The 57426-nt window shown below is 58.8% G+C and carries 50 protein-coding genes (2 of these 50 only partly in view); 30 read left to right on the top strand and 20 right to left on the bottom strand.

Features of this window, described 5'->3' with window-relative positions; translation table 11 throughout:
* Positions 1-350, bottom strand: partial view of a M28 family metallopeptidase gene (locus GO988_RS13900; RefSeq protein WP_157566446.1) — the start only. The gene continues 1225 nt to the left of window position 1, outside the view; only the first 350 of its 1575 coding nucleotides appear in the window; it begins with the start codon at positions 348-350; its stop codon lies beyond the left edge, outside the window.
* Positions 351-531: 181 nt separating this feature from the next.
* Between GO988_RS13900 and GO988_RS13895 the strand changes: the two genes are divergently transcribed.
* Positions 532-1332, top strand: coding sequence for an SDR family NAD(P)-dependent oxidoreductase (locus tag GO988_RS13895; protein WP_157566444.1), 801 nt, complete (start codon positions 532-534; stop codon positions 1330-1332).
* Between the two features lie 69 nt (positions 1333-1401).
* On the opposite strand, the gene GO988_RS13890 is transcribed toward GO988_RS13895, so the two are convergent.
* The 8 genes from GO988_RS13890 to GO988_RS13855 form a co-directional block, all read right to left on the bottom strand.
* Entirely contained in the window at positions 1402-2235 is an 834-nt protein-coding gene (locus GO988_RS13890; RefSeq protein WP_157566442.1) for an enoyl-ACP reductase FabI, read from the bottom strand.
* 74 nt (positions 2236-2309) lie between these two features.
* Positions 2310-3983: a DNA repair protein RecN gene (gene recN, locus GO988_RS13885; protein WP_157566440.1), complete on the bottom strand. Its 1674-nt coding sequence runs from the start codon at positions 3981-3983 to the stop codon at positions 2310-2312.
* A gap of 165 nt (positions 3984-4148) precedes the next feature.
* Positions 4149-5066, bottom strand: a complete 918-nt coding sequence (porD, locus tag GO988_RS13880) for a type IX secretion system protein PorD (RefSeq protein WP_157566438.1) — start codon at positions 5064-5066, stop codon at positions 4149-4151.
* Complete coding sequence (locus GO988_RS13875; RefSeq protein WP_157566436.1) at positions 5059-5712, bottom strand: phosphopantothenoylcysteine decarboxylase domain-containing protein; 654 nt, start codon at positions 5710-5712, stop codon at positions 5059-5061. Before GO988_RS13875 ends, porD begins: the two co-directional genes overlap by 8 nt.
* Positions 5713-5831: 119 nt before the next feature.
* A complete protein-coding gene (locus tag GO988_RS13870; protein WP_157566434.1) occupies positions 5832-6398 on the bottom strand; it encodes a flavoprotein in 567 nt (188 codons plus the stop codon).
* Positions 6399-6443: 45 nt separating this feature from the next.
* Positions 6444-6782, bottom strand: coding sequence for a DNA-directed RNA polymerase subunit omega (locus GO988_RS13865; protein WP_157566432.1), 339 nt, complete (start codon positions 6780-6782; stop codon positions 6444-6446).
* 22 nt (positions 6783-6804) lie between these two features.
* A complete protein-coding gene (locus GO988_RS13860; protein ID WP_157566430.1) occupies positions 6805-7644 on the bottom strand; it encodes an outer membrane protein assembly factor BamD in 840 nt (279 codons plus the stop codon).
* 70 nt (positions 7645-7714) lie between these two features.
* Positions 7715-9478, bottom strand: coding sequence for an OstA-like protein (locus tag GO988_RS13855; RefSeq protein ID WP_157566428.1), 1764 nt, complete (start codon positions 9476-9478; stop codon positions 7715-7717).
* 94 nt (positions 9479-9572) lie between these two features.
* Here GO988_RS13855 and tilS point away from each other — a divergent pair, with 94 nt between their 5' ends.
* From tilS to GO988_RS13810, 9 genes are all read left to right on the top strand, one after another.
* The gene (gene tilS, locus GO988_RS13850; RefSeq protein ID WP_157566426.1) at positions 9573-10901 is read left to right on the top strand and encodes a tRNA lysidine(34) synthetase TilS; all 1329 of its coding nucleotides are present in this window, start codon (positions 9573-9575) and stop codon (positions 10899-10901) included.
* Between the two features lie 152 nt (positions 10902-11053).
* Positions 11054-11998: a malate dehydrogenase gene (gene mdh, locus GO988_RS13845; RefSeq protein WP_157566417.1), complete on the top strand. Its 945-nt coding sequence runs from the start codon at positions 11054-11056 to the stop codon at positions 11996-11998.
* Positions 11999-12074: 76 nt separating this feature from the next.
* Positions 12075-13115 carry a glycosyltransferase family 9 protein gene (locus GO988_RS13840; RefSeq protein ID WP_157566415.1) on the top strand — a complete coding sequence of 347 codons (1041 nt, stop codon included), beginning with the start codon at positions 12075-12077 and terminating at the stop codon, positions 13113-13115.
* A 131-nt stretch (positions 13116-13246) separates the two neighbouring features.
* On the top strand, positions 13247-15784 hold the full coding sequence (locus GO988_RS13835; protein ID WP_198172733.1) for an ATP-binding cassette domain-containing protein: 2538 nt from the start codon (positions 13247-13249) through the stop codon (positions 15782-15784).
* A gap of 186 nt (positions 15785-15970) precedes the next feature.
* A complete protein-coding gene (locus GO988_RS13830; protein ID WP_157566411.1) occupies positions 15971-17209 on the top strand; it encodes a M16 family metallopeptidase in 1239 nt (412 codons plus the stop codon).
* A gap of 2 nt (positions 17210-17211) precedes the next feature.
* Positions 17212-17664, top strand: coding sequence for a YDG/SRA domain-containing protein (locus GO988_RS13825; RefSeq protein ID WP_317164870.1), 453 nt, complete (start codon positions 17212-17214; stop codon positions 17662-17664).
* Positions 17665-17755: 91 nt separating this feature from the next.
* Positions 17756-18406 (top strand): O-methyltransferase, encoded by a 651-nt coding sequence (locus tag GO988_RS13820; protein ID WP_157566409.1) that lies wholly within the window; start codon positions 17756-17758, stop codon positions 18404-18406.
* A gap of 213 nt (positions 18407-18619) precedes the next feature.
* Positions 18620-21550, top strand: a complete 2931-nt coding sequence (locus GO988_RS13815; RefSeq protein WP_157566407.1) for a TonB-dependent receptor — start codon at positions 18620-18622, stop codon at positions 21548-21550.
* Between the two features lie 95 nt (positions 21551-21645).
* Positions 21646-23496, top strand: coding sequence for a LysM peptidoglycan-binding domain-containing protein (locus tag GO988_RS13810; protein ID WP_198172731.1), 1851 nt, complete (start codon positions 21646-21648; stop codon positions 23494-23496).
* Between the two features lie 94 nt (positions 23497-23590).
* Here GO988_RS13810 and GO988_RS13805 read toward each other — a convergent pair whose 3' ends face one another.
* Positions 23591-24031, bottom strand: a complete 441-nt coding sequence (locus GO988_RS13805; RefSeq protein ID WP_157566403.1) for a hypothetical protein — start codon at positions 24029-24031, stop codon at positions 23591-23593.
* A 321-nt stretch (positions 24032-24352) separates the two neighbouring features.
* Complete coding sequence (locus tag GO988_RS13800; protein WP_157566401.1) at positions 24353-25831, bottom strand: TlpA family protein disulfide reductase; 1479 nt, start codon at positions 25829-25831, stop codon at positions 24353-24355.
* Positions 25832-25982: 151 nt separating this feature from the next.
* Here GO988_RS13800 and panB point away from each other — a divergent pair, with 151 nt between their 5' ends.
* From panB to GO988_RS13785, 3 genes are all read left to right on the top strand, one after another.
* Positions 25983-26798: a 3-methyl-2-oxobutanoate hydroxymethyltransferase gene (gene panB, locus GO988_RS13795; RefSeq protein WP_157566399.1), complete on the top strand. Its 816-nt coding sequence runs from the start codon at positions 25983-25985 to the stop codon at positions 26796-26798.
* A 148-nt stretch (positions 26799-26946) separates the two neighbouring features.
* Complete coding sequence (locus tag GO988_RS13790) at positions 26947-27657, top strand: RluA family pseudouridine synthase (RefSeq protein ID WP_317164869.1); 711 nt, start codon at positions 26947-26949, stop codon at positions 27655-27657.
* 251 nt (positions 27658-27908) lie between these two features.
* On the top strand, positions 27909-28682 hold the full coding sequence (locus tag GO988_RS13785; RefSeq protein ID WP_157566397.1) for an acyl-CoA desaturase: 774 nt from the start codon (positions 27909-27911) through the stop codon (positions 28680-28682).
* An 80-nt stretch (positions 28683-28762) separates the two neighbouring features.
* Here the strand turns inward: GO988_RS13785 and GO988_RS13780 are convergent, their stop codons facing one another.
* The 3 genes from GO988_RS13780 to GO988_RS13770 all read right to left on the bottom strand — a co-directional run bounded on the left by GO988_RS13780 (position 28763) and on the right by GO988_RS13770 (position 32535).
* On the bottom strand, positions 28763-29752 hold the full coding sequence (locus tag GO988_RS13780) for a Hint domain-containing protein (RefSeq protein ID WP_157566395.1): 990 nt from the start codon (positions 29750-29752) through the stop codon (positions 28763-28765).
* Between the two features lie 72 nt (positions 29753-29824).
* The gene (locus GO988_RS13775; RefSeq protein WP_157566393.1) at positions 29825-30988 is read right to left on the bottom strand and encodes a pyridoxal phosphate-dependent aminotransferase; all 1164 of its coding nucleotides are present in this window, start codon (positions 30986-30988) and stop codon (positions 29825-29827) included.
* Between the two features lie 23 nt (positions 30989-31011).
* Complete coding sequence (locus GO988_RS13770) at positions 31012-32535, bottom strand: flavin monoamine oxidase family protein (protein ID WP_232341515.1); 1524 nt, start codon at positions 32533-32535, stop codon at positions 31012-31014.
* Positions 32536-32896: 361 nt separating this feature from the next.
* Here GO988_RS13770 and GO988_RS13765 point away from each other — a divergent pair, with 361 nt between their 5' ends.
* The 8 genes from GO988_RS13765 (at position 32897) to GO988_RS13730 (ending at position 39618) form a co-directional block, all read left to right on the top strand.
* Positions 32897-33451, top strand: coding sequence for a 30S ribosomal protein S16 (locus GO988_RS13765; RefSeq protein ID WP_157566389.1), 555 nt, complete (start codon positions 32897-32899; stop codon positions 33449-33451).
* 100 nt (positions 33452-33551) lie between these two features.
* Positions 33552-34118: a ribosome maturation factor RimM gene (gene rimM / locus GO988_RS13760; protein ID WP_157566387.1), complete on the top strand. Its 567-nt coding sequence runs from the start codon at positions 33552-33554 to the stop codon at positions 34116-34118.
* Positions 34119-34244: 126 nt separating this feature from the next.
* Positions 34245-34919: a tRNA (guanosine(37)-N1)-methyltransferase TrmD gene (gene trmD, locus GO988_RS13755; RefSeq protein WP_317164889.1), complete on the top strand. Its 675-nt coding sequence runs from the start codon at positions 34245-34247 to the stop codon at positions 34917-34919.
* Between the two features lie 146 nt (positions 34920-35065).
* Positions 35066-35446: a 50S ribosomal protein L19 gene (gene rplS, locus GO988_RS13750; protein ID WP_157566385.1), complete on the top strand. Its 381-nt coding sequence runs from the start codon at positions 35066-35068 to the stop codon at positions 35444-35446.
* 228 nt (positions 35447-35674) lie between these two features.
* Positions 35675-36460 (top strand): rhamnogalacturonan acetylesterase, encoded by a 786-nt coding sequence (locus GO988_RS13745; RefSeq protein ID WP_157566383.1) that lies wholly within the window; start codon positions 35675-35677, stop codon positions 36458-36460.
* A gap of 39 nt (positions 36461-36499) precedes the next feature.
* Positions 36500-37318, top strand: a complete 819-nt coding sequence (locus GO988_RS13740; protein ID WP_157566381.1) for a rhamnogalacturonan acetylesterase — start codon at positions 36500-36502, stop codon at positions 37316-37318.
* Positions 37319-38281 carry a pectinesterase family protein gene (locus GO988_RS13735; RefSeq protein WP_157566379.1) on the top strand — a complete coding sequence of 321 codons (963 nt, stop codon included), beginning with the start codon at positions 37319-37321 and terminating at the stop codon, positions 38279-38281. It begins immediately after the preceding gene.
* 77 nt (positions 38282-38358) lie between these two features.
* Positions 38359-39618 (top strand): pyridoxal phosphate-dependent aminotransferase, encoded by a 1260-nt coding sequence (locus GO988_RS13730; RefSeq protein ID WP_157566377.1) that lies wholly within the window; start codon positions 38359-38361, stop codon positions 39616-39618.
* An 87-nt stretch (positions 39619-39705) separates the two neighbouring features.
* Here the strand turns inward: GO988_RS13730 and GO988_RS13725 are convergent, their stop codons facing one another.
* Positions 39706-40776: an SDR family oxidoreductase gene (locus GO988_RS13725; RefSeq protein WP_157566375.1), complete on the bottom strand. Its 1071-nt coding sequence runs from the start codon at positions 40774-40776 to the stop codon at positions 39706-39708.
* 156 nt (positions 40777-40932) lie between these two features.
* Here GO988_RS13725 and GO988_RS13720 point away from each other — a divergent pair, with 156 nt between their 5' ends.
* From GO988_RS13720 to GO988_RS13710, 3 genes are all read left to right on the top strand, one after another.
* On the top strand, positions 40933-42093 hold the full coding sequence (locus GO988_RS13720) for a 1-deoxy-D-xylulose-5-phosphate reductoisomerase (RefSeq protein WP_317164868.1): 1161 nt from the start codon (positions 40933-40935) through the stop codon (positions 42091-42093).
* Positions 42094-42182: 89 nt separating this feature from the next.
* Positions 42183-43523 carry an RIP metalloprotease RseP gene (gene rseP / locus GO988_RS13715; RefSeq protein ID WP_157566373.1) on the top strand — a complete coding sequence of 447 codons (1341 nt, stop codon included), beginning with the start codon at positions 42183-42185 and terminating at the stop codon, positions 43521-43523.
* 12 nt (positions 43524-43535) lie between these two features.
* Complete coding sequence (locus GO988_RS13710) at positions 43536-44042, top strand: DUF6702 family protein (protein ID WP_157566371.1); 507 nt, start codon at positions 43536-43538, stop codon at positions 44040-44042.
* A 155-nt stretch (positions 44043-44197) separates the two neighbouring features.
* On the opposite strand, the gene GO988_RS13705 is transcribed toward GO988_RS13710, so the two are convergent.
* Together GO988_RS13705 and GO988_RS13700 are read right to left on the bottom strand one after the other, a co-directional pair.
* Positions 44198-46309 carry a glycoside hydrolase family 97 protein gene (locus tag GO988_RS13705; protein WP_157566369.1) on the bottom strand — a complete coding sequence of 704 codons (2112 nt, stop codon included), beginning with the start codon at positions 46307-46309 and terminating at the stop codon, positions 44198-44200.
* A gap of 298 nt (positions 46310-46607) precedes the next feature.
* Positions 46608-47282: a DUF2461 domain-containing protein gene (locus tag GO988_RS13700; protein WP_157566367.1), complete on the bottom strand. Its 675-nt coding sequence runs from the start codon at positions 47280-47282 to the stop codon at positions 46608-46610.
* A 197-nt stretch (positions 47283-47479) separates the two neighbouring features.
* Here GO988_RS13700 and GO988_RS13695 point away from each other — a divergent pair, with 197 nt between their 5' ends.
* From GO988_RS13695 to GO988_RS13685, 3 genes are all read left to right on the top strand, one after another.
* Positions 47480-48172: a L,D-transpeptidase family protein gene (locus GO988_RS13695; protein WP_198172729.1), complete on the top strand. Its 693-nt coding sequence runs from the start codon at positions 47480-47482 to the stop codon at positions 48170-48172.
* Between the two features lie 79 nt (positions 48173-48251).
* Complete coding sequence (locus tag GO988_RS13690) at positions 48252-49370, top strand: WD40 repeat domain-containing protein (protein WP_198172727.1); 1119 nt, start codon at positions 48252-48254, stop codon at positions 49368-49370.
* A 129-nt stretch (positions 49371-49499) separates the two neighbouring features.
* Positions 49500-50405 carry an FKBP-type peptidyl-prolyl cis-trans isomerase gene (locus tag GO988_RS13685; RefSeq protein WP_198172725.1) on the top strand — a complete coding sequence of 302 codons (906 nt, stop codon included), beginning with the start codon at positions 49500-49502 and terminating at the stop codon, positions 50403-50405.
* Positions 50406-50506: 101 nt separating this feature from the next.
* Here the strand turns inward: GO988_RS13685 and GO988_RS13680 are convergent, their stop codons facing one another.
* Positions 50507-51931, bottom strand: a complete 1425-nt coding sequence (locus GO988_RS13680; protein ID WP_157566363.1) for a DUF5723 family protein — start codon at positions 51929-51931, stop codon at positions 50507-50509.
* A gap of 153 nt (positions 51932-52084) precedes the next feature.
* On the opposite strand from GO988_RS13680, the gene meaB reads away from it, so the two are divergent.
* Together meaB and GO988_RS13670 are read left to right on the top strand one after the other, a co-directional pair.
* Complete coding sequence (gene meaB / locus GO988_RS13675; protein ID WP_317164867.1) at positions 52085-53068, top strand: methylmalonyl Co-A mutase-associated GTPase MeaB; 984 nt, start codon at positions 52085-52087, stop codon at positions 53066-53068.
* Between the two features lie 231 nt (positions 53069-53299).
* A complete protein-coding gene (locus GO988_RS13670; protein ID WP_157566359.1) occupies positions 53300-54373 on the top strand; it encodes an acyltransferase family protein in 1074 nt (357 codons plus the stop codon).
* 38 nt (positions 54374-54411) lie between these two features.
* On the opposite strand, the gene GO988_RS13665 is transcribed toward GO988_RS13670, so the two are convergent.
* Positions 54412-55872 carry a pectate lyase family protein gene (locus GO988_RS13665; RefSeq protein ID WP_157566357.1) on the bottom strand — a complete coding sequence of 487 codons (1461 nt, stop codon included), beginning with the start codon at positions 55870-55872 and terminating at the stop codon, positions 54412-54414.
* Positions 55873-56102: 230 nt separating this feature from the next.
* Here GO988_RS13665 and GO988_RS13660 point away from each other — a divergent pair, with 230 nt between their 5' ends.
* Positions 56103-56651, top strand: coding sequence for a GNAT family N-acetyltransferase (locus GO988_RS13660; protein WP_157566355.1), 549 nt, complete (start codon positions 56103-56105; stop codon positions 56649-56651).
* A 2-nt stretch (positions 56652-56653) separates the two neighbouring features.
* Here GO988_RS13660 and GO988_RS13655 read toward each other — a convergent pair whose 3' ends face one another.
* On the bottom strand, positions 56654-57426 hold the end of the coding sequence (locus GO988_RS13655) for a DUF5916 domain-containing protein (RefSeq protein ID WP_157566353.1). 1822 nt of this gene lie beyond the right edge of the window; 773 of the gene's 2595 nt are visible here — the last part of the coding sequence; its start codon lies beyond the right edge, outside the window; the stop codon is at positions 56654-56656.

Genomic DNA, 57426 nt, shown 5'->3' with positions numbered 1-57426 from the left:
GGCACCCCAATGAGGGCGTGGTAGTAGGGTGCCGTCATGGCCACGTAGCTCTTGTCGATATCCCAGCCGCGGCCAAAATCACCCCAGGCCTCCACGTTGGCGTTGGCAAGGCCGTAGTCGGTGAGGCGCTTCTTGGTCCAGGCGTTGGCGCGGGCCAAGCCTTCCGAATTGGCAAGGCGCGGGCCGCACACGTCGGTGAGGTAAAAGGCCGTTTCCATCACTTTGGAGCGGTTCAGGCCCTCATCCTTGATTTTGGCCAGGGCTGCGGCGTCCAGCTTTTCGGTGGTTTGGGCCAGGGCCGGCGTGGCCAGGTAGCCAGCGGCAGCCAGCGCGAGGAGAAATTTCTGCATCAAAAAACAGGCTTGGTTGAAATGGGTAACTGGCGGTGATCCTGCTTAAGGACAACGCAGATAGGCTGGCGTTGCGTCGGGGTTCCCTACCCCCCTACTGGCGGCCAAGCTTTAAGCTGGACCATAACCGCTACCGCGCCAAGGTCGTTAAAAAATCCCTACCCACCAATTTTCTCTTCTCATGGCAGACTCCCCAAAGCACGCCCTTATTACGGGCGCTACCAGCGGCATCGGCCGCGAATTGGCCAAACTTTTTGCGCAGGACAAGTACAACCTCGTTATCGTGGCCCGCAGCCAAGATGAACTGAGCCAGACCGCCGCCGAGCTTCAGCAGCAGTACGGCGTTGAAGTCACGACTATTGCCAAGGACTTGTTTCAGCGCCAGGCTCCGTTCGACGTGTATGACGAAATCAAAGCGAAAGGTATTCAAATAGATGCGCTAGTAAATGACGCCGGACAGGGCCAATACGGCGAGTTTAAAGACACCGATATTAACCGCGAGCTAGATATTATCCAGCTCAACATTGGCGCCTACGTAACCTTTACCAAGCTCTACCTCAAAGAGATGCTGGCTCGCAACGACGGCAAAATTTTGCAAGTGGCCAGCATTGCCAGCGAGCTACCGGGCCCGCTACAAGCTATTTACCACGCCACCAAGGCGGCTGTGCTTTCCTTCACCGAGGCTATTCAGGAAGAAACCAAGGACAGCAAAGTGACCATTACGGCGTTGCAGCCCGGCCTGACGGATACCGACTTCTTCCGCAAAGCCGATATGACGCAGGCCAAAAACGTGGCCGAAGGCAATCCGGCCTCCCCCGCCGACGTAGCTAAGGATGGCTACAAAGCACTGCTGGCGGGCGATAAGAAAGTGGTATCCGGCTTTATGAACAAAGTGCAGGTTGCGGTCAGCAACATCATTCCTGATTCGCTCGTGGCATCCAAAGTACATAGCGAAAGCGTACCCGTCAACGAAAGCAAATAAGGTAATGGCTAAAACAGAAAAGCCCGGCTGTACAGCCGGGCTTTTCTGTTTTAGAGGGGGTAGGGAAGCTTATTGGGCCGCCGTTTCGCCGGCATTGGTAATGGCTTCTACAATAGCCTCCGAAATACCGGTGCTGCTGAAACCGCCGTCGTGCATCAGGTTTTGCATCGTCACGAAGCGTGTGAGGTCCGAGAACAACGATACGCAGTAGTCGGCGCAGGCTTCGGCGGGCGCGTTGCCGAGTGGGGCCATTTTGTCGGCATACTCATAAAACGCGTTGAAACCGGTAATGCCAGTGCCAGCGGTAGTCTTGGTTGGCGACTGCGAAATAGTGTTCACACGCACTTTTTTGAGGTGGCCCAGGCGCTGGCCGTAGCTGCGGGCAATGCTTTCGAGCACGGCCTTGGCCTGCGACATATCGGTGTAGTCGAGGAAGGCGCGCTGCGCCGCGATGTAGCTAAGGGCCACTACGCTACCCCACTCGTTGAAAGCGTCTTGCTTCTCGGCTACGGCTAGCATCTTGTGCAGCGACAAGGCCGATACGTCGAGTGTTTGCTGGAAAAATTTGTAGTCGAGGTCGCCGTAGCTCTTGCCTTTGCGAATATTGGCGCTCATACCAATCGAGTGCAGCAAAAAGTCAATTTTACCACCGAAGTGGCTCTGCGCTTCGCTAAAAAGCGTGTTTAGCTCCTCCATCGACGTAGCGTCGGCCGGAATAATAGGGGCATCAATCTCGGCGCTCAGTTTCTTGATTTCGCCCATGCGCATGGCCAGCGGTGCATTGGTAAGCACGATGCGGGCGCCTTCGGCGTGTGCTTTTTGAGCCACTTTCCAGGCGATAGACTGTTCGTTGAGCGCGCCGGAAATAATGCCGACTTTGCCGGCGAGGAGGTTACTGGACATAGGGGGGGTAGGCGTTAGCTTGCCGTAAAGCAAAATACGGGGCAAAAGTAGGCATTTACGGGCAAGCTCATGCCCTACCCTACCAACTCCTCGCCCCGCAGGGCCAGCAGCTCGCGGGCGCTTTGCAAAGCATTTTCGCTGGGTTTGGCACCGGCAATCATGTGGGCGATTTCCCGGATGCGCTCGTCGGCCGAAAGCTGCCGGATGCGGCTCACCGTGCGGTCGGCCCGGTCTTCCTTATACACGAAATAATGCGTATCGCCGGCGGCGGCCATTTGCGGCAAGTGCGAAATGGCTACTAGCTGGTGCTTGTGGGCCATCTGCTGCATCATGCGGCCTACTTTCACCGCAATTTCGCCGCTGATACCCGTATCGATTTCGTCGAATACTATTGTCGGCAACGCCGTCTTATCGGCCAGCATATACTTGATGCACAACATCAACCGCGAAAACTCGCCACCCGAGGCAGCCTTACTCAGCGTCTGCGGTTGAGCCCCCTTATTGGCCGTGAACAGGATACTGACCAAGTCGGAGCCGCTGGCAGCTAACGGCCCCGTTTTGTGCTCCACCACGATGCGGGCGTGGGGCATCCCTAGGTCGGCGAGCAACGCACTCAGTTCCTTTTCAAACTTGGGAAAGGCCTTGCGGCGGCTCTCCGACAGCTTAGCAGCTTGCTTAGTAGCCTGAGCCAGCGCGGCGTCCGAATCTTTACGCAAACGCGTAATTTCTTTATCTAGATTAAGCACCGAGCCTACTTTCTGGCGCAGCATCTCGCGGGTTTCAAGCAGGCCGGGCAGGTCGCGGCGCTGGTGTTTGCGCTGCAAGTTGTAGAGCACCGTAAGGCGAGCCTGCAGCTCCTCGGCGCGGGCGGGGTCGCCCTCGGTGCGGCGCTCAGCCGTTTCTACCTCGTCGGCAATGTCGTGCAGCTCAATTAGGCAGCTTTCGAGGCGCTGGCGCAGCTCCCGAAAGTTCTCCGAGTAGGCGCTTACCTGCCCTAGCAGCGTCGAAGCGTCCTTCATGGTGCCCGTGGCGCAGCTTTCGCTGTCGCGCAGGCCGTGCAGCGCCTGGCTAAGCTTGTACTTAATTTCCTCGGCGTGTTCGAGCTGCTTTACTTCTTGCTCCAGGGCTTCTTGGTCTTCCTTATCAAGGTTGGCATCCTCCAGTTCGCTCAATAGAAAGCTATTGTAATCCAACTCCTTACTAGCCTGAGCCGACTGGTCTTCGAGTGCTTTGAGGTCGGTTTCGAGTTTGCGGTATTGCCGGTAGGCATTGCCGTATTGGGTACGGGTAGGCACCAGGTTCGCGTAGAGGTCGAGCAGGTTGAGTTGGAATACGGCATCCCCTAGCAGCAGTGTATCGTGCTGCGAATGAATATCCATGAGGTTTGCCCCAATCTTGCGCAACGCTTCCAGCGTCACTGGCGTGTCATTCACAAACGCCCGCGACTTACCCGATGGACTGATTTCGCGCCGCAGAATGCACTGCGTATCATAATCCAAGTCCTCCGAATCAAAAATATCTTGCAGTTGGTAATTCTTAATATCGAACTGCCCCTCAATCACGCACTTACGCTCCGTATTGAAGAGCATCCGCGAGTCGGCGCGGTTACCCAATAGCAGGCCAATGGCCCCGAGCATAATGGACTTGCCCGCCCCGGTTTCCCCCGTAATAATGTTGAGCAGCGGCGAAGGCCGCATCTCCAGTTGCTCGATAAGGGCGTAATTCTGAATCCGTAAGTCAATTAACATAAATCGCTGATTTTCGCAGATTGAGCTGCTACCGTAGCTTCGAGCGGCTCATTCTGGTTAATACTTTTTACTTTATTTGCTTATACTTTTTACCCTTCAGGTTGCTCTGCTAATACTCTATTAAACAACAAATTACCGACACTCAAATCTACGCTACCTACTCAATCAGCGATTTATAGTTTGATACTTAGCTAGGTTACCGGGGTCCACATCGGTAAGGAGGGCTAATAGCTGCTGCTTCTGCTGGGCATCGGTGCTGGTGCGGAAGATGTTGGTAATTTCATCAGCCTTAGCATCGAAGAAAGCCCTTAGGAATAAGGTGTTGGGGCGTATTACGTTGGCTTTTTGGATGCCCGTAAGCGCAGCTAGAATGGACGTGCGCGCCTCATCGGGCTTTTCGATAAAGATATCCATGCCCTGCCGGTAGTAGGCATAAAGCGCCGTGCGAAAGGCTTCGAGCTGCGGGTCGGTGAGGTTGTTGAGCAACCAGTAGCGGTTGCGCGAGCCGCTGTCAGTCCAGCCCTCATCCGTCTCATTCGTAGTCGATTGGCCAGCCGAATATTGCAGAATAACGCGCGCTTGGTCGTAATACGTCGAGCCACCAAGCCGGGCAAACGTGTCTTGGTCAGTGCCCAGCATCATGTAGGCGTAAAAGCTCAGCAGCGACGACAAGTTATTCTCGAAGCTATTGGTTGTCGGGGCGAAAACTGTTTGAGGGGTGTAGTTAAAATTAAAACTACGGTCGTTGATATTCAGCAGGTTAGTTTCGTAACCGGTGCCATAAACGGGGCGGGTAGCGATGAGGCGCATCGTGGCCTGGTAGCTGCCATTCTGCGGAATGGCCGTGATGCCCACAAACATCCGGTACTGCACGCTCTCGATAGGCTGGTACGTTTGGCGAGTCCAGGGATTGGTGTTTAAGTAGTTCTGCATGGCATTGCCCATGTCCCGGATGAGACTCTGGTCTACTACCACGGCATTTTCTGTAGTGATAACTACGGTACCTCTCAGCGCCTGCGCCTGGCTAGGCAACGTGCCAACCAGCAGCAACAAAAACAGAATAGGGGCAAATAGCTTACGCATACGCAGCAGAAAAACGGGTCAGAATAAGCCGCACCAGCACGCGGGCCAGTTCGGTTTTAGCTTGCAGTTCGAAGTTAAGCACCTGCCCAGCCCGGTCGAGCACCGTTACTTTATTGGTGTCGTGGCCGAAGCCTGCGCCCGCATCGCGCAGCGAATTGAGCACGACTAAGTCAAAGTTTTTACGGTGCAACTTGGCCTGGGCGTGGGCCAGCTCGTTCGTAGTCTCCAACGCAAAACCCACGGCAAATTGTTCAGGCCGTTTCGTGTGGCCCAGGGTAGCGGCAATATCCACGTTCTTCACCAGCTCCAGCGTCAGCGTATCGCCGTCTTTCTTAATCTTTTCTGATGCCACGTGCGCCGGGCGATAGTCGGCTACCGCCGCTGCAAATACCCAGCCGTCGGCCTGCGGTGCTACAGCAGCAGCGGCCTCGTACATCTGCTGGGCCGTTTCGACGCGCACCGTGCGGATGTTCGGGTGCAGGGGGGTAGGGAGCGCCACTGGCCCACTAACCAGCGTTACGTCGGCGCCCGCTTCGGCAAAAGCCTCGGCCAGCGCGTAGCCCATTTTGCCCGTCGAACGGTTGCCCAAAAAACGCACAGGGTCCAGGGGCTCGTAGGTGGGGCCGGCAGTTAGCAGAACGTGCATCTTTGGCAGTAAGAAATAGGAATCAAAAATCAGGAGTTAAAAGCGCCTAGACCGTGGAATTGCCTTCGAGCAACTGACTACAGACGAGCGCTTTTTAATTTTTAACTCCTGATTTTTAATCAAAAAAAAGCTGTTAGTTCGACCACTATCTGCTCGGGTTCTAGCATGCGGCCGGGGCCACTCAGGCCACTGGCCAGCTCGCCGCTGGGCGAGTCAAACACGTGGTTGCCAAACGAGCGCAGCCGCTGGATGTTCTGCGTCACGGCGGGGTGGGCATACATATCAAGGTCCATTGCGGGGGCCAGAAAAACTGGGCAGCGAGCCGACAGATACACCGCGCTCAGCAGATTAGGGCACAAGCCATTAGCCAGCTGGCCAATGGTATTGGCGCTAGCCGGGGCGATAAGCAGCGCTTCGGCCCACAGGCCTAGCTCGACGTGGTTGTGCCACTGCCCACTGGCCGCATCACGCAAAAAGCCCGTCAAGACGGGCTTTTTGGAGAGGGTCCCCAACGTGAGGGGCGTAACAAAGGCGGCGGCGGCCTCCGTCAAGATAACTTGTACCTCAGCGCCGGCCTGCACTAGCAAACGGGTCAGCGCCGCCGCTTTGTAGGCTGCAATGCTGCCACTCACCCCTAGCAGCAGGCGGCGGTTTTTCAAGGCTGGTTGTTGCTGGTCGGCAGCCATTATAGAAGGTGCTTAACGGGCAGCAACTAACAAACCTGAAGCGACCTAGAACAGCTCGCGGGGGATAATGATGGGCGCAACCTCGGGTGTTTCGTAGTGCAGCTCACCCGCAATGAATTCCTCAATGGCTTGGCTAGTAGGCTTGGGCTGACGCTCGTACTGCTTGCTGATTTCGATTTGCTCGCGGTTTTCGAATACTTCTTCGAGGTTGTCGACGGTGGTAGCAAACTCGGCCAGACGGTCGGTCAGCTCTTCTTTCAGCTTTAGCGACAGCTGATTAGCGCGCTTCGAGATGATGGAAATCGCCTCGTACACGTTGTTTTTATCGGTCGTGATGTCGGCCAGGTTGCGGGTGATGATGGAGGCGGAGGCGGGAGCTTTCATGATGCTGAATGAATTATTCAAATTAATTAACGGTGCTGGCAGCGCCTTCGGTGGGTAGGCTTTTCAGCTTTTCTATCTCGGCGCGGCTGTCGTCGTACATCGACTGGGCGGTGCGGAGGTTTTTGCTCTGAGGATAGGTATCCACAAAGTGCTGATAAAAAGCTACGGCGTCCAGAAAACGTTCGCGCTGCTTAGTTTCTATACTTTCCTTGGCCCAGGCATATTGCGCAGCTAAGCGCAGGTAGTCAGCCTGTTCGCCATATACCGAGCCCGGATACTGCTGCATGAAGTTGGTCATGGCCGTGGCCGCGGCCTGGTTGTAGCGCAGGGCATAGTAGAGCTTGGCGCTCTGGAAAGCCTTGTTCTCAATCTTACGCTGCAATTCCTGCGACATGCTCTCGGCTTCCGTCCGGAATTGGCTGGTCGCGTAGTTGTTCAAGAAATCCTGAATGGTTTCGAGGGCCGACACCGTATTCGTCTGGTCCAGCTCGTAGCTCGGCGAGTCGCGAAACAGCGATTTTGCCCGCAAAAACGACGCCTCCTCAACCATTGTCGAGTTGGGGTAGGTATCGATAAACTGCTTGAAGTAGTACGCGCTCAGCACGTAGTTGCGTTGCATGTAATTGGTGTTGGCGAAGTAAAACTGCGCTTTTTCGGCCTCAGGCCGGCCTTTCAGCAGCGGAATCATTTCTTCGAGCAGCGCGCCCGAGCGGAAATAATCGCCTTTTTCGTAGTACTTGATGGCCGCCGCGTACTTCTCGTTGACATTGGTGCTCTTGAGCAGCTTTTGGTAGCCGGTGCAGCTACCCAGCGCAAGCATGCTGGTGAGGAGGGCGGCGGTAATAAGACGGTGGAATCGCATACGATTAACAAAGGTACGAAAATTTGGGCCGTTAGCTACAAGCCAGCTGCCAGGGCTAAGAGTCCCTATTTCAGCGGCGGGTTGCAGCGGCGGGCAGCGGCGCCTTGGGCAGAGTAGCTGGCGGTTGGGGCTTAGCCTTTTTAGCGGGGGTAGGCGCCCGCTTACGGGGCACTGCCTTAGCTTTCGTTTTAGAGGTTTTAGCCTTTGCTTTGGGCTTGGCTTTGTGGCGCAAGTCGCTGGCGAAATGCTTTCCAAACACTACCCCGCGGGTTGGGCGTTCCGTGGGCCGCCAGCGAAACGCCTTGAGCTGCTTGTCCCCATCTTTTAGCTCGTGGGTGGGCGTGTACACCGCTTCGGGGTTGGTGAGCCAGGTCAGCTGCTTGATTTTGTTGTTGGCGAAGCGCAGTGTCATGCTGGCCGATACCGACTTGTTCATGCCGCTCATCACGGTGTCGCCGTCGAGCGAAAAATAGAGGCTTTCCGCGTTGCCCAGCACGTCGATGCGCGCCATTTTGCCCTGGCTGAAGTAGGCAATCATGTTGCGGCCCTTCACCTGGTTGTAGTCAGACAGGGTATCCTCTTGAATCGCGAACGCGCTAGAAAACAGGTTGGCCCGGTCGAGCTGGCCGTGCTTAAAGCGCATGTTCATCGAGTCGGCCGTAAGCTGGTTGCGTGCTTGCCAAATCACGGGGTCCCGGTTGAGGTAGATAATGCTATCCTGCCGGTCGTACGTCAGTGAATCGCAGCGGCCCTGCATTTTACCTCTGAAAATCTGCACCTTAGGCCAGGCGTAGAGCACTGGGCGCTGCACGGCGCGGCCGGGCCGGGTTTCTACGCTCAGCAGCGTATCGGCGGCGAGGTAGAGGGTATCGCGGCCCGAAATATTACGCACTACCGGGCGGGCACCGAATATTTTGGTGCGGCCCAGCGCCCGCCAGTAGCGGCCATTATCGCCGCGCAGCACCACATTGTCCTTCTTCGAAGTAAGCGAAACGTGCCCTTTGGCCACCCCGTAGAGCTTCACCTGGTCGTACACCAGCTGGTCGCCGCCGAGCAGGTAGCCGGGCGTGTCAATCTTGGCATTCCGCTGGAAAAACGCCACTCTGGTAACCGTATTGTAGTTGCCCTTTTCCGCGTACAGGTCACCTTGCGAGCCCTTAATACGGGTAGGGCCATCGAAATACGCGATTTTGCTGATGGTGTTAAACGTCAGCGTATCGTTGCGCAGATCGGTGGGCGCGCCGGTTTCATCGAGCGAAATTAGGTGCACATCGCGCTTAAAGACAAAGACTTTGCTATTGGTATCGTAGAATCCCTGCTGGCTATCGAGGGTATTTTTGGGGTCTACGAGGTGGCCACCCACGGTGTAATAAGCCGTTTTGCGGGTCAGGTCGTAGTCGAGGGCCGTGGTGGTGAGCGTCATGCGCGGGTCGCGCATCGTCACGATGTTGCCGGTCATGCGGGCCGTGCGGCGGTTGCCGTCGTAGTAGCCGTGGTCGCCGGTGATAGTCAGCGTATCGTTCTGCACGATGCGCACATTGCTAAACCCCTCTACCTCATTGCGTTCGAGGTACTGGTAGGCCGAGTCGCAGTACAGAAAGGTATCCTCCTGCTTAAAGCTGACGGCCCCCAGCAGCTTGCGAATTTTTACGCCGTTGAAATCGCCGCCGCGGAGTTCGTCGGCGTGCAGCAGCTGCACGGGGGCACCTTTCGGCGCGGGCGGCGCAGGGGCGCCCTTGGCGACGGGCGGGGGGGTAGGCCGGGTTTGGGCCAGCAGCAAAGAGCTGGGCAAGGCCAGCAAAAGCAGAAAAAGTAAAAAACGGAGTTGCGGCATTCAGGGGCCAAAGGTACGGGCGGAGGCCGGGGCTAACGCGCATCTTTGCAGCGTAGTGCCCTACCCCCTCCTTTGCCGGGCACTGTTTCCTGCCATGCTCGACCAAGTTCGCCAGTTTATAACCCAAGAAAATCTTTTCGCCATCCCCACCGACACCGTACTAGTGGCCGTCAGCGGCGGCCTCGACTCGGTGGTGCTGCTTGATATTTTGCACCGGCTGGGCGTGCCGCTGGCCGTGGCACACTGCCACTTTGGGCTGCGCGGCGAAGAAGCCGACGCCGACGAACAATTTGTGCGCAAGCTAGCCAAGCAGTACGAGGCACCTTACTTCGTCGAGTTTTTTCAAACCAAAGCCTTTGCGGAGCGCGAAGGAATTTCGACCCAGATGGCCGCCCGGCTGCTGCGCTACCGCTGGTTTGAGCAGGTGCGGGCGGCCAACGACTACGCCGTGCTGGCCACGGCCCACCACCGCCGCGATGCTGCCGAAACCATGCTGCTCAACCTCACGCACGGCACTGGGCTGGCGGGCTTGCACGGGATTCAGGCTAAAAACGGGCGCGTGGTGCGCCCGCTACTCGCCTGCGCCAAAGATGATATCTACGACTACGTGGTTGAAAATCGCCTTATCTGGCGTGAAGATGCCAGCAACGACAGCCCCGTGTACCAGCGCAACCGCCTGCGGCTAGAGGCCCTGCCCGTGCTGCGCGCCATCAACCCCAACCTCGACAACACACTGGCTGCCACCGCCGAGCGTGTGGGCGGCGCCGAAGAGATAGTGCGCCGCTACGTGGCTACCCTGGCCGCCGAAGCCCGCCGCGACGAGCCCGATGCAACGTACCTGGCCCTACCCCCCCTAGCCCAGGCTGCCGCCCCGGCCTTGGTCCTGCACGAGCTGCTGCGCGAGTTTGGTTTTGCATGGCCCGTGGTGAAAGAAATTGTGGCCGCTTTTGATGGCCCCGCCGGCAAGCAGTTCGACTCGCCTACCCACCGCCTAGTGAAGGACCGCGGGCAGCTGGTCATCACCCCGCGGCGGCTGGCGCAGTACGGCACGTTTCAGCTGGCCGAGGGGCAGGAAGACTTGCTGGCCGATGGCCTGCGCCTGCGCGCTACCCCCCACAACGCGGCCGACTACGAAATCCCCCGCTCGCGCAGCACGGCGGCGCTCGACGCAGACAAGCTCAAGTTTCCACTTACCCTGCGGCGCTGGCAGGAGGGCGATTGGTTTATGCCGCTGGGCATGAAGGGTAAAAAACACCTGAGCGATTTTCTCATCGACCAAAAAGTGCCGCTGAACCTGAAGGACGAAGTGCGCGTGCTGACTTCGGCCGACGGCAAAATCTGCTGGGTGGTGGGCTGGCGCGTCGACGACCGCTTTAAAGTAGACGAGGCCACCACCCGCGTGCTGGCCGTGCAGCGCCTGTGAGGCTGGGAGGTAGGCGCCTGCCAACGGCCTAGCTGGCCCGCCTACCCCCCACAAAAATGGTGGCCTCACGCGGGCCAGCGCATAGATTTCGGGTGTACTTTTACCGCGCCAGAATTGCTGGCTTTGTTACTCCCCACCCTCATTCTTACCCCATGAAAGTTACCGTAGTTGGGGCTGGCAATGTGGGCGCTACCTGCGCCGATGTACTTGCCACCCGCGAAATTGCCAACGAAGTAGTTTTAGTTGATATCAAAGAGGGCATTGCCGAAGGCAAAGCTCTGGATATCTGGCAGAAATCCCCGATTCTCGGCTACGATACCCGCACCGTGGGCGTAACGAATGACTATGCGCGCACGGCGGGCTCGGAGGTGGTCGTGATTACCTCGGGCCTACCCCGCAAGCCCGGCATGAGCCGCGACGACCTGATTGCGACCAACGCTGGCATCGTGAAATCGGTAACCGAGCAGGTGGTGGCCCATTCGCCCAACGCCATCATCATTGTGGTGAGCAACCCGCTCGACGTGATGACCTACCAAGCGCATCTCACCGCCAAGCTGCCCCGCGAAAAAGTGTTCGGCATGGCCGGTATTCTCGATACGGCCCGCTACCGCGCCTTCTTGGCCGAAGCCCTCAACGTGAGCCCCAAGGATATTCAGGCGGTGCTCATGGGTGGCCACGGCGATACCATGGTGCCCCTACCCCGCTACACTACCGTGGGCGGCATCCCAGTTACCGAGTTGATTTCTAAGGAGAAACTGGATGCCATCGTGCAGCGCACTGCCGTGGGTGGCGGCGAGCTCGTGAAGCTCATGGGTACGTCGGCGTGGTACGCGCCTGGCGCGGCCGCGGCCCAAATGGTCGAAGCCATTGTGCGCGACCAGCGCCGCGTGTTCCCGGTGTGCCTCGAGCTGCAGGGCGAGTACGGCATCAACGGCGTGTACCTCGGCGCCCCGGTTATCCTAGGCAAAAACGGCGTAGAGCGCGTGATTGAACTTCAGCTCAACGACGACGAAAAGGCCTTGCTCGAAACCTCGCGCGGCCACGTAAAAGAAGTAATGGACGCCCTGGACAAGATGAGCGCGGCGCCAGCTGCGTAGTTTTGTCCGTAGTTTTTAGTTGAATTTGAAAAGCGGGTGGCCTGGGCCACCCGCTTTTTTCGTTTGTTCTGTGCCTATGGCTGCCCCGCCGCTTCCTACCCTCCTTATTCAAACGGCCTTTATCGGCGATGTTATTCTGGCCACGGCGCTGGTCGAATTTCTCGCCCAGCACGAACCCGGCTTGCCTCTCGATGTGCTGGTGCGGCGCGGCAACGAAGGCTTGCTGGCCGGCAACCCGCACATTCGGCGGGTATTGATTTGGGATAAAAAAACCCAGAAATACCCAAACCTGCTGCGGCTGCTACAGCAGATTCGGCAGGAGCAATACGGCCGCGTGGTGACGTTGCAGCGTTTCGCCAGCACAGGGTTTCTCACAGCGTTTTCGGGTGCGGCCGAGCGGGTGGGTTTTGCAGAGAACCCGTTCAGCCGTTTTTTTTCGCGGCGGGTCTCTCACATCATCGGTGATGGCACGCACGAGGTTGTGCGCAATGCGCGCTTGCTTGGGGCGGAGGGGGTAGGGACCGGTTCCTTAAAACCGCGCCTCTACCCTACTCCCACCGACGAAGCTGCGGCCGCGCCCTATGCGGCCGTGGGCGGGTACATCTGCCTTGCCCCTACCTCGGTGTGGTTCACTAAGCAATACCCGCAGGAAAAGTGGCTGGAGCTGCTGGCGGCCCTACCCCCCCAGTTGCCGGTATACCTGCTCGGCGGGCCGCCCGACGCGGCCGCTTGCGCGCAGCTGGCAGCCACGGCGAGCCGGCCGGGGCTGGTCAACCTTTCGGGCCAACTGTCGCTGCTAGCCTCGGCGGCGCTGATGCGCGGCGCAGTGCTCAATTACGTCAATGACTCGGCGCCTATGCACTTGTGCTCGGCGGTAGACGCGCCGGTGTGTGCCGTGTTTTGTTCCACGGTGCCGGCGTTCGGGTTTGGGCCCCTGAGTTCGTTCTCGCGCATTGTGGAGCACCCGGGGCCGTTGGCTTGCCGGCCGTGCGGGCTGCACGGGCACGCGCGCTGCCCGCTCGGGCACTTTCGCTGCGCCCACGAGATTGACACGGCACAACTACTGGCAGCGCTGGCCGAAGCCCAGGCTTGGCACGCCCAAACTGCGCGCAGCTAAACTACTGCGCTTGGACGCCGCTGCGCAGGGCAGCCAGCTTTTTTTACGGTTCTGCTCAGATGCTGGCGCGTGCGCTACGTAGTGAAGGGCAGCCCTACCCCTACCCAGCGGGGCAACTTCCAGCATTATTCATGGCAAAAGACATTCAACAGCAAGACCCTAAGCAATTTATGGGTTTTGTAACTGTGCGCGGCGCCCGCGAGCACAACCTTCAAAACGTGGATGTGGACATTCCACGGGATGCGCTGGTGGTGTTTACGGGCGTGTCGGGCTCGGGCAAATCGTCGCTCGCCTTTGGCACGCTCTACGCCGAAGCCCAGCGCCGCTACCTCGAATCGGTGTCGCCCTACGCCCGGCGGCTTTTCAACCAGATGAGCGTGCCCGAGGTCGATAGCATCGACGGCCTACCCCCCGCCGTGGCCTTGCAGCAGCAGCGCGGTGCACCGAGCACCCGTTCGTCGGTGGGCAGCGTCACGACGCTGTCTAACCTGCTGCGGATGCTGTACTCGCGGGCTGGCGAATACCCTAAGGGGCAAGGCATTGTGTATGCCGAAGGCTTCTCGCCCAACACGCCCGAGGGCGCCTGCCCCACCTGCCACGGCCTGGGCCGCGTGTACGAGGTAACCGAAGCCTCGATGGTGCCCGACCCATCGCTGACCATTCGGGAGCGTGCCATTGCGGCGTGGCCGCAGGCCTGGGGCGGCCAAAACCAGCGCGATATCCTCGTGAGCATGGGCTACGATGTGGATACGCCCTGGCGCGAGCTGCCTCAGAAAGACCGCGACTGGATACTCTTTACCACCGAGCAGCCCGTGGTGCCCGTGTACCCCGGCTACTCGCCCGCCGAAACGCAGCGCGCCCTCAAGCGCCGGGAGCCGCCCAACTACATGGGCACCTTTAGCAGCGCCCAGCGCCATGTGCTGCACACCTTCGCTACCACCCAAAGCGCGCTGATGAAGAAGCGCGTGGCCCAGTACATGCTCAGCCAGGCTTGCCCTACTTGCCAGGGCAAGCGCCTGCGGCAGGAGGCCTTGGCCGTGACCTTTGCCGGGCTTGATATAGCCGACTTGTCGCGCCTACCCCTCAAGCGCTTGGCCGAACTACTGCGGCCATACGCGGAGGATAAGACACTGAATAAGAAGGCCGAAGCAGCCGCACCAGAGAAAGCCCTCGTTACCCAGCGCATCAGCGCCGACTTGGTAGGGCGCTTGGCCGTGCTGCTCGATTTGGGCCTGGGCTACCTCGATTTGGAGCGCGGCACGCCCAGCCTGTCGCCTGGCGAATTGCAGCGCCTGCGGCTAGCTACCCAACTCTATTCCAACTTGTTTGGGGTAGTGTACGTGCTCGACGAACCCTCGGCAGGCCTGCACCCAGCCGATACCGAAGCGCTGCTGGCCGCGCTGGCAAGCCTGAAGCAAGCCGGCAATTCGCTGTTTGTGGTGGAGCACAACCTCGACGTGGTGCGGCAGGCTGATTGGCTCGTGGATGTGGGCCCGGCCGCGGGCACGCACGGCGGGCACATCCTCTACAGTGGCCCGCCCGCCGGCCTGGCCGACGTACCCGAGTCGCAAACCCGCCGCTATTTATTTGCCGAAAGCCGCCCTACCCCCCACGCGCCGCGCCCGGCCACCAGCTGGCTTCAGCTGCGCGACGTAACGCGCCATAACCTGAGCAACTTGGCCGTTGATTTCCCGCTGGGTATTTTCACGGCTGTCACGGGCGTGTCAGGCTCGGGTAAATCGAGCTTGGTGAGCCAAGTATTGGTGGAACTGGTAGCGGCTCAGCTCGGCCAGGCCCTTCCCCCCGAGGAAGACGAAACCGACCCCCTGGAGCGCCCCGAAGCCGAAGCCACCGGCGGCCACCTCGTGGGCGGGCTGGCCGGCATTCGGCGCCTAGTGCAAGTAGACCAGAAGCCTATCGGGCGCACGCCGCGCTCGAACTTGGCCACGTACACGGGGCTATTTGACCAAGTGCGGCAGTTGTTTGCGGCTACTCCCGCTGCCAAACAACGGCGCTACGACGCGGGCCGGTTTTCCTTCAACGTGGCCAAAGGCCGCTGCGAAAACTGCCAGGGCGAAGGCTTCGTGATGGTCGAGCTGCTGTTTTTGCCCAGCGTGTACGCGCCCTGCCCCGTGTGTCACGGTGCCCGCTACAATGCCAAGACCTTGGAAATCATGTACCAAGGCAAAAATATTGCCGATGTACTGAACTTGACCGTGGACGACGCCTGGACATTTTTTGCTAGCGAAGCCACCATCTACCGGGCCCTCAGTGTGCTGCGCGACGTGGGCCTCGGCTACCTGCGCCTGGGCCAATCGGCCACCGAGCTTTCGGGCGGCGAGGCCCAACGCGTGAAGCTGGCCACCGAACTGCAACGCGCCCAACGTGGCAATACGCTCTACGTGCTCGACGAGCCCACCACCGGCCTGCACCCCAGCGATGTAGAGCGCCTGCTAGCCCAGCTCAATAGCCTGGTAGATGCTGGCAACACGGTAGTAGTGGTGGAGCACGACATGCGCGTGGTAGCGGCCAGCGACTGGGTCATCGACATTGGCCCCGGCGCCGGCGATGAAGGCGGCCGCGTAGTAACGGCCGCGCCCCCCGCCGAGGTAGCGCAGCACCAAGCCAGCCGCTTAGCCCCTTACCTCGCCCGATTTTTGGAGGGGTAAGGACTTGAAGTGAGCGTTAAAAGAACGTCATGCCGAGCAAAGCGCAGCATCTCGCCCACGTCGTCGAACTACTAACTCTAATGGTGCGAGCGAGATGCTGCGCGGGCTCAGCATGACCTTCCTCCGTTTGCGAGATTACTTCTCGCCAGGCCCGAACTTTACTGCTTTATTTCGCTTCTATCTCTAATGCTCGATTACGAAATCCACGAATACCCTAACGGCATCCGCTTGCTGCACAAGCAGGTGCTGCACACCAAAATTGCCCACTGCGGCTTTTTGCTTGACATTGGCTCGCGCGATGAGCAGGCCCACCAGCAGGGCCTGGCCCATTTTTGGGAGCACATGGCCTTTAAGGGCACGCACAAGCGCAAGTCGTTTCATATCCTCAACCGCCTCGAAACCGTGGGCGGCGAGCTAAACGCCTACACCACGAAGGAAAAAATCTGCTTTTACGCCACGCTGCTGAGCACGCATTTTGAGCGGGCGTTCGAGTTGCTCACCGACCTCACGTTCAACTCCACTTTTCCGGGCCGCGAGGTAGAAAAGGAGCGCGGCGTGATTTTAGAGGAGATGAGCATGTACCAGGATGCCCCCGAAGATGCCATCATCGACGACTTCGACGCCGTTATTTTTGGCCAGCACCCGTTGGGCATCAATATTTTGGGTACCCGCGAAAGCGTGAGCGGCTTCCAAAGCGACGACTTCCACACGTTCTACAACGAGAACGTGCGCACCGACCGCCTCATTTTCAGCTCGGTCAGCAACCTGCCGTTTAAGGAAGTGAAGCGGCTGGCCGATAAGCTGCTCTCGCCCCTACCCCCCCGCCTGGGCGACAGGCCACGCCTGCCCTTCGACGGCTACGCGCGCCAAACGCAAGTAGAAGCGCGGCCCATTTCGCAGGCGCACTGCCTGGTGGGCGGCCCGGCCTACTCCATCACCGATGCGCGGCGCGTGCCGTTCTTCATGCTGAATAACATTTTGGGCGGCCCCGGCATGAACTCGCGCCTCAACTTGGCCGTGCGCGAAAAGTACGGCCTCGTGTACACCATCGACAGCAGCTACTCGCCCTACACCGATACCGGGCTGTTTGGTATTTACTTCGGCACCGAGGGCAAGCAACTGAGCCGCACACTGGGCCTGGTGCAAAAGGAGCTAAAGCTTTTGCGCGAGAAGGAGCTGACTACCAGCCAGCTGCACGTAGCCAAAAACCAGTTGATGGGTCAGCTTGCCATGAGCGAGGAAAGCAACTCGGGCCTGATGCAGCTGCTCGGCAAAAGCACCCTCGACCTCGGCCGCGTGGAGCCGCTGAGCGAAATATTTGGCCGCATCGAAAAAATCACTTCCTCCGAACTGCGCGAACTGGCCAACGAAATATTGACCGAGGACAACCTGAGCGTGCTGCAATACGTGCCGGAGGGCAAGTAGCCGTGCCTACCCTCCCAACTTTTGGCCACCTCAGTTTGGCCCAACCCGGCGACTTATTTGCCTCGCGCGTGGAGCTGTCGTTGCGCGGGCAGCACCGCCCGCGGCAAGCGGGCGTGTGCGCCACGGCTCAGGAAGGCGCCGAAAGTATCATTCTGGCCGACCAGTACGAGGACGATGAGGTGCACGAAGATTACTTCTGGTACGCAGGCCACGGCGGGCGCGACCCCAAAACCGGCCACCAAGTAGCCGACCAAACGCTTACCTACCGCAACCAAGGCCTGATTCGCAGCCAGGAAACTGGCCGGCCCATTCGCGTTTTTCGCCGCATCGACGTGGCACCCGCCCCGTGGCAGTTTCGCTACGAAGGCCTGTGGCGCGTGGTGGAGCACGAATATGTAGTGGGCAAATCAGGCTTCCGGGTATACCGTTTCCGGCTAGAGCCGTGGGTGAAGTAGTTGGTAAATAATCGATTATTCGGAATGTGGTTATGCCAAGTGCAGCGAAGTACGACAGGTTGAAATACGCATGAGCACTTAACAAAACTCAATGACCGAACACGCTATTCAAACGTACGCCGACCACCATTCGGAGCCAGAGCCGCCGCTACTGCGCCAGCTTTGGCGCGAAACCCACTTGCAGCTATTGATGCCGCGCATGGCCACTGGCCATTGGCAGGGCCGGCTACTAAGCCTGCTGTCGCACCTCATTAAGCCCAGTAGCATCCTGGAAATCGGCACTTTTACGGGCTACGCCACGCTGTGCCTGGCCGAAGGCTTGGCCAAAAACGGGCATATCCATACCATCGAAGTCAACCCCGAGCGCGAGAGCCGCATTCGGCGCTACGTGGCAGCAGCGGGGCTTTCGTCGAACGTAACCCTGCATGTGGGCGATGCGGGCGACGTTTTGGCCGAGTTAGTCGGTGAAGTATGGGACTTGGTCTTTATTGACGCCGACAAAATAAACAATGGCCGGTACTTTGAACTGGTAGTCAACCAGGTACGTCCCGGTGGCCTACTCATCGTCGACAATGTGCTATGGGGCGGCAAAGCCCTACCCGATTACCCCCTCAAAGCCAACGACCATGACACGCGCGCAGTCCGTGCTTTTAACGACCATGTGCAGCACGACCCGCGGGTGGTGCCACTACTCCTCCCCGTGCGCGATGGCTTGCTGCTGCTGCGCCGGACTGCGGCCTGAAGGCAAAACTGATGCACTAACGCCCCATATTTTTACTACTTGACTATCAAGGCTTTATTAGCAATAAGCTTAGGCAGCAGTATACCCCAGGATAGTTACCTGCCAATACTGGCGCAAACCTTACGTTTTCCGGCAAACTGGCCGGCGCTCTGACCAAGCGTGCAGTTGCCCACTGGCTACCTATCATTTCTACGCAAACTGCTTACCGACTCTATGCGTTTTTTACTTTTAGCAGGAGCCGCAGTGCTGCTGACACTCACGGCACAAGCCCAAAGCGCGGTGCGCGGCAAAGTGCTTGACAGCAAGGACCAAGCTCCCCTCATCGGAGCCAATGCTGTGCTGACGCACCTGCCCGACTCGGTGAAAACCGGTACGGCCGTGGGGGCCGATGGCAGCTTCGAAATCAATGGGGTAGCGCCGGGCCGCTACGTCTTTACGGCTTCGTTTATTGGCTACCAAGACCAGCGCCAGGCCGTGACGGTGCCCGCCGGTGGGGCGCCGGTGGCGCTGGGCACGGTGGGCTTGGTGGCGGGCGGGGGGGTAGCCCTCAAAACGGTGGTTGTAACGGGCCAAGCTGTGCAGGCTGTGCAGCACGGCGACACTACCAGCCTCAATGCCAAGGCATTTAAAACCAACCCTGATGCTACTGCGGGCGACCTTATTACGAAGATGCCGGGCATCTCGGTCGACGCCTCGGGTAAAACCCAGGCCCAGGGTGAGCAAGTGCAGCAAGTGCTCGTAGATGGCAAGCCTTTCTTTGGCACTGACCCCGACGCGGTGCTTAAAAACCTGCCCGCCGATGCTATCGACCGGGTAGAGATTTTCGACCAGCAGAGCGAGCAAAGCCGCTTCTCGGGCTTCAATGATGGCAACACGCAGAAGACGCTGAATATTATTACCAAGCCAGCGTTTCGCAACGGGCAGTTTGGGCGCGCCGTGGTGGGCGCAGGCCCCGACCGGTACCGTGCTAGCCTGAACCTCAACGACTTTCATGGCGACCGTCGCACTACGGTACTGGCCCAGAGCAACAACGTAAATGAACAGAACTTCGGCACCGACGACCTATTGGGCGTCATCGGCAACTCGGCCCAGGGCGGCGGTGGCGGCCGGGGGGGTGGAGGTGGCGGGGGCGGCGGTGCTGGCGCCAATGCCGGTGACTTTTTGGTAAACCAAAACGGTGGCATTAGTAAGACGACGGCAGCGGGGCTTAACTACTCCAATGTGTGGAATAAAAAGACGGAGCTAACGGGCAGTTATTTCTTCAATCACTCTAATAACAATCTCAATAGCAGCACGCTACGCCAGTTTGTGACGGGCACAACCTATAATGAGAACTCGCTTTCGGGCAGCATAAATACCAACCACCGCGCCAATTTTCGGCTCGACCAAAAAATTGACTCCATGACGTCGGTGCTGTTTCGGCCCCGCATTTCGTGGCAGCAAAACAACGCCAGCAAAACGCTGCTGGGCCTCACCTCTAGCGATGCCGTTACGCAAAGCCAGATTAATACCCTCTACCAGAGCGACAACCAAGCCATAAACCCGGCGGGCGACATCTTGCTACGCCGCCGCCTAGGCCACCGCGCCGGCCGCACGCTCTCGCTCAGCCTCAACGGCTCGTACAATGGCCGCACGGGCACGTCTGTCTTAAACACGGCTACCGTGGGCACCACCACCGGCACCAATCTCAACCAGGAGTCGCTACTTACCCAAAAGAGTGGCACCATTGCCGGCAATCTGGCTTATACCGAACCAGTTGGCCAGCACGCTCAGCTGCAAGGCAACTACGCGCTGAGCTACGCGCCCAACAATTCAGACAAGAAAACCTACGATTTTAGCACCAGCGACAACCAGTATTCGGCGCTGAACGAGTCGCTCAGTAACGTATTCAACAACTACTACCTCACGCAGGGCGGCGGGCTAAGCTACCGCTACAACACGCGCAAGATTCAGGCCTCGGTGGGAGCAAATGCGCAGGTGGCCCGGCTCCAGGGCACGCAGGAATTTCCGCAGGCGCGGGACGTTGATTACACCTTCTGGAGTGTGCTACCCCAGGCCAACCTGATGTGGCGCCCCGACCGCTCGCACAACCTGCGCCTGTTTTACCGCACCAACACGAATGCGCCAAGCATCAACCAGTTGCAGGCCGTGGTAAACAACTCCAACCCCTTGCAGCTAACCATTGGCAACCCCGGCTTGCGGCAGGAATACGCCCACAACCTGGTGGCTCGCTACACGGCCGCTCGCGCCGATAAAAACAGCAATTTTTTCGCTCTGTTGTCGGGCAGCTACACCCAAAACCCCATTGCTAACAGCACTTTAGTGGCGGGCCGCGATACGACCGTGACGGTGCCTACCGGCCCCAACTCGGGCCAGGATGTGCGCCTGCCGGCTGGCGGCCAGCTCACGCAATCGACTAACCTCCAAGAGCAATACACCCTGCGGGCGCTGGCCAACTACGGCCGGCCGCTAACGGCTATTAAAACGAACATCAACGTATCACTGGGTGGCAGCTTCAGCCAAAATCCGGGCCTAGTGAATAATTTACTCAACTACGCCCGCACACCGGCCCTAACTGGCGGCGTAGTCCTGAGTAGCAACATCAGCGAGAAGCTAGACTTTACGCTGTCGTCGAATTCGACCCAGAGCTACGTGCGCAACACACTCCGCAAGCAGCTCGACAACAAGTACTTTAGCCAGCTTACCCGGCTGAAATTGAGCTGGATAGTGGGTCCAGGTATTTCGTTTCAAACCGATGTGGCGCACCAGCTCTACCGCGGCCTAAGCAGCGCCTACAACCAAAACTACGTGCTTTGGAATGCGTCGCTGGGTAAGAAGCTTTTCCCCGGCCAACGCGGCGAAATTAAGCTCTATGCTTTCGATATTCTCAAGCAAAACCGCGCCATTCAGCGCAACGTAACGGTGGCGTATTACGAAGATGTGCAAACCACCGTGCTACAGCAGTATTTCATGCTCATGTTCACGTACAACATCCGCTCGGCCAACATGACTGCCCTTCCCACGGCACCCGAAGGGCCAGGCGGCGGGCGGCGCGGTGGCGGAGGCTTTGACCGCCCCGCTGGTGGCGGCCCGCCCGGTGGTGGTGGGGGCGGTGGAGGCTTTGGCGGCCCGCCCGGCAGCTAGCAGCAAGCACTAAGTAAACGCTTAAACGCTGGGCCGGTAAAATGGCCTTAACTTGCCGCTGCTTGCCCCAGGGAACCCTTGACCAGCATCCCGTTATGAGAAAACTACTCCCCACCTTACTGCTGGGGCTGGCTGGCCGCTCGGCACTGGCCACCGCGCCGCCTACCGTGCCCGCCGCCCTCGACGCAATAGGGCTGCACCTAACGCTCGATGAGGAAGCCCGGCAACTAGTGCAAGCCAAAGTCAATAGTCTATGCCGCCACACGGCTTCACTCGAAGCCCGGGTGGCCCTGGCTGAGGCGGCGTTTCCGCTCATCGACCGGGTGCTGGCGGAAGAGGGCGTGCCCAGCGATTTTCGCTATTTAGTGCTGCAAGAGAGTGCGTTGCAAGGCAATGCTGAAAGCAACCATGGGGCTGTGGGCTACTGGCAGCTAAAGCGCGAAACGGCCCTCAGCCTCGGCCTAACCGTGGATGGCCAAGTAGACGAGCGCCGCCACTTGGTGGCCAGTACCCGCGCCGCCGCCCGCTACCTCACCCGCAACAACGCTAGCCTGCACAACTGGGCCAACGCCTTACTTAGCTACAACTTGGGCCTGGGCGGCGTGCGCTCTTACACCACTCCCGCCGATGCCGACGCTACCCAGCTAGTCGTCACGGCTCGTACGAGCTCGTATATTCTCGATTTTCTGGCCCAGAAAGTAGTGTTTGAGCCCGCTTGCGCGCAGCACGCGGTGCCCTTTGTGCCATGGCGCGAAGTGCCCGCAGCTCCTGGCCAAAGCCTCGCCCAGCAAGCAGCCACCTTCGCCACCGACCCCGATGCCCTAGCCCAGCTCAACCCTTGGCTACTAGCTAATAAGGTGCCGCAGGATGGCCATTCGTATACGTTGCTGGTTCCCCTGGGTGGTCCTACCCCCCCGCTAGCGGCTAGCCCAGTGCCGGTGACGGCCCCCGTTGCCTCGACCGCCGCGTTCAGCTACGTAAATGGAATTAAAGCGCTCTTGGCCCGGCCCGGCGATACTCCCACGTTGCTGGCAGCTCGTGGGGGGGCTAGCTTAGGTTTCTTTTTGAAAGTAAATGAGTTGGAGGCCGGCGAAGTACTCGTGCCTGGCGAGCCGTACTTTTTTCAGCGCAAGCGTGAAACGGCGGCGCAGGACTACCACGTAGTAGCAGCGGGCCAAACACTGGCGGCCGTGGCCCGTCACTATGGGGTATTGCGCCATGCCCTGCGCGCCTACAACCACCTGGACCCCGACGAAACTGTGCAGCCCGGCCTCGTGCTTTGGCTAAGCCACCAGCGTCCGCGCAGCTTAGCGCCCGAATACCAACCGCTGCCCGAAGCACGCCCCGCCATTGCCCGGCGGACGCCTACTCCTGCGCCGGCCCCTACCCCTCCGCCAGCGCCCGCCATCTCCGAAGACGATGCCGAACTGCTAGCTATCAACAACCTGCCAACCGAAATACCCGGACCGCCGGTAATTCCTTTGCCCACGCCACGAGCCGTGCTGGCCCCTACCCCCCCGCCCGCGGCGAAGCCCGTGGCGGTGGCGCCCGTAGCAGTGCCCCCGGTGCCAGTAGCAGTGGCGCATCCTGTCCTTCCTCCTCGCCCAGCGACTACCTCTACCAATCCCTACTTGGTGGCACCTGGCGAGACACTTTACGCGCTGGCACGCCGCGTGGGCGTGCGCCCGGCCGAACTAGCCGATTGGAATAATCTACCACCGGATGCAGCTTTACGAGCTGGCCAAATGCTGCGCCTGAGCCCCCCGGCTTCGGTACCAACACCGCCCGTAGCAAGCACCCCTGGTGCCTACGTAGTGGCAGCGGGCGATACGTTTTTTAGCATTTCGCGGCGCTACGGCTGTACCGTGGCTGAGTTGCTGGCCCACAACGGTAAAGATGAGCCGATTCTGCGCGTAGGCGAAACGTTGCGCGTACCCCGATTGTAAGCTAGGTGGCTGCCTTGGCCACTACCCAATTGGGCAAGGCCCTACCCCCGCTTATTTATTGCGGGTTAGCTACCAATAGTGCAAGGAAAGTCCCTTAGTTAAGCGTATTAAGCCAGCGAACAGCGGTGGGCTCTAGTTGGCGCTGGTCGCGTAGCCAGTCAAGGGCTAGCGCGCCATTCTTAAAAAAACAAGAGTAGAAATTGACTTTGGCGGCGCGCTGCCGCATGGCGGTCAAACCGCTACCGCCTACGTGCACCCAGTGGTGCGAGGCTGTTAAATAGGCCACAAACACGGGGCCTCCCAGCGCTTGAGAAGCCCGGGCAGCAAACTGCTGCGACAACCAATTGAGCAGGGTTGGCTCCGACCAATTTCGTTGGCTCAAGTCAAGCAGCCAGAACCGGCATTTGCCGCTCTTCAAGGCTTGGTCTAATACCAATTCGTAGGAGGTTAGCAGCTCAGCCGCCACCACTGGTTTGCTCCACTTTGCGCGCAGTACACCGCAGGTAAACTGTGGAGCATTTATAATAATTGACATTAATACTTAACGACCACAACCCGCTAACCGCTAGCGACTTGTATTTGAATACTACTAAACCACCTATAAATTTTCCAAGGAAAGATACACCAATTTTCTTGCGTGTCCTAGTACTCATCCTTGTTGGCGAATAGTAATCTCCATCTATATAGGCGATAGACCACCACCAGCACCTCTATTAGCTAACTACAAATCACCTTTATTTGCACCTAGTATTTTTTATGTGAAATAAGATAGCTTACCACTTTCACAAAAAAAGGAGCCTCGGCTAGCGCAAACTAGGCCAAGGCTCCTTTTTATAGGAATAGCTACTTGTAACTTTTACAGCTGCGCCAGCGATACGGCGCGGTAAGCCGCAGCGCGGCCCACTGCCGCTTTCAAGTCATCTTGCAGCGCGCGGCTGCTGATGGTGCGCGGGTGCAAGTCGAGCAGGGTACCATCTTCGGCAATAACTACGGCAGTTGGCAGCCGGTCGAGGCTGTATTCTTGGCGCACGGCAGCGCGTTGGTTAGCAGGCACGTAGGCTTGCACGCCGGTAAGGGCAGGGCTGGCACAGGCAATATTTTGCTGCCAATTATTAAGTGACTCATCCATGGCCACTAGTAGCACCACAATGGGTTGGCCGGCCAAAGCTGTGGTCAGTTCTTTTAGGTAGGGAATCTCGCGTTGGCTGGCTGGGTAGCGGCTATCCCAAAACATCAGGTATACCAGTTTGCCTTTGTAGGCAGCTAGCGATAAGCGGCGCCCATCGGCCAAGCGCAGGGGTAGGGCCGGCGCGGGGCTGCCAATCGCAAATGCTTGATGGTTGACCAGCTCGGTGCGCAGCTGAGCAACCAGTACGGGAGGCGCCTGGCCCGAAGCCGCGTAAGATTCTAACATGGCGTGGGCATGTACTACGTGCCCCAAGCGGATAGTTTCGAGCACTATACGACCCAAGATTACGGGGCGCGCATCGGCGTGCAGTAGATTATCGGCCAGTTGGTAGCAAGTGGGGAAGTACGCCGGGTCGGTGGGCTGGTGGCCGGTAGTGCGGGCCTGGTAGTGCACGTAGTCGAGCAGGAAATCTTGGTAGTTGGGGCTGGTAACCGCTACCTCATTACCGGGTAATAGGCCAGGCTCCCGCAAAAAATCGTAGTAGTTGTCTGCCAGTTGGAGGCGCGGCTGCCCTGGCACAGTTTGCTCGCGCAGGTCGGCAAAAGTGAGGCGGTCCTCTGCGTACGTGCAGTTAATGTCGGCTTCGGCGTAGGCCTGAAAAGCAGGTGTGAAGCCTGCATGCCGACCAAACTTTTTCAGGAGCGAGCGCTCGTGGTCGCGCCGATAGTCTAGGAAAGCGAGAAAGCCTTTTTCTGACAGCGAAATATTGTCTGGTAGCACCTGAAACGCATCGTTGTTGGCAAAGCGCCGGCCAAACTCCTGAAGGTAATTGTTGGCCGCAGCGGCAGCCCGGTGCGCCGCACCATCACCCGACTCAAATTTGCTGGTAGTGCTAAGTTCTGGTGCGTCACCTTTCAGTTCTAGCGCATCGCCAGGTTCTAAGAACACCGTTATTTCCTCGTCGCCATAGTTAAGCTGAGCCAACGTAGGCCGCTCTATTGGTAGTGCCAAGCGAAAATCGCCGTTGGGCTCTACATGGATGGCGCGTTGCTGTTGCTGAGCCGCCAGGGGCTGGCTCCACCAACTTACCACTAATTTTTCAGTCCCTGTATTATCTAAGTGGCCGCGTAGCTCGGCGGTGGTTTGTGCCATTACTGGGCACGCCAGCAGCGTTAGGCCCGTCAGCCAGAGAGATAATGTTTTCATTAAGAGAAGGATAGGTGGCAAACAACGAAGACTTAAAGCCTTTAGCTGTTCTTATAGCATTACGTCAGTATTGGGCTTGACGTTCCCAATCTACCACATAATTCCAAAATTGTCGCCAGCTTTGCGCCCCCAAACCACTTTTCCGACCCTCATGTCGCAGCACAAAGAAGTCAAGCTCGTTACTACCCACCAGATGCTGGCCATGAAGCAGCGGGGCGAAAAAATCTCCATGCTCACGGCCTACGACTTCTCGATGGCCCAAATTTTAGATGGCGCTGGCATCGATGTACTGCTCGTGGGCGACTCGGCTTCTAATGTGATGGCCGGACACGAAACTACCCTACCCATCACCCTCGACCAGATGATATACCACGCCCAAAGCGTGGTAAGGGCCGTGAAGCGCGCCTTTGTAGTGGTCGATATGCCCTTTGGCTCGTACCAGGGCAACTCGTCGGAAGCCCTACGCTCAGCTATCCGCATTATGAAGGAAAGCGGCGGCCACGGCATCAAGCTCGAAGGCGGCTCCGAGATTAAGGATAGCATTGTGCGCATCCTCACGGCGGGCATTCCGGTAATGGGCCACCTTGGCCTAACCCCCCAAAGCATCTATAAATTTGGCACCTATAATGTGCGCGCCAAAGAAGAAGCTGAGGCGCAGAAATTGGTGGAGGACGCCCACTTGCTGCAAGAAATAGGCTGCTTCGGGCTGGTGCTTGAAAAAATTCCGGCCGCGCTGGCCAAGCGTGTAGCCGAGGAGCTGACCATCCCGGTTATCGGCATCGGGGCCGGCCCCGATGTAGACGGCCAAGTGCTGGTAGTGCACGATGTACTGGGCATTACGAAGGAGTTTAAACCGCGCTTTTTGCGCCGCTATGCGGAGCTGCACGACATCATGACCGATGCGGTGCAGCGCTACGTGGCCGACGTGAAAAGCCGCGAATTCCCCACCAAAGAAGAAGGATATTAACGGCTGGCCTTATCTTCGCCACTGGTAGGCTAATCGGTGCCGAACGCAGTTCGGCCGGTAGCGCGCAACGGTATTTCCGGCGTGGGCCCCACTATTTTCTGGTTTCAGATTACTTCGCCGCACCGCTTGGTGCCGCGCCCTTTACTGCGTGAACCGCCCCAATCTCTGGTCCGAACAGAAAGAAATTCTGTTTGAAGACAACCATTTGCTCGTCATTAATAAGCCCGCTGGCATCTTGGTGCAAGGCGACGAAACCGGCGACGAGCCGCTCTCCAACAAAGCCGCTGAATACTTGAAATTCAAGTATAAGAAGCCCGGCGCTGCGTTTATTGGGGTAGCGCACCGCATCGACCGGCCCGTGTCGGGCATTGTCGTTATGGCTAAAACCAGCAAGGCCCTGAGCCGCCTGAACGAGATGTTTCGGGACAATCAGATGAAAAAAACTTACTGGGCGCTCACCGGCAAGCCGCCAGTGCCGGAGCAAGGCACGCTAGTGCACTGGCTGGTAAAAGACCCTATGCGCAACGTTACCAAAGCCTACCCCGAGCGCCACAGCCAGGGCCAACGCTCCGAGCTGAGCTACCAGCTGCTGGGGCCAGCTGGCAATCGCTACCTGCTGCAAGTGAACCCCGTAACGGGCCGGCCGCACCAGATTCGGGTGCAACTCTCGACCGGGCTAGGCCTACCCATCGTAGGCGATGTGAAGTATGGTTTTCTGAACCCGCTGCCCGATGTGAGCATTGCGCTGCACGCCCGGCAGCTCGAATTGCAGCATCCCGTCACGAAAGAGGCCTTGAAATTTGTGGCTCCCCTCCCCGATGCCCCGCATTGGGATGCGGCTCGGGCGCTGGCGCAGTAAGCGAAGAACTGACGTAATACCTAGCAAAAGCGCGGCCTTTTTTGGAGTTGTCTCCCGAAAAAGGCCGCGCTTTTGCCTACCTAGGCAGCGCGGCATTCGCCCTTGCAAGGGCCGTGTAACATTATGGCATTGTGACTTACACAAGCCATTCTGCCTAACCAATGGCCGTAATTTTGTCTTAACTGGTGAACCAAGCCACGCAGGATTAGCTTGTGCGGGCGGCGCTCACCTCACGTTTATTTCATTTCCGAATGGCCATACTGGTTTTCTTCGTAGCTCACTACTATCTGTCGCTGTTCACGCAGACATTTTACCTGCATCGCTATGCGGCGCATAAAATGTTCACGATGAACAAGTTCTGGGAGCGCTTCTTCTACTTGTTTACCTACATCTGCCAGGGCAGCTCGTTTTTGTCGCCGCGGGCCTATGCACTGTTGCACCGCATGCACCACGCCTACTCCGACACGGAGCTAGACCCACACTCGCCGCACTTCTCGAACAATGCGTTCGACATGATGTGGAAGACCAAAAACATCTACAACGATGTGCTCAACAACAAGAACGAGCTAGCAGAACGCTTTGAGGGCGACATTCCGCAGTGGAAAGCCTTGGAGGCTTTTGGTGGCACCGTGTATTCGCGCTTCGGCTGGGGCACGGCCTACGTGTTGTTTTACATCAATTTTGCTACGGCTTGGTGGCAGTACCTGCTCCTACCCATCCACTTTTTGATGGGCCCCATTCACGGTGCCATCGTCAATTGGGGCGGCCACAAATACGGCTACCAGAACTTCGATAACCACGACCAGTCGAAAAACACGCTGGCGTTGGACTTCTTGGCCTTCGGCGAGCTGTTCCAGAACAACCACCACAAGCTGCCCATGCGCGTTAATTTCGGCGTGAAATGGTGGGAATTTGACCCAACTTACGTAGCCATCTGGACGCTTGATAAGGCTCGAATTATCAAGATTAAGCGCAAGAATGTGCAGCCCAAGCAACGCACCAAAAAGATGGCTCAAGCTGCCTAGTCAGCAAACATTTACCTAAAAAAGGCGCTCTTATAAAAGAGCGCCTTTTTTATTGCTAAGCTGTCGAAAGGGCCTACCCCCTACTTCTGCATCACCATCACGCCGTTCACCATAAAAGTGCTTCCCTGGCTGGCCACCATGTTGTATACGGGCTGCACACCGCCTGCGTACTCCTGTTTGCGCAGCACCGTGTAGGGCGCGTAGGCTTGCGTGGCGGCGTTAAAGCAAATAATCTCTTCACCCACTTCTACTTCGCCAGCGGGCTTTTGGCCGGCGTGCGTTTGCATAGGGTGGTTGGGAGTAGCTTCGAGCACTTGGCTGGTGAGGTGGGTAGTAGTGCCGTGGTGGCTGGCCTGCTCACGCACGGCTACTACTTCGAGGCGTGTGAGCGCGTAGTTTTGGGCGGGGTGCACCAGCAACTCGTGCACTTCGGTAGTGGTAGCTTGGTGGGTAGCGGGGTCGATGGTGACGACCCGGTCGCCGGGCCGGATATCGCGCAGCAGCTTGGTAGCACCGTTTTCTAGCGCCACTTGCTGATGGCCGGGGAAACAAATGTCGTTGCCGTAAGTCGCCGATTCAGCCTTCAAGTCTTTGCCCTGGTTGAGCACTTTATACTGCTGAAAGCTCAGCTCCTTCGATAGCACGTAGGACAGCTTTAGCACAAAGTTTTTCTCCTCCTTGTCAATGGCGTGGATATCCTCAAAATACTGCTCCCACACGGGGCCAGCAGCCGTAAAATCGGGTACTAGGGCTTGGTAGCGCTTGCCTTTCTCGTTGGTGTAGAACACCAGCAGGCCGATTTCCTGCATGCCCTCTTTGGCGAGCAGTTTGTATAAATCTAGCCGTTTTTTGAGGCCATCATCGCCGGTAATAAAGTAAGGCTTGCGGCCCTCGTAGCGGTCGAGGATGTAGGCATTCTCAAACTTGACGTAGGTTTCGGCATCGGGGTCCTTTATCTGGAAAGCTTTGGCCTTCTTATACTCTTCGATGGTCAGCGGCCGCGGGTTGGGCTGGGCCGGCGCTACGCCGTTGAGCAGCAGCAAGGAAGCAACTAAAACTGTTTTGTGCATGTGGTAGATTTTCAGGTTGACAATGGCGGCAGAACTGCGCCGTGAGGTGCTGGGCTGCCCTACCCCCTCGGTTTAGGAAATCTGTTTGAAAGCGTCAGCAAAAGCCTGCATCTCGTCTAGGCGGCCAATGCTGACGCGACACCATTCTTTGCTGGCAAACTGCCAGTGGCGCACGCCTACCCCCCGCTTCATCATTTCATCCACGAAGCGCTTGCTGTCCATACGGAGCGGAAACATCACGAAATTGGTAAACGATGGAATGTGCTCGTAGCCTTCTTTTCTCAGGGTTTCATACAGAAATTGCTTGGAAGCCAAGGTTTTCTTCAACGCATCCTGCAAAAACACCTGGTCTTGGTAGCTCACCAGCGCTGCCCGAATAGCCGGAGCCGAAATGCTCATACCGCCCACCACGTAGTTGCTGAGCGTTTTAATGGTTTCGGGCTGCGCCACGATGTAGCCCACGCGCAAGCCCGCGAAGCCATGCAGCTTGGAGAAAGTGCGGGCCACGATAACGTTCTGGCCTTTTTTAACGGCATCAATCAGCGTCGTGCCCTGCGGGTCGGGCAAGTAGTCAATGTAGGCCTCATCCACAAAAACGGGCGCTTTTTTGGATACGCGCTCGCAGAAGGCCTTCAATTTGGCAGTTTCCAGCACGGTACCCGTCGGGTTGTTGGGGTTGCAGATGTAGAGCAGGGCCGTCTTGCCATCCACTTTTTTCTCCATCGCATCGAGGTCCAGCTTGTAATCGGCGGTGAGCGGCACGGGTATGATGGGCGTATTAAAATGCCGGGCTTTGTTGGGCAAGTCGTCGTACGACGGGTCGCCGGTGATGATGGCGCCCCCTTGCTTGCCGTAGTGCATAGCCGCTGCCAGCAGCAATGGGCTCGAACCCGCATCGAGCAGAATATGCTCGGGCGTAACGCCTTCGTAGGCCGCTATTTTCTGCGCCAACTCGCGGGCGTAGGCCATCGGGTACTGGTAGCTGGTAGCTACGGCATCCAGCATAGCTTGCTTGGCTTTTTCAGACGGCCCAAAGGGGTTTTCATTGGCCAATAGGCGGGCTTTTAGCTGGGGGACTTCGGCCAGCAGCGTGGCCTCTTCCGTTGGCTGGGGCGCGAGGGTAGGCGCTTCGGGTGCTTTGGCCAAAGCCCGGAGCCCGGTGGGCAGCACGGTGAGCCCACCGGCCAGCAGCGCGCTTGACTTCAGCCAAGCCCGACGATTCATTGAAGTAGCCATGTGTTTGGGGTAAAAGTTTGTAATCAATTGGTGCCGGTGGTGGGGTAAATGGTGTGCTGGTCGCTCAAGCGGCTATGCACGGCGGCCGTTACACTGCGCGCCGACTCGAACGCGCCGGCCATCCAGGCGGTGAGGTAAGTGGTGTGCTCGCCAGCGAAATACACATTTTTATCAGGCTTGAGCAACGCCCGGTAGTGCGTTTTGCGGTCGTCGGCGCCGTATAGCGCCCAGCCCCCGAGGCTGTAAGGCTGTTTCTGCCAGCTTACCGAAAAAGCCTGCTCGAACTCGGTGGGGTACTGGGGGTGAATGAGCGCGCCTTTTTGCAGGGCCAGCTGCTGGCGCTCAGCGTAGGTCAGGTCGCCGACTTTCTTAGCCTTCTCGTTGAAATTGTAGTAGCCCAGCAGAATCCCTTTCTTACTCAGGTAGTCGTATGAGGGGTAGAAAATCTGCGTCAACTCATTGTTGGTATGCGTGATACCACCAAAAATCTGCTCATCCTCTTCCCAAAACCGCCGCTTGAATTGTAGCCCAATTTTACCCGTCTGGATGTAGGGCACAAAGTCGATAGCCCGGCTCACATCGGCCGAAAAATTGTGGTTAACGTTGCTCAGTACCGGCAGGGGTAGGGTGCAGATGCACAAGTCGCCCAGCAGTTCGTGGGTACCTTTTTGGTCTTTATAGATGACCTTCACCCCTTCTGGCTGGTTTTGAATGGCCGTGACTTCGGCGCCGAGCTGCAAACTGGCGGCTACACGCTTTTCCAAGGCTTTAGCAATCTGGTCCATGCCTCCCGCCGCCTGGAACATGGTCATTTGCAGCTCATAACTGTACTCTGCTACGTTGTAGAAGTCGGGGTCGAGCAAGCCGGAGCTGATGATATCGACCAGCTTGTGTGGGTTAGCCAGCTTACCGGCCTTCTCGCCCGCACCGGGTGCCTCTAAGTAGCCCCGTCGGGCCGAAGCCTTGTAGAGCTTGTCTATATCGAGGCCACCCTCGGCCCGCAAGTACTCCAGCACCTTGTCCGCGTCTTCCGTCGTCAGGCCGGTGTTTACCTGGTGCTGGTCAACAGCTTTGGCGAGCAGCTCGCTCATGTAGCCACGCATGTCGTTGTGCACCTCGCGGGCGCGCACCTTCTTATTCGACAGCGGGCCCTTGCCCTCGGCGTAGTAGTAGGTGTTTTCGTTGACGTTATTATACACTTCCAGCGGCACGCCCAACTCCTTGCAATAGTGCATTGTAAGCTGGTGGTGATGCGGAATGCGCGAAGGCCCCGCATTGAAATACAAGCCGTTATCGAAGTGGGCTGTTTGCGCAGCGTTCGTAGTTTCTGCTGCGGCCGTGCCGTTGCGGATGCTCCAGCAGCGACCACCGGTACGGGTGCGTGCCTCCAAAATGGTACAGCGGTAGCCTAGTTTGGTTAGCTCATAGGCGGCCGTCATACCAGCCAGCCCAGCCCCCAGAATAATGATGTGCTTACCCTGGCCACTGCCCGGCTGCAAGTCGAAAGCATGTGCCGGCGCAGCGGGCAGCAGGTTTAACGCTAGCATGGCGGGGTAGGCCCCCGCGCCCAGCGCAGCGCTTCTCGCAAGAAAGCTTCGGCGGGATATAGCTTTTGACATAAAACAGAGTTTGACCCCAAAATCTACAGCCAATTTCTGGTTTTATGTGGTATTAATTTTAAATGAACCCTAAAATATAATGGACATAGTAACAATATTAGCTAATATTTTACGCTCTACCCCTCATTTTCAAATGGTCTCGCTAGCTAAAGCACAATTTCAGCAAAAAGCCCCCTCACATATTATTTAAGTAAACTTGTGCCAACCCGTATTCTTTTTGCGTACCTTTGCGGCCCCAAATAGTACCTCACCCAGACGCACGAGTTGCGTCGCATAACCACCAAGGTTTATGGCAGTTAAAATCCGCCTCGCCCGCCGTGGCCGTAAAAAGGCCGCGACTTACGACATCGTAGTAGCTGACGCCCGCGCTCCCCGCGATGGCCGTTTCGTAGAGAAACTCGGCACCTACAACCCTAATACCAACCCCGCTACCATCGTCTACGACGCTGACCGCGCCTTTTATTGGGTAATGAATGGTGCACAGCCCACCGAAACGGTGCGCGCTATGCTTGCTTACCGCGGCGTATTGCTGCGTCGTCACCTCCAGTTGGGCGTAACGAAAGGTGCGCTGACCCAGGAAGTTGCTGACCAGCGCTACCAGGCTTGGTTGACCGAGAAAGACACTAAAATCGAGGCCAAGAAGACTGGCCTGACCGACACCAAGGCCGAAGCCCGCAAGCAGCAGCTTGCCGCCGAAACCAAAGTGAAAGAAGCTCGCGCCGAAGCCTTGGCTCAGAAGCAGGCTGCTGCGCTCGCCGCAGCTACCCCCGCTCCGGCGGCTGAAGCCGAAGCTACCGAAGGCACGACGGAAACCGCCGAAACGTCGGCCGAAGACGCCGCGTAGTTTTCGGGGCAACCCCTTACGGAAGAACGTCATGCTGGGCCCGCCCCGGCATGACGTTCTTTTTTGAGGTGTTGCCTACCCCCCCTTTTCTCCGCAAGCCATGACCCTTGACGAATGCTTTGAGCTGGGCTTTATTGTGAAGCCGCACGCGCTGAAAGGCCAAATGACGGCCCAACTGGACGTGGACGATGCCGCCACCTACGACAAGCTTAAGACTGTTTACCTAGCGCTACCCGCATCGCCTACCAAGCTGACCGCCTACACGATAGAGCGTGTAAACCCGCAGGGCGGCTTGCGGGTGCTGCTTAAGCTGCGCGGCATCGAGCGCATTGAGGAGGCCGAGCCGCTACGGGGTGCTAAACTTTGGCTGCCCCTGGCTGAACTGCCTCCCTTGGCCGAACACCAGTTTTACTTTCACGACGTCATTGGCTTCCAAGTTATTGATGAGAAAGAGGGTGCGCTGGGCGTGGTAGAAAACTTCTACGAATTCCCGCAGCAAGACGTGCTGGCCATGCGCTACCAGGGCCAGGAAGTGCTGCTGCCCGTAGTGGACGAGCTAGTTAGCCACGCCGATATGGAGACTAAACAGCTGTTCGTCAATATGCCCGAGGGCTTGCTGGATATTTATATGAACCCCGGCGCCCACAAGAACCCTAACGCGGAATAAAACATCCAGACGGAGAACCACCTCGTTGTGACACCAAGCCAACGAAGATGGCGTGCTACTCTGTTTTGCAGCTGCTGGCCGTCTACAAAATTCGTGAAATCCGTTAAAATCCCCCGTTAATCCGTGATTCGGTTCGACATTCTCACCTGCTTGCCCGCCTTGCTCGAGAGCCCCTTCTCCCACTCCATCGTGAAGCGGGCACAGGATAAAGGCTTGGCGGAGATACATGTGCACGACCTGCGCGACTATGCTATCAATAAGCATGGCCAGCTCGACGACTATGTGTTTGGTGGCGGGGCAGGCATGGTGTTGCGCGTCGAGCCCATCGCGGCTTGGATGGATGAGTTGCAGGCCCAGCGGCCCTACGACGCTATTATTTACCTCACGCCCGACGGCGAAACCCTGCGCCAGCCGCTTTGCAACCGCCTGTCGCTGCTACGCAACGTCATTCTGCTCTGTGGCCATTACAAGGGGGTAGACCAACGCATTCGGGACCATTACGTTACCCACGAAATTAGCGTGGGCGACTACGTGTTGAGTGGCGGCGAACTGGGCGCAACCATCTTAGTCGATACGGTGGTGCGGTTGCTACCCGGCGTACTTGGCAATGAAGAATCGGCGCTGTCCGACTCTTTTCAAGACGACTTGCTGGCGCCGCCCGTATATACTAGGCCCGCCGAGTGGCGCGGGCGAGAAGTACCAGAGATTCTGCTTTCGGGCAACACGCCCAAGATTGAGGAATGGCGCCACGAGCAGGCACTGGCCCGTACCCAGGCACGCCGGCCCGATTTATTGCCTTAAAAGTTACTTTGAAGCGCAACCGGTCAGTTAATTAACCCACTAGCATTTGCTTTTGTGCGCTTAATTTTCTATCTTTGCGCTCCGTTTCGCAAAATACCAACCTGTGGGCAGCGGCGCTGCTCGCTTTGTAATTCTTTTTTTTCGCCATGAGCGTACTACTCGACTTTATTAATGCCGAAGGCCAGGAGCGCCGCGCCAGCTTTCCCAAGTTTGCTGCCGGTGACACCATCAACGTGCACGTGAAAATCCGCGAGGGCAACAAGGAACGCATTCAGCAGTTCCAGGGCGTGGTTCTTCAGCGTCGCAATCCCAGCAGCAACGGTGAAACTTTCACCGTGCGCAAAATCTCTAACCAAATCGGTACGGAGCGTATTTTCCCACTGTTGTCGCCTAACATCGACAAAATTGAGGTAATTCGCCGCGGCAAGGTGCGTCGCGCTCGTCTGTTCTACCTGCGTGGCCTCTCGGGCAAAGCTGCTCGTATCAAAGAGCGTCGCCGCGACATCGTGAAAGAAGTAGCGGCATAAGCTGCGCTTCGCTCGCCAAATATATAGCCGGCTTTCCCTGTGGGGAAGGCCGGTTTTTTTGTGGCTTTTGCTGACAAGCCGTTTGGCAACGTTATCGGCAACGATTGCGCAAAAAAGTGTAGCAAGCGGCTACGGCAACGAGTAGGTTTGCGAGAATCTGCCCGTTGCCGCACCTGTTTCTTCAGGTGGCTGGTACAGGCCCTACCCCTCCGCTTCCCACCCACGCCCATGCTCTCCCGTATCTTATCCGCTGCGGCGGCCCTGAGCTTACTCGCGCTGCTAGCCTTTGTACCGGCCGCACCCGCCAAAATAAAGGTGTATTTGATTGGCGATTCGACCATGTCTGTCAAGCAGGTGAAAGCCTACCCTGAAACGGGCTGGGGAATGCCTTTCACCGCGTTTTTTGATGAAACGGTGACCGTGGATAACCGGGCGCAAAATGGCCGCAGCACCAAGACCTTTCTGGCCGAAAACCGCTGGCAACCCGTGGCCAACGAGCTGCACGAAGGGGACTACGTGTTCATCCAATTTGGCCACAACGACGAAGTGCCCACCAAAGGCAGCTACACGCCGGAAGCTGATTTTGTGGCCAACCTCAAGCGCTTCCTCAGCGAGACGCGCAGCCGCAAGGGGCAGCCGGTGCTGCTAACGCCGGTGGCGCGCCGCAAGTTTGACGCCGCGGGCAAGATTGAAGAAACCCACGCCACCTACGCCGAACTGGTGCGCACCGTAGCCCGCGAGACGGCTACCCCCCTCATCGACCTCGACGTGCGTAGCCAAGCGCTGCTGCAACAGTTCGGGGTCGAAAATTCTAAGCTCTTATTCAATTATTTAGCACCGGGCGAGCATCCTAACTACCCCGATGGCCGCGAGGATAATACGCACTTCAGTGAGCTAGGCGCGCGGCGCATGGCCGAACTCGTGCTGGCCGATATCAAGGCGCTGAAACTTGGGCTGGCCGACCGTATTGTGCAGGGTACGGTAAAGAAAACTGTGGACCCGCAGGCCCGCTAACCTTAACCTTTGGCCGGCCTGTTTATCCCTACCTCCTTTATGCGCACGAACCTGCTTCGCAAAGCAGCCCCACTGATTTTGCCGGGTCTGCTGGCTTTCGCTGCGGCCCCACCGCCGCACAAAACCAAGCTCTACCTGATTGGCGATTCGACGATGGCGAACAAAATCCGGGCGACGTTTCCGGAAACGGGTTGGGGCATGCCGCTGGGCACGTTTTTCGACACAACGGTGGTCGTGGATAACCGCGCGCAGAACGGCCGCAGTACCCGCACTTTCTTGGCCGAAAACCGCTGGCAACCCGTGGCGGAGGCGCTACAACCAGGTGATTATGTGTTCATTCAATTTGGCCACAACGACGAGTCGCAGAACTACCCCGACCGCTACACCACGCCGGAGGATTACCGCAAGAATCTCATCAAGTTCGTGACCGAGACGCGCAGCAAGCAGGCTATTCCAATTCTGCTCACGCCCGTTACGCGCCGGTATTTTGATAAAGACGGCCGCATCAAGGAGACGCACGTCCTCTACTCGGCGGCCACAACGGCGGTGGCGAAGGACTATAAAGTGACGCTGGTGGACATGGATAAGCTGAGCCGCGAGCTGCTCCAGAAATTTGGCGACGAAAACTCGAAGCTGCTCTTTATGGAGCTGGCGCCCGGCGACCACCCCAACTACCCGCTGGGCCGCCACGACAATACGCACTTCAATGAGCTGGGCGCCCGCAAGATGGCGCAGCTCGTGGTGGCCGACCTGAAGGCGCAGCACATTGCCTTAGCCGAGGAGCATATGGCCAAGCCGCTGCCCAAAAATGCTGTTGCTACCCCCACCAATGCCAACGCGCAGCCTACTACTCCCTAAATGAAATTTCTATTCTTCGTAGCCGGACTAAGTTTTGCTACCCTCCTAGCCCAGGCCCAGACTGCCCTACCCCCCTTGGTGGTGGCCAGCGATGGTAGCGGACAGTTTCGCACGGTGCAAGCGGCTATCGATGCCGTGCCCAACCAGGAAAGCGGGCCCGTGGTCATTCAGCTCAAGAAAGGCATTTACCACGAGAAAGTAGTGGTGCCGACGCTGAAAACGCACCTTGTTTTGCGCGGCGAGGGCGACGCAGCTGGCACCGTCATCAGCTACGCCGACCACTCGGGCACCAACGGCATTACTACCCCCACCTCGTACTCGGTGCTGGTGCAGGCCAACGATTTTACGGCGGAAAATATCACGTTTGAGAACGCGGCTGGCTACACGGCGGGGCAGGCCGTGGCGCTGCACGTGGAGGGCGACCGGGCGGTGTTTCGGCACTGCCGCATGGTAGGCAACCAGGATGTGCTGTTCTTGGCGGCGGGGGGTAGCCGCCAGTATTTCCAAGATTGCTACATTGAGGGCACGACCGATTTTATTTTTGGCGCCAGCACGGGCGTGTTTGACCATTGCCTGATTCGGAGCAAGAAAAATTCCTTTGTAACGGCCGCCTCCACACCAGTTGGGCAAGCGTATGGCTTTGTATTTCTGAATTGTAAGCTGGCTGCCGACACCGCACTGGCGAAAAAAGTCTACCTCGGCCGGCCCTGGCGGCCCAATGCCAAAGTAGTATATCTGCGTTGCGAGCTGGGTGGCCACATTACCCCGGCAGGCTGGGAAAACTGGCGCAACCCCGAGAACGAGAAAACCGCCTACTTTGCCGAGTACCGCTCTACCGGGCCGGGCGCTAACCCGGCGGGCCGGGTAGCGTGGTCGCACCAGCTCACAGCCAAAGAGACGAAGTCGTACACGCTCAAGCAAATTTTTGGGGGTAGGGAAGGCTGGGAGCCGGGGCAGAAGTAGGGCCTAGCGCGGAGGGGCCCTGCAACGGCTGGTATCTTTGGGGGTCTTTGCTTCCTTTCTCCCCTACCTCCTACCCTATGCGTATTTCCCGGTTGGCCGACCAACTAAGCGGCTCCGAAATTATTAGAATTGGCAACGCCGTCAGCGAGCAGATTCGCCAGGGCGAAACTATTTGCAACCTTACTATCGGCGATTTCGACCCCCAGCTTTTCCCGATTCCTGCCGGCCTGCGCGATGGCATTTCGGCCGCTTACCAAGCTGGCCAAACCAACTACCCCCCCGCCGCCGGCACCGCCGACATGCGCCAAGCCGCGGCCGATTTTCTCCAAACCCGCCTGGGCCTGAGCTACTCGCCCGCCGATGAGCTGCTGGTAGCCGGTGGCTCGCGCCCGCTTATTTATGCCGCGTACCTGGCGCTTGTAGACCCCGGCGACCGCGTGGTGTACCCCGTGCCGTCGTGGAACAACAACCACTACTGCCACCTCTCCGGGGCTGAGCAAGTAGCGGTAGCTACTCAGCCCGAGCACGACTTTATGCCCACCGCCGCCGAGCTGGCACCGCACCTGGCGGGCGCTACGCTGCTGGCCCTGTGCTCGCCGCTCAACCCCACGGGCACGGTGTTTACGAAGGAAGTGCTGGAGGAAATCTGCGACCTCGTGCTGGCTGAGAACCAGCGCCGGGGCCCCGACGAAAAGCCGCTTTACATCCTTTACGACCAGATTTACTGGCTGTTGACCTTTGGCGGAACCCAGCATTTTGACCCCGTAAGCCTGCGCCCTGCGCTGCGCGACTACGTGGTGTACATCGACGGCATCTCGAAGTGCTTCGCCGCTACCGGCGTGCGCGTGGGTTATTCGTTCGGCCCGAAGCTGATAATTGACAAGATGAAATCGCTGCTGGGCCACATCGGCGCCTGGGCACCCAAGGCCGAGCAGGTGGCTACTGCGGCGTTTCTCCCCCAGGCTGCACCGGTCGACGAATTTTTGGTTGGCATCAAGAGTGGCCTGCAAGCCAGCCTCGATGCCCTGCACGATGGCTTGCACGAAATGCGCGGCCAGGGCTACCCCGTCGATGCCATTGAGGCGGCCGGGGCCATCTACCTCACCGCCAGAATCGATATTTTGGGCCGCACTACGGCTGCTGGCGAGGTGCTGACTAGCACCAAGGAAATCACGTCTTACCTGCTTACCGAGGCACAATTGGCGGTGGTGCCGTTCAGCGCCTTCGGCACGTCGGCGGCCGAGCCGTGGTTTCGGTTGTCGGTTGGGGCCGAGTCGCTGGCATCTATTCAGGCTGCCCTACCCCGCCTGCGCGCGGCGCTCGACAAACTAACCTAAGCGCTTTTAAATTATAAAAGGAGCGGGTCCGTCAGGCAGAAAATCTACCTGGCGAACCCGCTCCTTTTACTTAAATCCTGGTGCTGTTTATTCGTCGGTAGCGGGTACCAGGGGCTCCTTGGTGCCCGATTCTACTGGAAAACCAGCATCGCGCATGTTGCGTTTGCGGCCTGCCACCAACGCAATACCGGCAGCTAACCCCGTGGCCACTACTACGCCCGCCACCACTGGGTGAATGCTGGCGTGCGTGTAGAGGCTGGTCTTCATCACGTGGCCGGGGTTATTGCCGTGTACTTTGGCATGGGGCGCAGCGGGGCTGTGCAATGAGCCTGCGGGGTTTACCGCTTTCGTATTTTCTTGCTTTTGCTGCGCTACGCCGGTTTTTGCTTCGAGCCAGTCCAGCGCGCTAGGCGCAAACTTGTTGATAGTGCTCATAAGTTTTCCGCCGCCGCCCACGTAAATGTCGCGCACCGGATGGCTGGCCGCGTGCAAAATGGCTTTGGCTACCTCCTCGGGCGCATATACCGGCTGGGGCAGCTTGGGCTTCTCGCTCAAGTAGTTGCGGGCGTGCTCGGGAAAAGGCGTATTAATGGCGGCCGGCTTGATGAGCGTAACCGAAACAGGGGCTTTCTCATCAGCTAACTCGATGCGCAGGGCATCGGTAAAACCTTTCACGGCGTGCTTGCTCGACGCGTACATGCCCTGTACGGGCACCGACACATCCGACACCTCGCTGCCGAGGTTGATGAGGGCGCCGCCGTGCTTTTTGAGGTGCTTAATGGCTTCGAGCGAGCCATTGACGATACCCCAGAAGTTGGTGTCGTAGAGGCGCTTAAAATCTTCGAGGTTGCCCTGCGAGAGCTTGCCCCACATCCCTACCCCGGCATTATTGACCCAGGTATCGAAGCCCCCAAACTTGGCGTGGGCAGCTTCGTGGATGCGGCGCACGGCCTCGGGGTCGGCCACGTCGGCCGCTACCGTTACAACGTTGCTGCCCAAGTCGCGGGCTACGGTATTGAGGTCATTTTGCGAGCGGGCAGCCAACACTAGGCGGGCGCCGGCTTTGGCAGCAGCTTTGGCAGTGGCGAGGCCAATGCCGCTGGTAGCACCAGTGATAACGATTACTTGCTGGTTAAGTGGCTTGAGTTTGACAGACATATGTAGGAACGAGAATTTTGAGGCTGAACGTGCGGCCTCGGATACGCCCTCCCTCTACGGCAGCCACGGCCGAATAGATATGGCCCAGCTAGCCCACGACTTCACCGGCGGGGTAGCCCCTACCTTTGGGGTCCTATTTCCTACGCTATCTCACTAGTGGATTCTTTTTCTCAAAAAACCCTGGCGCTGCTGGGCTCTACAGGCTCGATTGGTACGCAGGCACTCGAGGTGGTGCGCGAGCAGCAGGGCCGGTTTCGGGTAGCCGTGCTCACGGCTGGGCGGCAGTGGCAATTGCTGGTGCAGCAGGCCCAAGAGTTTCGGCCGGCGGCCGTGGTTATCAACGACGAGTTTTATGCCGAAGTAAAAGCAGCTCTCGCCCACCAGCCCGAAACGCAGGTGCTGGCCGGGGCCGCAGCCCTCACCGAAGTGGTGCAGCGCCCCGAAATCGACATGGTGCTCACGGCCCTAGTAGGCTACGCCGGCCTACCCCCCACCGTGGCGGCCATTCGGGCCGGCAAGGATATTGCGCTGGCTAATAAGGAGACGCTGGTAGTAGCTGGCGAGCTTATCACTGCCTTGGTGCAGCAGCACCGCGTACGGCTGCTTCCCGTCGATTCGGAGCATTCGGCTATTTTTCAGTGCTTGGCGGGCGAAGAGCAGAATCCCATCGAGAAAGTAATTCTGACGGCTTCAGGCGGGCCGTTTCGGGGGCGCTCGGCCGCCGACTTGGCCGCTATAACCAAAGCCCAGGCGCTGAAACATCCCAACTGGACGATGGGCGCTAAAATCACCATCGACTCGGCTACGCTCATGAACAAGGGCCTAGAAGTGATTGAGGCCAAGTGGCTGTTCAACCTCACCAACGACCAGGTAGAGGTAATAGTGCACCCGCAGAGCATCGTGCACTCGCTGGTACAATTCGCTGATGGCTCGCTGAAGGCGCAGTTGGGCCTGCCCGATATGAAACTGCCCATTCAGTACGCCCTGGGGTATCCGGCGCGGCTACGGAATGATTTTCCGCGTTTTTCGTTCTTAGCCTACCCCACCCTCACCTTCGAAGCCCCCGACCTGGCTACCTTTCGGCACCTGCCGCTGGCCTACGCGGCCATGCGAGCGGGCGGCACAGCGCCTTGCACCCTCAACGCGGCCAATGAGGTAGCAGTGGCCGCCTTTTTGCAAGACCAGGTCAGCTTTTTGGGTATGGCCGACGTGGTAGCCGAGTGCCTGGAAAGGGTGCCGTATCTTGCAGCGCCAACTCTAGCCGACTACGCTGCTACGGATGCCGAAGCTCGGCGGGTAACGGCTGAATTGCTCTGATAGTAACTCTTTTTACCCTAGCGAGTACCGTGCGGCAATCGCCGTGGCAGGTGGCGCCCAGTATTCTTTCGTTAAAATTCTTCTTCCCGTTGGAAATTCTCATTATGATTGCCCAGCTCGTGCTGGGATTATCGCTGTTGGTTGGCTTGCACGAATTCGGACACTTCTTCTTCGCCAAGCTGTTTAAAATCAAAGTCACCAAGTTTTACATCTTCTTTGACTTTCTCTTTCCCCTACCCAACGTTCTCAACTTCAGCTTGCTGAAGAAAACAGTGGGCGAAACCGAGTATGGCATTGGCTGGTTTCCGCTGGGGGGCTACGTAGCCATTCACGGCATGGTGGATGAGACGCAGGACGCCGACGCCCTGGCCGGCCCGCCGCAGCCCGACGAGTTTCGGGCCAAGCCAGCCTGGCAGCGCCTGCTGGTAATGCTGGGCGGCATTCTGATGAACATCATCACGGGTATCATCATCTTCACGGCCCTCACCTACAAGCTGGGCGAGAGCTACCTGCCAGCTTCGGAAGCGCGCTACGGCGTGGTAGCCAATGGCTTGGGCCGCCAAATTGGCTTTCGCAACGGCGACCAGATTGTGAAAATCAACGGCCGGCCATTCACCGAGTTCAACGACGTGTATGACCCTAATGTGGTATTGGGCTCGAACAGCTACTATACAGTGGAGCGCAACGGCCAACTGCTCGACCTGAAAGTGCCTACCAACTTTATGGACAAGATGGGCAAGCAGGGCGACAGCCTGTTTGTGGAGCCGCGCCAGCCCTTCACCCTCAAAGAAGTGGTGGCGGGTATGCCCGCCGCGCAAGCCGGCATTAAAGTAGGCGACCGCATCACCCAAATCGGCGGCACGCCCGTGCGCTACTACGACGAGCTGCTGAGCACCCTACCCCGCTACAAAGGCCAGAAGGTGCCCATGACGGTGCAGCGCGCCGGCCAAACCCTAACCCTGCCCGTAGCTGTGAGCGAGATGGGCAAAATTGGGGTGCGCCCCGAAGCCGAGCTACACTTCAGCACCCGCCACTACTCGCTGGCCGAGTCGGTGCCGCAGGGCGTGAGCCACGCCTTTGGCGTTATTACATTGCAAGCCAAAGCCATTGGCAAGATTATCAAGCGCGAGGCTTCGGCTTCAGAAAGCCTCGGCGGACCAGTCGAGATTGCCCAGCAGTTTGGCGGGCAGTGGAACTGGCCGCACTTCTGGGGCTTGGTAGGCGGGCTGAGCATGGTGCTGGCTTTCATGAACCTGCTGCCCATTCCGGCCCTCGACGGCGGCCACGTGCTGTTTCTGCTCTACGAGATGATTCTGCGTCGCAAGCCCTCCGATAAATTTCTGGAAAACGCCCAGCGCGTGGGCACGGTGCTGATTCTGGCCCTGATGTTCTACGTCATTGTGGTGAAGCAAGTCATGAAATTCCTGTAAGCGGCCAAGCTCATGCGTCGTTCTGCCTTCCTGCTTTTGCTGCTTTTGGGGGTGCCAGCGCTGGCTGGCAGCCGCCACGCCTACCATTCCAGCATTCTGGAACTCAAGCTCAACCCGCAAAAGCAGCAGGTAGAGCTGGCGCTCAAAGTATTTACCGATGACTTTGAGCGCGCCCTTTCGCAGGGCCGGCCGAAGGCCGTAAACCTGCGCGAGATGAGCACCCTACCCCTGGCTGAGCTGTATCTGCACCAGCACCTCAAGCTGAGTTTGCCCGCCGCCCCGCGCCAACCGCGTCTCCCGCTTGAAGTGCAATTTCTGGGCTTGCAGCCCGAAAAGGATGCCTATTGGCTCTACGCCAAGGTGCCCCTACCCCATCCCACCAAGGAATTGCTCCTCAACCAAAGCATGCTATTGGAGCTATTCTCAGACCAGATGAACATCGTGAATGCCGAAGGCAATGGCAAGAAAACCAGTGTGCTGCTGCGCAACGGCCATGAGGAGGAAGTGCTAAATTTCTAGCTGGTACCTAGTACCTAGCCCAAAACGCACAAGCGGCTGCCAGCTATATAGCTGGCAGCCGCTTGTGCGTTTTGGGCTAGGTTGCGTGGGGCACAGGACGGGCTAAAAAGGAGGATTTCTTGCTCGCTGTCCACACACCCTAATCAATCGGGTAGCTATTTGGCTGGCAAGGGCCTGAAGCTCACGGCCGCGCCGCCGCCCGGTGCCAGCTGTAGTGTGAGGGCCGACTTGCTGGTCACGACTTGCTTGGTAATCTGGTAGCTAGCGGGGTTTTTCTGCCAGTCGGCGTCTTTGCCATCGGCATAAACCGTGGCCTCGAACCGCTGGCCGGGGGGTAGGAAATCGAGCTTCACGGGCTGCGCGCGGGCGTTTTCGTCGGTAATGCTGCCCAGGTACCACTCGTTTTTGCCCTTGGCTTTGCGCACCGTGGTGAGGTAGTCGCCGGGCTCAGCCGCGAGGATGCGCGTATCGTCCCAATCCACGGGCACGTCTTCGATAAACTGGAACGCGTCGAGGTGCTCGTTGTAGTTTTCGGGCAGGTCGGCAGCCATTTGCAGCGGCGAATACAGCGTTACGTACAAAGCCAGCTGCTTGGCTAACGTGGTGTGCACTTGGCGCTTGCCAGTAGGCTCGTAGTTTTTGAGCTTAAAAATACCCGGCGTGTAGTCCATCGGCCCACCCATAAAGCGGGTGAAGGGCATAATCGTTTCGTGCTCGGGCGGACTGCCGACGCTAAACGCGTTGTATTCGTTGCCGCGGCCGGCCTCGCTGGCCATCCAGTTGGGATAGGTGCGGCTGAGGCCCGTAGGGCGCACCGACTCGTGCATATCGACCGCCACGTGGTGCTTGGCGGCCATCTCGGCCACGCGTACGTAGTGGTTGCTCATCCACTGGCCGTCGTGGTGCTCGCCGCGCGGGATGATGCGGCCCACGTAACCGGTTTTCACGGCCGGGTAGCCGTACTTGTTCATGAACTGGTAGGCCGTATCGAGGTGCTGCTCGTAGTTGGTGGCCGCGCCCGAGGTTTCATTGTGCATGAGCATTTTCACGCCTTTGCTTTTGGCATAATCACTGATTTGCTGCACGTTGAAGTCGGGGTAGGGCGTTACGAAGTCGAACACGTTCTCCTTCCAGTTGCCAAACCAGTCTTCCCAGCCCACATTCCAGCCTTCTACCAGTACGCCTGCAATGCCGTGCTGGGCCGCAAAGTCGATGTAGCGCTTCACGTTGGCGGTGTTGGCGCCGTGGCGGCCGGTAGGAATGAGCTGGCCGCGGGCGTCGAGCGTATCGGCGCTCTCGGCGTACTTCCAGTCGGATTTACCCACCTGCATTTCCCACCACACCCCCACAAATTTCATGGGCTTTATCCAACTGGGGTCGGCAATTTTGCTGGGCTCGTTGAGGTTGAGAATCAACTTAGAAGCCAAAATATCGGGCGCCTTATCGCTCACGATAATCGTGCGCCAGGGCGTGCGGCTGGGCGCGTGCAAAAACGCCTTATTCCCTACTGCATCGGGCACGAGGCGCGCCGTGAGGCGGTGGCTGGCGCCATCCACGTGCAGCTGCATGGCCGGGTAGTTGACCTGCGCCGCCTCGTGAATATTGACGTAAAGTCCATTATCGGCCTTGAGCATGAGTGGCGTAGCCACAGCCTGCGCATCGGGGGCATCGCGCACAGCAATCTCTGTTGAAGCCTTGACTTGCGGCGCGCTATCGACGGCACTCAGGCGCGAGTGCGTGTAGAGGTACTCGTTCGAGTCGTAGTCGCCGGGTATCCAAAACGCCTGGTGGTCAGCAGGTAAAGCAAACTCCGTTAGCTCGTCGCTAACCACAAAATTGCCCAGGGCCAGCTGCCGCGGGAATTCGTAGCGAAACCCTACCCCATCGGCAAATACCCGGAACACTACGTCGAGCCGGCGGCCGGGCGCGGCCGGCTGGCGCAGGTGCACCGTCAGCTGCTGGTAGTGGTTGCGGATGTTTTTGACCTCGCCCCACGCGGGCTGCCAGGTTTCGTCCACGTCTTTTACATCGCTGCCCGCCAGCACCAACGGGCCATCAAACCCCGAGCCGCCTTGCAGCGCTACGCCCAAGCGCGAAGTATTGACAACCACCCGATTGCCATAGGCCACGGCGTAGGTGGGGCGCCCATCGGCGCCGAGCGCGAACGTCAGCTTCACCTTGGCTAGGCTGGCCGACAAAGGGGGGGTAGGCAGCGCGGCGGCCGGGTGGGCAGCCGCCAGCAATAATACAAACAGGTGTTTTCTCATGAACTAAAGTATCGGTTTTCCGCAGTGGCCCCGCCCCGGCCCTATCTACTGGTGGTTGGGGGCAAGGCTGGTTTTGCAAAACCACGTATGGGTAAGGCTGTAAGGTAAGGGTAGCGCGCAAAGCGAGGAGATAGCCATCGAAAGCTTTTTAGTAAGTGTCATATCTTGTACACGTTACATAAGTTGCATATCATCAACATCTGGCTCAAGACTCAGCGTTTCAGGGCTGGTACACACGCCGCGTAGCATCGCCAAAGATAGAACTTGGCCAGAAGGCGCGCCCGCGCCCCGCGCTGCATCAACCGGCGCTGGCTTCACGCAGCCACTCGCAGAATGGCCCTAGTGCCCGGAGCGCCGCCAGCACGTGCGCCCGAAACTCGGCCGGTTGCAGGCGGCGCACATCGGCGTCGGGCAGGGCGTGGCTGAGCAAGTAGCTTTTGTGGCGTAGCCACGCTGCCTCGGGGTGAGTGGCGTCGTAGCCGGGCGGCATTTTCTTGAGCTGCTCGCCCACCATTCCTTGCGGGAAAAGCTGGGGGGTAGGCGCTACGGCTAGCAGTTGCTGCAAGCCTTCGGCTTGGTAATCAATTTCCTGGCGCACGGCGGCTAGCTGTTCTTTTGTCGGCTCGTAGAGGCCACCGGCCACCAGCGTTTGGCCATTGGGCCCTATTTGCACGTAGCGGCCCGGCGCGGTGCCGTGCTTGCCACCCGCGGCGAAGTAGGCCGAAAAATGCGTCTTATAAGGCACTTTCACCTTCGAAAACCGCACGTCGCGGTAAATGCGAAAGCTGCACTTTTTAGGGTCGAGGCCGGCCAGAGCAGGCTCGTCTTGGGCCAGTTCGCGCAGCCAGTAGGCCACGTCTTGCTCAAAATCGAGGCGAAGTTGGTCGTAGGTGGCCTTGTGCGCCTGAAACCAGTCGCGCTCGTTGTGGCGAGCCAGGTCTTGCAGAAAATTGAGGAGAGCAGCAGGGTTCATGCAGCTAGAGACGCAGCTTGCCCGCTCGGCGTTGGCTGAGGGGGTAGGAGCCGGCGCATTAGCCAAGCGGCTTGGCCCTTACTCATGAGCTTATACTAAGTTAGTTGCTGCCCACGTTGGCAGCCACAACTTTCTTTTTAAAACCAACTTTAGTAATGCTTTCTGCTGCGGCACGCTTGCTTGCCTGTTCTGCTTACTTGGCTTGTTTTCCTTTGCTGGCTCTGGCGCAGTCCAGCACTATACCGGCGCCGGCACCTGGTTTTTGGACGCAGCAATTGGGGTACGCCCGCGTGCAGGCCGCCTACGCCCGCTGCTGGCCTACCCTGGTGGCGCGGCTAGCGGCTCAGCACCTCGACCCCACTCGGCTGGAGGTATTTTTTCGGCTGCTAAAAACCAACCGCTCCCTGGAGCTGTGGGCCCGCAACCAGGGCGACGCTGCCTTTCGGCTGCTGCACGCCTACCCCCTGGCGGCCACTTCGGGCACGCTGGGCCCCAAGCGCCGGGCTGGCGACGGCCAGGTGCCCGAAGGCTTTTACCACCTCGACCGCTTTAATCCGGGCAGCGCCTACCACCTGTCGCTGGGCCTCGACTACCCCAACAACGACGACATTTTGGCCACGGGGCTGGCCGACCCCGGCGGCGATATTTTCGTGCACGGCTCCGACGTGACCGTGGGCTGCCTACCCCTCACCAACGCAGGCATTGAGGAAGTGTACCTGCTGGCGGTGGCGGCCCGGGCGGCGGGGCAAAGTAGCATAGGGGTGCATATTTTCCCTTTCCCCCTGACGGAGAACGAATTGCTGCGCCGGGCTGCTAGCCCGCACGTGGCTTTTTGGCGGGGGCTGCAGTTGGGCTACGCCTATTTTGAAGCGCACCACTGCCCGCAGTAGCCCCGCAGCGGCGCGGTGAGGTGCACTGTTTGGCGCGGTTTTTTCGTTAAGGCAGCTGGTATCCATTCTCTCTTTGCTGATGCGCCAGCTATTTTCTGCTCTATTTACCTTCTTGTTTCTTGCCCAACCCCTTGCCGCTCAGCGGCCTACAGACCTGTGGTATTTTGGCCGGCAGGCCGGGCTCAGCTTTGCCAGCGACGCCCCTACCCCCCTGCTCGACGGCGCCATGACCACTTACGAGGGCTGTGCTACGGCTACCACTAAGCGCGGTGAGCTGCTGTTTTACACCGACGGCCAAACCGTGTGGAACCGCCAGCACCAGCCCATGCCCAATGGCCGTCGCCTCATGGGCTCGGGCAGCAGCACGCAGTCGGCACTCATCGTGCCCGACCCCGGCTCGGGCAATATTTTTTACATCTTCACGGTGGCGCCCCAGGGCGGGCCCGACGGCCTGCGCTACTCGGTGGTAGATATGACGCGCGACAATGGCCTCGGCGACGTGCCGCGCATTAACCTATTACTGCTCACGCCGGTAGCCGAGAAGCTGGCCGCCGTGCGCCACCCCAACGGCCGCGACGTGTGGGTGGTAGCGCACCGCTGGAATTCCAACGCGTTCGTCACGTTCCTCGTCACGGCCGACGGCGTAGCGAGCGGCAAACCTATTCTCAGCAACGTGGGCAGTATGAACGCCGGCCCCGGCCGCAACGCCATCGGTACGCTCAAGTTTTCGCCCGATGGCACCAAGCTAGCCACCGCTATCTGGCGCGAAAGCAACAAGTTTGAGGTGTATGATTTTGACCGCAACACGGGCAAAGTCAGCAACCCGCGCGGCTTTGGCCCCTACCCCGAGGCCTACGGCGTCGAATTCTCGCCCGATGGCACCAAACTTTACGGCACCTGCAATGGTAATAGCCTGGCCACTAGCACCAAGAGCCAGGTTAGCGAAACTCAAGTCTGGCAGTTTGACCTCAAAACCAAGGCCGCCGTGCAGGTCGGCCACTCGGCCAACCACAAAATTGGGGCCTTGCAGCGCGGGCCCGACGGTAAAATCTACGTGGCTCGCGAAGACAATTCTTTCCTGGGCGTCATCGAAAAACCGAACGTGAGCGGCGAAGCCTGCGGTTACGTCGACGACGGCCTAAAACTGGGGGGTAGGCACAGCAAACTTGGGCTGCCAGGCTTTATCGTGGAGCCGTAGCGGCAGGCGGGTAGCGTTGGCACTTTCACCCCCACGCAACCTTTATTGCGGAGGTGGGCTCCCAGGTACGGGGCAGCGAGGTTATTTTTGCCCAAAAAACATTCTATGAACTCATTTTTTTTAGGGAAAATGCACCGCTTGCCCCTGGTGCTGCTTTGGTTGCTAACGGCGGGCCTGCTGACTACGGCCTGCAAGAAGGATACTGAGACGGCGGCCGACTACGCCGCTGCCGACGATGCTACTATCCAGAAGTATTTGACCAGCAATTCGATAACCACTGCCCAAAAACAGTCTTCGGGGCTGTACTTCATCCCCGTTACCACCAACGCCAACGCGCCACTCGCCACGGTCAACCAAGTGGTATCCATCCTGTATACCGGCCAGCTCCTCGATGGCACCGTGTTCGACGGCACTGCCCTGCGCGACAACACGCCGGTTAGTTTCATCTTAGGCGTCAACTCAATACTGCCGGGTATCACCGAAGGCGTTTCCCTCATGCACAAGGGCGACAAGGCCGTGCTGCTCATTCCGTCGGGGCTGGCCTACGGTGCAAGCAGCTCGAGCACCGTTCCCGCCAATTCCGTTGTTCGCTTCGAGGTTGAGCTCACGGACATCAACCCGACCTTCGCTGTGCCTGATGACAACCTTATCACCCGTTACCTGACAAAAAACAAAATCACCACGGCCCAGAAGCAGGCTTCGGGCCTGTATTTCGTGCCCACTACCACCAATCCTACCGGCACGCCGGTCGCAGCGGGCAAAACCGTATCGATACTCTACACGGGTAAGCTGCTGGATGGCACGGTGTTCGATGCCACTTCGCAGCGCAACAATACGCCTTTCTCCTTTGTGGTGGGTACTACGCCCCGGCAGGTAATTACGGGCTTCGACGAAGGCGTTAGCCTGATGCGCAAGGGCGAAAAAGCTACGTTGTTCATCCCATCGGGGCTGGCGTACGGCGCCACGGGCGCGTCTCCCAGCATTGCGCCCAACACGGTTATTAGTTTCGATGTAGAGGTGCTCGACGTCCAATAAGGTTGCTCAAGCATTAAAAGAGCCCTCCTGGGGCCGGGCCTGCTTTCGGGCGCCCGGCCCCAGGAGGGCTCTTTTTAATGTCAATTGATGGCTATGTAGGGCTAGCCTTTCCCAATTTTAAAGCGCAGCACGCCCACCGCAGCCGACACGTAAGGGTTGTTTTCGGTGAAATACCCGGTCACGTCGCGGGTGCTGAACCCGGCCTCCCATACGGGCGTCACGAAGGTGATGCCCAGCGGCAGGCTGGCCTTGTAGCCCGCACCGCCGCTCACGCCGGTGCTCAGGCGCACCCAGTGCACGGGCTTGTAATCGAGACCGGCGCCCACAAACGGGCTGGGTAGGTTGCCGGCCACTTTATTAAGGGGTAGGGTTACGTCGAGGCCCGCTTCAAACAGCTCTGAAATGCGCACGCCGCCGCCCAACCGCAGCTTAGTAGGCAGCTTGGCCTTGTATTCCTGGGCAGCCTGGTAGGTGAAGAGCGACTGCTGGTCGTTGGCGAATTGGTTGACGAGGTTGCGGATAACACCGTAGTCCTGCGGCCCGGTGTACTGTGGAAATTTCAATTGCTGGTCATTGACCGTGAGTACATTGCCCGTCCACGTCATCGAGCCCAGGTCGGTGATGGAGGCGCCCAGCCGCACCACCTTGCCCACCTCGGCCGCCAAACCCAGGTCGAAGCCGTGGCCAGTGCCTACCGGCGTGAGCTTGCCGCCGTTTTGGTAGTTGAAGTTGGGGTTGCCCTGCAACGCCTGGCTGTAGTTGATATCAAACGCCGGCGAAAGCGACGAATACGCCGTGAAGCTGCCGCCACTGATGCGCACATCGGCAATGCCCAAGCCCTGCAGGTAGCGGTAGCCCGCCCCGGCCGTTAGTTTGATAACCCCCGGTACATCAAGCACTTCCAAGCCGTAGCCAATGTTAAACTCGTTGGTAAGCGCCAGCTGCATGGCCGTGCCATCGAGCGCCGCCGATAGCAGCGGCGGTGTGCTGCCGCTGCGGGGGTTGCCCGCCGCATCGTAGTACTGCTGCACAATGGCCGCGTTCTGGCCATTCACGATAATATCGGCGCTGTTTTGGTTGAGGTCCACGTGGCCGCTCAGCCGCTGATGCACCGAGAAAGCCAGCCCGCCCAGCCCGGCCGGCAGGTGCACGGCCAGGCCTAAAGCAGTGGCATCGGCGTTTAGGTTCAAAGCGTTATTGCTGGTGAGGTTGGCTACCAGTGCCGTGCGCTCGGCGCCGCTAAGCGCGTCGCTGGCGTGAAAAACCAGCTTTTTGAACTGGCTGTTGGTAAGCGACTGCGACCCGACCCCTGCACCTACCTCGCCCACCGTAAACGAGAAGAGGCTACCTCCCTCCCGGCCCAGGTTGGCGGGATTAATACCTAGCGCTTGGTAATCAATGGCGAACGTATTGGCTACGCCCCCGCGGCCGGTGGCCGAAAAATTACTCAGCTCGTTTTGAGCCAGCGAGGGGGTAGCAACCAGCAGCCCCAAGGCAGCGGGCAGCCAGAAAGAAAGGCTTCTCATAAAATAGTAAAATAGGCGCACGTAGTAGCCCACAAAACTACGCCGACCGGGCCCGCGCTTACCCCTGCCACTAGCCCAACGGGGCCTGGTGCTGGGCAAACGCCCAGCCTGGCGATGTGGCGCGAGCGCGGGCCGAATGCGTATTTTGCGGCCGTGCCTGCTCCATCCCTTTCCGCCGCCGACTATGCCCAGGGCCTGCTGGCCGGGCAGCGCGGCACCCTGGCCCGCGCCATTACGCTGGTAGAAAGCACCTTGCCCCAGCACCAGGCGCTGGCTCAGGACGTGCTGCAAGCCGTGCTGCCGCACACCGGCGGCGCGCTCCGGCTAGGCATCACGGGGGTACCGGGGGTGGGCAAAAGCACGTTTATTGAGGCCTTGGGGCTGTATTTGGTCGAGAAGCTGGGTAAAAAGCTGGCCGTGCTAGCCGTTGACCCCAGCTCGCCGCGGGGCGGCGGCAGCATCCTGGGCGATAAAACCCGGATGCCTCAGCTCACGCTGCACCCGCGGGCATTTATTCGGCCTTCGCCAGCCTCGGGCAGCTTGGGGGGGGTAGCCCGCGCCACCCGCGAGGCACTGCTGCTGTGCGAGGCCGCCGGCTACGACGTCATCTTCGTCGAAACCGTGGGGGTAGGGCAAAGCGAAGTAGCCGTGCACGGCCTGGTCGATTTCTTTCTGCTCTTGATGCTGGCCGGCGCCGGCGACGAGCTGCAAGGCGTGAAGCGCGGCATTATGGAAATGGCCGATGCGCTGCTTATTACCAAGGCCGACCACGGCAACGAGCAAGCGGCCCGCCGCGCCGCCCGCGACTACGAGGGGGCGCTGCACCTCTTTCCGCCGGCCGCTTCGGGGTGGGCCGTGCCCGTGCGCACCTGCTCGGCTCTGAGCGGCGACGGCCTACCCGACGCCTGGCAGCTCATCGAGCAGTACGCGGCCCAAACCCAGGCCAGCGGCTATTGGCAGCAGCGCCGCGCCCAGCAGCAGCTACAGTGGCTAGAAGAAGCTGTGCGCCAAGCCTTAGAGGCGCAGTTTTACGCCCAGGCTGGGGTGCAAGCTACCCTGCCCGGCGTGCGCCAGGCTGTGGCCGCGGGCCAGCTTACGCCGTGGGCAGCGGCGGGGCAACTGCTACAGCAGCTGTAGCTTAATTTTATTTTACGTGCTTGTGCTAAGCACAACTGTAGTCACTATCTTGGCACAAATTTTAGTCTTTCTTGCACTATAGCTGCACCAGGCTTTCAAGCAAGTAGTATATAACGCGGTGTCTATCACGCGATTATCATAACAAGCAGGTGCTCTGCTCTGTCCGCTTCAGAATTCCTACACCGTCACTTTACAAAGTTTGCCTACGAGTAAGCTGCTACGTCTTTGCCTATGAAAAAGGGTTTAACAACTATGGCTGAGCGCAATAACAACTTCAATCTATTGCGTTTAACCTTCGCCTTTCTGGTAATACTGGCGCACGGCCCCGAGTTGCTAGATGGCGACCGCCACCGCGAACTACTCACGCGCGTGTTTGGCACCGCCAGCTTTGGCGATGTGGCGGTAGATGGCTTCTTCCTACTAAGCGGGTTTCTCATTGTAAAATCCTGGGAGCGCAAGCCCGAGCTGAAGGACTATTTTGAGAAGCGAATCCGGCGAATTTATCCCGGTTTCATCGTGGCTATTCTGCTGTCGGCCTTCTTCTTTGCCCCGCTCGGCGTGGCGAATGTCAGAACCTATTTTTCCGAAATAAACTACCTCGGCCTGCTGCTCACCACGCTCACGCTGCACTTGCCCAACTTGCCCAGCATGTTTGTTGGCCGGCCCTACGCCCTCATCAACGGGGCGTTGTGGTCTATCGCCTACGAGTTTTACTGCTACGCCATTGTGGCGCTGCTGGGGTTGCTGGGGGCCACGCGCCAGCGCTGGATATGGCTGGCCCTGGCCGTAGTTGGCCTGGCGGGCCTGCCCTGGCTCAACCTAGTGAACAACAGCTCTTTTGCTGGCCATCACTCGGTGGCCAACTTCATGCGCCTGATTACTTTTTTCGCGGTCGGCGCTTGCTTCTGCCTGTTCAAAAAGAATATTCCGCTAAAGACTAACTGGGCTGCCGTGGCTGCCTTAGCGCTGGTGCCGCTGCTATACTTCCCCATGCTGGAAGCGCTGGCTCGCGCTACCCTTGGGGCCTACGCTGTCTTCTGTTTTGCGTTCACGCCCATCGCCAACTTGCGTGTTTTCCAACGCATGTCGGACATTTCCTACGGCATCTACCTGTACGGTTGGCCTATTCAGAAGGTGCTCGACTGGTATTTTCCGGGGGCGCCGCTGTGGGGGCTAGTAGCGGCCACGCTGGTTTTAGCTTGCGGGTTTGGCCTCGCCAGCTGGAAGTTGATTGAGTCGCCCATGCTCCGGCGTGCCCAAGTGGCGCGGCACGTGGCGGGCGACCTTGCCAAAGGGCAAGCCTAGGCCGCCAGTGGTGCCGCACCACTTGGTTCACTACACGGCTACTTAGCAGCCAGTTCGGCCAAGTAAATTTCTAGCATGGGGTAGCCCCCTACCCCTACTTTGGCGCGGTCAGCGGCGTCTTTGGGGTTGAGTTGGTGGGCGGTTTCCCAGGCGTCGGGCAGGCCGTCGTGGTCGGTGTCGGCGGGCGCGGGCTTTGCCGCCAGTACGGGCCAGGCTTTTTGCGACGTGGCGTAGGGCGTGCCGTGGGGGTAGCCGCCCTGCACATCAATAAGGCGGCCGGTGCGGGTGCGCACTTCGCGCACCAAGCGTTGGTCGAGGGTGTCGCGCAGGGGGCGCGTGGCACCGGCTTGCTCCAATACCAGGGGGTAGGCGGCGGCGGCAGTTTGGGTAGCCACGGGGCCCAGGTCGAAGGGGGTAGTGGCTTTCGCCAGGGCCGTATCGGCGGCGGCACCGCCGTTCATGGTTACGCCACGCCAGTTGTGGGCCGTTACGTCGGCGCTGGCATCCTGGTAGTTGCCGGCCAGGTAAAACTTGCCGTAGGGCAGCGGGTTGCTACCTTTTTCGAGCTTGTAGGGGTTCAGCAAGCGGGCGCGCACGGTTTCTTTGGTGCTGGGGCCGGGCTTGTAGTAGTTATTGACGATGTTATAGTTGCCACCTTCACCAGCATACACGTTGTTCTCGCCCCAATCGTAGATGACGTTATTGCGAAAGTCGCAGTTTTCATAGCCCGCCGGGTGGGTATAGCGGCTGCCGTTGAAGCGCGGCGTGCGGCTGTTGCAATGTACAAATAGGTTGTGGTGCATGCTGGCGTGCTGCCCGCCCCAAATGCCGCCGTAGCCGTGGTGTTCGTAGTCGGTGTCGCCCTTCTCGAAGTGGTACGAATAATTGAGCGGCGGGCCAATGATATTCCACTGCAAGCTGGTGCTGTCGCCCTCGTACACCGAAAACGACTCGTCGGTGCTCCAGCTCATCGAGCAATGGTCGATGATGAGCTGGTGGTTGCGCAGGCCGCCAAACGCGTCGTCGCCGCCCGCGCCGTCCACAAAGCCCTGGTTCTGGTTTTTATCGCCCATCCGAAACCGAATAAAGCGCACGATTACGTTGTTGGCTTTCACCTGCACGGGGTAGTCGGCCAGGCAAATACCGCCGCCGGGCGCCGTTTGGCCCGCCACGGTGGTGTTGGGCTTGCTAAGCGTGAGCGGCGAAAGCAGGTGAATAGTGCCCGACACCCGAAACACAATGGTGCGCGCCGCCGCTTTGGTAGTCAGCGCGTAGCGCAGGCAGCCGGGCTTATTATCATCGAGCAAATTCGTGACTTCGAGCACCGTAGTGGGCACCGCCGCCGTGCCGCGCCCGCCCGTAGTGAAGCGCCCCGCGCCCTCGGCCCCCGGAAACGCGAGCAGCGGCCCCACCGCCGAGCCCGGTAGCAGCCGGGCGGCCCAGCCGGCCGCCATCGTAGTCACCAACAGCGCATGGCGCAATCCAAAACCAAGCAACATACCAGAACAAAAAAGGATGGGAAAGAGCAGTAATCCACAAATATGCCCCGTTAGTCCTATCAACCTGCACCCTACCCTCCTTTTCTTTGCGCAATCGTTCTCGGTAACGTTGCCACCGGGGCCCTACCCCCGCCGCAGCCACGCGGCCACAGCCAGGCAGCCCTAACCCAAAACTGGGGGTAGGAGGCGATATTTACGTTCGTTTCGCTAGCTTTTCTCGCTCCCACGCCATGTTTAGCGCCCTGCAAGCCGACTCGATTACCCTGCACCTCATCAACGACGACAACTTGGCGGAGGTGTACACGCTGTTTCAGGGGCACCCCGACTCGCCGGAAATGCTAGCCGAGCTGTTCCGCAACTACCTCCCGAAATATGAGCACGGCCAGCGCACCAATTTTGGCTTCTACACCTTGCTAAACAACGAGTTGGCGGGCATGCACCTGCTCAGCGTAGATAGCTGGGATGAACTCGCCGGCTCGACGGGCGCCGACGTATTTCAACACATGCGGGGCCGCGGCGTCACGCCGCGCTGCAAGCCGCACCTTTTTTACTTGGCCTTCGAGCTGCTGGGGCTGAACCGGGTGGCCACCGGCTGCCGGGTGTCAAACCTGGCGTCTAAGCGCTCTATCGAAAAAACAGTGGGCTTTCAGCTGGAAGGCGTGATGCGCGAGTCGGGCCGCGACGAGCAAGGTGCGTTTGAGGACGAGTACTTATACGCCATTTTGCGGCGCGACTGGCTGCGCCTCTACGACAAAACCCAGGTGAGGGTCATCGGCTAGCCCTACCCCCGCCGGGGCCGCAGGGTGAGGTAGTCGAGGTAGTAGAGCACCTTTACCGACACGTTGTTATTGTGCGGGGTGTTGAGGGTGTTGGTGAGGTTGTCGAAGTAGAGGGGGGTAGCCTCGTTGGCCTCCAGGAACGTCGCTTGGGCGTTTTTCCACACCAAGCTCACCTGCGAGCCGGGCGCAAACCACCACACCAGAGCCGCGTCCACGTTGAAGGCGTTGTAGCTATTGTCGTGGTTGCGCTGGTAGCCGGGCAGGGCTGTTTCGGTAGTTTTGGGTTCGAGGCGGGCGAAGTCGTAGTAGTGCACCGTGCTCACGTAGTGCCGCGTGCGCATCGTAAACGACAGGCGGTTGGTAAACGTGTAGTTGATGGCCAGCGTATTGGTGAGCGTCAGCACGTTGCGGCGGCCCAGCAGCACATCGCTACCCAAGATGTAGCGGTAAAGCTGGTCCTGCGGATACACGTCGTTGAAGCCGTCGTTCACGTAGCCTACCTGGTTCACTTTCAAGGAGTAGTCAAACGTGTAGCGAAAGTTCAGCTTGTCATTCACGCGGTAGCGCGGGCTCAGCGTCACACCGTAACCGGCGCGGCGCGGGCGGTCGGCCAGCCGGTCGTCCACGGCGTAGAGCCGGATGCCGGCGTTGACGTCGTAGGCTAGCTTTTTGCGGTAGTCCGACGATACAAACGTGCCCAGATTGACGCTGCCCGGCACGCGCACCGCGTAGGTGCCCAGCGGGTAAGTGCGCGGCTCGTAGAAGTCGTTTTTGG

It is taken from the genome of Hymenobacter ginkgonis (assembly GCF_009755225.1).
Taxonomy (GTDB): domain Bacteria; phylum Bacteroidota; class Bacteroidia; order Cytophagales; family Hymenobacteraceae; genus Hymenobacter; species Hymenobacter ginkgonis.
The sequence above is the reverse complement of the archived record's forward strand: the minus strand, read 5'-3'. Positions and strand labels throughout refer to the sequence as shown.

Bases quoted from the DNA above. Each gene is read 5' to 3' on its own strand.
- GO988_RS13765 (WP_157566389.1), top strand. From the start codon at position 32,897: ATGGCAGTTAAAATCCGCCTCGCCCGCCGTGGCCGTAAAAAGGCCGCG.
- GO988_RS13815 (WP_157566407.1), top strand. From the start codon at position 18,620: ATGCGTTTTTTACTTTTAGCAGGAGCCGCAGTGCTGCTGACACTCACG.
- GO988_RS13745 (WP_157566383.1), top strand. From the start codon at position 35,675: ATGCTCTCCCGTATCTTATCCGCTGCGGCGGCCCTGAGCTTACTCGCG.
- GO988_RS13685 (WP_198172725.1), top strand. From the start codon at position 49,500: ATGCACCGCTTGCCCCTGGTGCTGCTTTGGTTGCTAACGGCGGGCCTG.
- GO988_RS13740 (WP_157566381.1), top strand. From the start codon at position 36,500: ATGCGCACGAACCTGCTTCGCAAAGCAGCCCCACTGATTTTGCCGGGT.
- GO988_RS13780 (WP_157566395.1), bottom strand. From the start codon at position 29,752: ATGCACAAAACAGTTTTAGTTGCTTCCTTGCTGCTGCTCAACGGCGTA.
- GO988_RS13810 (WP_198172731.1), top strand. From the start codon at position 21,646: ATGAGAAAACTACTCCCCACCTTACTGCTGGGGCTGGCTGGCCGCTCG.
- GO988_RS13680 (WP_157566363.1), bottom strand. From the start codon at position 51,931: ATGAGAAGCCTTTCTTTCTGGCTGCCCGCTGCCTTGGGGCTGCTGGTT.
- porD (WP_157566438.1), bottom strand. From the start codon at position 5,066: ATGCGTAAGCTATTTGCCCCTATTCTGTTTTTGTTGCTGCTGGTTGGC.
- panB (WP_157566399.1), top strand. From the start codon at position 25,983: ATGTCGCAGCACAAAGAAGTCAAGCTCGTTACTACCCACCAGATGCTG.
- rimM (WP_157566387.1), top strand. From the start codon at position 33,552: ATGACCCTTGACGAATGCTTTGAGCTGGGCTTTATTGTGAAGCCGCAC.
- GO988_RS13700 (WP_157566367.1), bottom strand. From the start codon at position 47,282: ATGAACCCTGCTGCTCTCCTCAATTTTCTGCAAGACCTGGCTCGCCAC.
- GO988_RS13865 (WP_157566432.1), bottom strand. From the start codon at position 6,782: ATGAAAGCTCCCGCCTCCGCCTCCATCATCACCCGCAACCTGGCCGAC.
- GO988_RS13690 (WP_198172727.1), top strand. From the start codon at position 48,252: ATGCGCCAGCTATTTTCTGCTCTATTTACCTTCTTGTTTCTTGCCCAA.
- GO988_RS13785 (WP_157566397.1), top strand. From the start codon at position 27,909: ATGGCCATACTGGTTTTCTTCGTAGCTCACTACTATCTGTCGCTGTTC.
- GO988_RS13870 (WP_157566434.1), bottom strand. From the start codon at position 6,398: ATGGCTGCCGACCAGCAACAACCAGCCTTGAAAAACCGCCGCCTGCTG.
- GO988_RS13895 (WP_157566444.1), top strand. From the start codon at position 532: ATGGCAGACTCCCCAAAGCACGCCCTTATTACGGGCGCTACCAGCGGC.
- GO988_RS13725 (WP_157566375.1), bottom strand. From the start codon at position 40,776: ATGTCTGTCAAACTCAAGCCACTTAACCAGCAAGTAATCGTTATCACT.
- GO988_RS13660 (WP_157566355.1), top strand. From the start codon at position 56,103: ATGTTTAGCGCCCTGCAAGCCGACTCGATTACCCTGCACCTCATCAAC.
- GO988_RS13820 (WP_157566409.1), top strand. From the start codon at position 17,756: ATGACCGAACACGCTATTCAAACGTACGCCGACCACCATTCGGAGCCA.
- GO988_RS13860 (WP_157566430.1), bottom strand. From the start codon at position 7,644: ATGCGATTCCACCGTCTTATTACCGCCGCCCTCCTCACCAGCATGCTT.
- tilS (WP_157566426.1), top strand. From the start codon at position 9,573: ATGCTCGACCAAGTTCGCCAGTTTATAACCCAAGAAAATCTTTTCGCC.
- GO988_RS13735 (WP_157566379.1), top strand. From the start codon at position 37,319: ATGAAATTTCTATTCTTCGTAGCCGGACTAAGTTTTGCTACCCTCCTA.
- GO988_RS13665 (WP_157566357.1), bottom strand. From the start codon at position 55,872: ATGTTGCTTGGTTTTGGATTGCGCCATGCGCTGTTGGTGACTACGATG.
- GO988_RS13835 (WP_198172733.1), top strand. From the start codon at position 13,247: ATGGCAAAAGACATTCAACAGCAAGACCCTAAGCAATTTATGGGTTTT.
- GO988_RS13730 (WP_157566377.1), top strand. From the start codon at position 38,359: ATGCGTATTTCCCGGTTGGCCGACCAACTAAGCGGCTCCGAAATTATT.
- GO988_RS13890 (WP_157566442.1), bottom strand. From the start codon at position 2,235: ATGTCCAGTAACCTCCTCGCCGGCAAAGTCGGCATTATTTCCGGCGCG.
- GO988_RS13830 (WP_157566411.1), top strand. From the start codon at position 15,971: ATGCTCGATTACGAAATCCACGAATACCCTAACGGCATCCGCTTGCTG.
- recN (WP_157566440.1), bottom strand. From the start codon at position 3,983: ATGTTAATTGACTTACGGATTCAGAATTACGCCCTTATCGAGCAACTG.
- GO988_RS13840 (WP_157566415.1), top strand. From the start codon at position 12,075: ATGGCTGCCCCGCCGCTTCCTACCCTCCTTATTCAAACGGCCTTTATC.
- GO988_RS13800 (WP_157566401.1), bottom strand. From the start codon at position 25,831: ATGAAAACATTATCTCTCTGGCTGACGGGCCTAACGCTGCTGGCGTGC.
- GO988_RS13770 (WP_232341515.1), bottom strand. From the start codon at position 32,535: ATGCTAGCGTTAAACCTGCTGCCCGCTGCGCCGGCACATGCTTTCGAC.
- GO988_RS13775 (WP_157566393.1), bottom strand. From the start codon at position 30,988: ATGGCTACTTCAATGAATCGTCGGGCTTGGCTGAAGTCAAGCGCGCTG.
- GO988_RS13705 (WP_157566369.1), bottom strand. From the start codon at position 46,309: ATGAGAAAACACCTGTTTGTATTATTGCTGGCGGCTGCCCACCCGGCC.
- GO988_RS13710 (WP_157566371.1), top strand. From the start codon at position 43,536: ATGCGTCGTTCTGCCTTCCTGCTTTTGCTGCTTTTGGGGGTGCCAGCG.
- GO988_RS13875 (WP_157566436.1), bottom strand. From the start codon at position 5,712: ATGCACGTTCTGCTAACTGCCGGCCCCACCTACGAGCCCCTGGACCCT.
- GO988_RS13670 (WP_157566359.1), top strand. From the start codon at position 53,300: ATGAAAAAGGGTTTAACAACTATGGCTGAGCGCAATAACAACTTCAAT.
- rplS (WP_157566385.1), top strand. From the start codon at position 35,066: ATGAGCGTACTACTCGACTTTATTAATGCCGAAGGCCAGGAGCGCCGC.
- GO988_RS13805 (WP_157566403.1), bottom strand. From the start codon at position 24,031: ATGTCAATTATTATAAATGCTCCACAGTTTACCTGCGGTGTACTGCGC.
- GO988_RS13855 (WP_157566428.1), bottom strand. From the start codon at position 9,478: ATGCCGCAACTCCGTTTTTTACTTTTTCTGCTTTTGCTGGCCTTGCCC.
- mdh (WP_157566417.1), top strand. From the start codon at position 11,054: ATGAAAGTTACCGTAGTTGGGGCTGGCAATGTGGGCGCTACCTGCGCC.